The organism is Klebsiella sp. CB_Kp196, from assembly GCF_040061575.1.
In the GTDB taxonomy this organism is placed as follows: Bacteria; Pseudomonadota; Gammaproteobacteria; order Enterobacterales; family Enterobacteriaceae; genus Klebsiella; species Klebsiella michiganensis.
Map to the genome: position 1 here is coordinate 57,672 of NZ_JBEAFH010000052.1, position 54,724 is coordinate 112,395.

The 54,724-nt window shown below is 51.5% G+C and carries 66 protein-coding genes and 1 pseudogene (2 of these 67 only partly in view); 39 read left to right on the forward strand and 28 right to left on the reverse strand.

Annotation, left to right across the window (positions count from 1 at the left end):
• From ABLU87_RS17695 to ABLU87_RS17745, 11 genes are all read left to right on the forward strand, one after another.
• On the forward strand, positions 1 to 405 hold the 3' portion of the coding sequence (locus tag ABLU87_RS17695) for an anti-phage dCTP deaminase (RefSeq protein ID WP_122117219.1). The gene continues 1,197 nt to the left of window position 1, outside the view; 405 of the gene's 1,602 nt are visible here — the last part of the coding sequence; its start codon lies off the left edge, out of view; its stop codon occupies positions 403 to 405.
• A 174-nt stretch (positions 406 to 579) separates the two neighbouring features.
• Positions 580 to 888, forward strand: coding sequence for an RAQPRD family integrative conjugative element protein (locus ABLU87_RS17700; protein ID WP_122117220.1), 309 nt, complete (start codon positions 580 to 582; stop codon positions 886 to 888).
• The gene (locus tag ABLU87_RS17705) at positions 881 to 1,114 is read left to right on the forward strand and encodes a TIGR03758 family integrating conjugative element protein (RefSeq protein WP_009654440.1); all 234 of its coding nucleotides are present in this window, start codon (positions 881 to 883) and stop codon (positions 1,112 to 1,114) included. Before ABLU87_RS17700 ends, ABLU87_RS17705 begins: the two co-directional genes overlap by 8 nt.
• A 9-nt stretch (positions 1,115 to 1,123) precedes the next feature.
• Complete coding sequence (locus tag ABLU87_RS17710; protein WP_001267431.1) at positions 1,124 to 1,441, forward strand: TIGR03745 family integrating conjugative element membrane protein; 318 nt, start codon at positions 1,124 to 1,126, stop codon at positions 1,439 to 1,441.
• Between the two features lies 1 nt (position 1,442).
• Positions 1,443 to 1,796, forward strand: a complete 354-nt coding sequence (locus ABLU87_RS17715) for a TIGR03750 family conjugal transfer protein (RefSeq protein ID WP_122117221.1) — start codon at positions 1,443 to 1,445, stop codon at positions 1,794 to 1,796.
• Entirely contained in the window at positions 1,793 to 2,452 is a 660-nt protein-coding gene (locus ABLU87_RS17720) for a PFL_4703 family integrating conjugative element protein (RefSeq protein WP_122117222.1), read from the forward strand. Before ABLU87_RS17715 ends, ABLU87_RS17720 begins: the two co-directional genes overlap by 4 nt.
• Entirely contained in the window at positions 2,449 to 3,216 is a 768-nt protein-coding gene (locus ABLU87_RS17725) for a TIGR03749 family integrating conjugative element protein (RefSeq protein ID WP_122117223.1), read from the forward strand. Before ABLU87_RS17720 ends, ABLU87_RS17725 begins: the two co-directional genes overlap by 4 nt.
• The gene (locus tag ABLU87_RS17730) at positions 3,213 to 4,508 is read left to right on the forward strand and encodes a TIGR03752 family integrating conjugative element protein (RefSeq protein ID WP_122117224.1); all 1,296 of its coding nucleotides are present in this window, start codon (positions 3,213 to 3,215) and stop codon (positions 4,506 to 4,508) included. Before ABLU87_RS17725 ends, ABLU87_RS17730 begins: the two co-directional genes overlap by 4 nt.
• The gene (locus ABLU87_RS17735; protein ID WP_122117225.1) at positions 4,505 to 4,864 is read left to right on the forward strand and encodes a TIGR03751 family conjugal transfer lipoprotein; all 360 of its coding nucleotides are present in this window, start codon (positions 4,505 to 4,507) and stop codon (positions 4,862 to 4,864) included. The genes ABLU87_RS17730 and ABLU87_RS17735 overlap by 4 nt, the downstream gene beginning before the upstream one ends.
• A complete protein-coding gene (locus ABLU87_RS17740; RefSeq protein WP_122117226.1) occupies positions 4,861 to 7,500 on the forward strand; it encodes a conjugative transfer ATPase in 2,640 nt (879 codons plus the stop codon). The genes ABLU87_RS17735 and ABLU87_RS17740 overlap by 4 nt, the downstream gene beginning before the upstream one ends.
• A gap of 153 nt (positions 7,501 to 7,653) precedes the next feature.
• A complete protein-coding gene (locus ABLU87_RS17745; protein WP_196942036.1) occupies positions 7,654 to 8,649 on the forward strand; it encodes a restriction endonuclease in 996 nt (331 codons plus the stop codon).
• Here ABLU87_RS17745 and ABLU87_RS17750 read toward each other — a convergent pair.
• Both ABLU87_RS17750 and ABLU87_RS17755 read right to left on the reverse strand, forming a co-directional pair.
• Positions 8,642 to 8,863, reverse strand: a complete 222-nt coding sequence (locus ABLU87_RS17750; RefSeq protein ID WP_049009560.1) for a helix-turn-helix transcriptional regulator — start codon at positions 8,861 to 8,863, stop codon at positions 8,642 to 8,644. The two genes, ABLU87_RS17745 and ABLU87_RS17750, sit on opposite strands and share 8 nt — an antisense overlap.
• A 39-nt stretch (positions 8,864 to 8,902) precedes the next feature.
• Complete coding sequence (locus tag ABLU87_RS17755; RefSeq protein WP_049009561.1) at positions 8,903 to 9,166, reverse strand: helix-turn-helix transcriptional regulator; 264 nt, start codon at positions 9,164 to 9,166, stop codon at positions 8,903 to 8,905.
• A gap of 107 nt (positions 9,167 to 9,273) precedes the next feature.
• Between ABLU87_RS17755 and ABLU87_RS17760 the strand changes: the two genes are divergently transcribed.
• The 14 genes from ABLU87_RS17760 to ABLU87_RS17825 all read left to right on the forward strand — a co-directional run bounded on the left by ABLU87_RS17760 (position 9,274) and on the right by ABLU87_RS17825 (position 17,819).
• Positions 9,274 to 9,549 carry a helix-turn-helix transcriptional regulator gene (locus ABLU87_RS17760; protein WP_009654445.1) on the forward strand — a complete coding sequence of 92 codons (276 nt, stop codon included), beginning with the start codon at positions 9,274 to 9,276 and terminating at the stop codon, positions 9,547 to 9,549.
• Positions 9,550 to 9,661: 112 nt separating this feature from the next.
• Positions 9,662 to 10,183, forward strand: a complete 522-nt coding sequence (locus tag ABLU87_RS17765; RefSeq protein WP_009654432.1) for a PTS glucitol/sorbitol transporter subunit IIC — start codon at positions 9,662 to 9,664, stop codon at positions 10,181 to 10,183.
• Positions 10,180 to 10,554, forward strand: coding sequence for a PTS glucitol/sorbitol transporter subunit IIA (locus ABLU87_RS17770; RefSeq protein ID WP_122117043.1), 375 nt, complete (start codon positions 10,180 to 10,182; stop codon positions 10,552 to 10,554). The genes ABLU87_RS17765 and ABLU87_RS17770 overlap by 4 nt, the downstream gene beginning before the upstream one ends.
• Positions 10,551 to 11,531, forward strand: a complete 981-nt coding sequence (locus ABLU87_RS17775) for a PTS glucitol/sorbitol transporter subunit IIB (protein WP_122117042.1) — start codon at positions 10,551 to 10,553, stop codon at positions 11,529 to 11,531. The genes ABLU87_RS17770 and ABLU87_RS17775 overlap by 4 nt, the downstream gene beginning before the upstream one ends.
• 10 nt (positions 11,532 to 11,541) lie before the next feature.
• Complete coding sequence (locus ABLU87_RS17780; RefSeq protein ID WP_122117041.1) at positions 11,542 to 12,570, forward strand: Gfo/Idh/MocA family oxidoreductase; 1,029 nt, start codon at positions 11,542 to 11,544, stop codon at positions 12,568 to 12,570.
• Between the two features lie 155 nt (positions 12,571 to 12,725).
• A complete protein-coding gene (locus ABLU87_RS17785; protein WP_348865993.1) occupies positions 12,726 to 12,875 on the forward strand; it encodes a hypothetical protein in 150 nt (49 codons plus the stop codon).
• A gap of 1,449 nt (positions 12,876 to 14,324) precedes the next feature.
• On the forward strand, positions 14,325 to 14,747 hold the full coding sequence (locus tag ABLU87_RS17790) for a hypothetical protein (RefSeq protein ID WP_122117038.1): 423 nt from the start codon (positions 14,325 to 14,327) through the stop codon (positions 14,745 to 14,747).
• A 50-nt stretch (positions 14,748 to 14,797) separates the two neighbouring features.
• Positions 14,798 to 15,145 (forward strand): hypothetical protein, encoded by a 348-nt coding sequence (locus ABLU87_RS17795; protein ID WP_122117037.1) that lies wholly within the window; start codon positions 14,798 to 14,800, stop codon positions 15,143 to 15,145.
• Between the two features lie 43 nt (positions 15,146 to 15,188).
• A complete protein-coding gene (locus tag ABLU87_RS17800; protein WP_122117036.1) occupies positions 15,189 to 15,716 on the forward strand; it encodes a hypothetical protein in 528 nt (175 codons plus the stop codon).
• Between the two features lie 37 nt (positions 15,717 to 15,753).
• Positions 15,754 to 15,975, forward strand: coding sequence for a hypothetical protein (locus ABLU87_RS17805; protein ID WP_122117035.1), 222 nt, complete (start codon positions 15,754 to 15,756; stop codon positions 15,973 to 15,975).
• A 188-nt stretch (positions 15,976 to 16,163) separates the two neighbouring features.
• Positions 16,164 to 16,301 carry a hypothetical protein gene (locus ABLU87_RS17810; RefSeq protein WP_183129321.1) on the forward strand — a complete coding sequence of 46 codons (138 nt, stop codon included), beginning with the start codon at positions 16,164 to 16,166 and terminating at the stop codon, positions 16,299 to 16,301.
• Between the two features lie 127 nt (positions 16,302 to 16,428).
• Complete coding sequence (locus ABLU87_RS17815) at positions 16,429 to 16,671, forward strand: hypothetical protein (protein WP_196942037.1); 243 nt, start codon at positions 16,429 to 16,431, stop codon at positions 16,669 to 16,671.
• A gap of 421 nt (positions 16,672 to 17,092) precedes the next feature.
• Positions 17,093 to 17,551, forward strand: a complete 459-nt coding sequence (locus tag ABLU87_RS17820; RefSeq protein ID WP_122117034.1) for a hypothetical protein — start codon at positions 17,093 to 17,095, stop codon at positions 17,549 to 17,551.
• Positions 17,541 to 17,819 carry a hypothetical protein gene (locus ABLU87_RS17825; RefSeq protein ID WP_122117033.1) on the forward strand — a complete coding sequence of 93 codons (279 nt, stop codon included), beginning with the start codon at positions 17,541 to 17,543 and terminating at the stop codon, positions 17,817 to 17,819. The genes ABLU87_RS17820 and ABLU87_RS17825 overlap by 11 nt, the downstream gene beginning before the upstream one ends.
• An 18-nt stretch (positions 17,820 to 17,837) precedes the next feature.
• Here ABLU87_RS17825 and ABLU87_RS17830 read toward each other — a convergent pair whose 3' ends face one another.
• From ABLU87_RS17830 to ABLU87_RS17855, 6 genes are all read right to left on the reverse strand, one after another.
• Positions 17,838 to 18,794 carry a ParB/Srx family N-terminal domain-containing protein gene (locus tag ABLU87_RS17830; protein ID WP_227633882.1) on the reverse strand — a complete coding sequence of 319 codons (957 nt, stop codon included), beginning with the start codon at positions 18,792 to 18,794 and terminating at the stop codon, positions 17,838 to 17,840.
• Between the two features lie 58 nt (positions 18,795 to 18,852).
• Positions 18,853 to 19,806, reverse strand: a complete 954-nt coding sequence (locus tag ABLU87_RS17835; RefSeq protein ID WP_227633883.1) for a fimbrial protein — start codon at positions 19,804 to 19,806, stop codon at positions 18,853 to 18,855.
• Positions 19,803 to 22,310, reverse strand: a complete 2,508-nt coding sequence (locus tag ABLU87_RS17840) for a fimbria/pilus outer membrane usher protein (protein ID WP_122117032.1) — start codon at positions 22,308 to 22,310, stop codon at positions 19,803 to 19,805. Before ABLU87_RS17840 ends, ABLU87_RS17835 begins: the two co-directional genes overlap by 4 nt.
• A 10-nt stretch (positions 22,311 to 22,320) precedes the next feature.
• On the reverse strand, positions 22,321 to 23,001 hold the full coding sequence (locus ABLU87_RS17845; protein WP_122117031.1) for a molecular chaperone: 681 nt from the start codon (positions 22,999 to 23,001) through the stop codon (positions 22,321 to 22,323).
• A 103-nt stretch (positions 23,002 to 23,104) separates the two neighbouring features.
• Positions 23,105 to 23,617, reverse strand: a complete 513-nt coding sequence (locus ABLU87_RS17850; protein ID WP_009654430.1) for a fimbrial protein — start codon at positions 23,615 to 23,617, stop codon at positions 23,105 to 23,107.
• A gap of 367 nt (positions 23,618 to 23,984) precedes the next feature.
• A complete protein-coding gene (locus ABLU87_RS17855) occupies positions 23,985 to 24,575 on the reverse strand; it encodes a tyrosine-type DNA invertase (protein WP_009654435.1) in 591 nt (196 codons plus the stop codon).
• A 212-nt stretch (positions 24,576 to 24,787) separates the two neighbouring features.
• On the opposite strand from ABLU87_RS17855, the gene ABLU87_RS17860 reads away from it, so the two are divergent.
• The 4 genes from ABLU87_RS17860 (at position 24,788) to ABLU87_RS17875 (ending at position 29,561) form a co-directional block, all read left to right on the forward strand.
• Positions 24,788 to 25,720 carry a TIGR03756 family integrating conjugative element protein gene (locus ABLU87_RS17860; RefSeq protein ID WP_227633884.1) on the forward strand — a complete coding sequence of 311 codons (933 nt, stop codon included), beginning with the start codon at positions 24,788 to 24,790 and terminating at the stop codon, positions 25,718 to 25,720.
• Positions 25,721 to 25,731: 11 nt separating this feature from the next.
• Positions 25,732 to 27,093, forward strand: coding sequence for an integrating conjugative element protein (locus ABLU87_RS17865; protein WP_122117030.1), 1,362 nt, complete (start codon positions 25,732 to 25,734; stop codon positions 27,091 to 27,093).
• Positions 27,090 to 28,592, forward strand: a complete 1,503-nt coding sequence (locus ABLU87_RS17870; protein WP_122117029.1) for a conjugal transfer protein TraG N-terminal domain-containing protein — start codon at positions 27,090 to 27,092, stop codon at positions 28,590 to 28,592. Before ABLU87_RS17865 ends, ABLU87_RS17870 begins: the two co-directional genes overlap by 4 nt.
• A gap of 96 nt (positions 28,593 to 28,688) precedes the next feature.
• A complete protein-coding gene (locus tag ABLU87_RS17875) occupies positions 28,689 to 29,561 on the forward strand; it encodes a phosphorothioated DNA-binding restriction endonuclease (RefSeq protein ID WP_061382774.1) in 873 nt (290 codons plus the stop codon).
• Between the two features lie 38 nt (positions 29,562 to 29,599).
• Here the strand turns inward: ABLU87_RS17875 and glgS are convergent, their stop codons facing one another.
• Positions 29,600 to 29,800 carry a cell surface composition regulator GlgS gene (glgS, locus tag ABLU87_RS17880; RefSeq protein ID WP_020845974.1) on the reverse strand — a complete coding sequence of 67 codons (201 nt, stop codon included), beginning with the start codon at positions 29,798 to 29,800 and terminating at the stop codon, positions 29,600 to 29,602.
• Between the two features lie 333 nt (positions 29,801 to 30,133).
• Here glgS and ABLU87_RS17885 point away from each other — a divergent pair, with 333 nt between their 5' ends.
• From ABLU87_RS17885 to ABLU87_RS17895, 3 genes are all read left to right on the forward strand, one after another.
• A complete protein-coding gene (locus ABLU87_RS17885; protein WP_025713656.1) occupies positions 30,134 to 30,424 on the forward strand; it encodes a hypothetical protein in 291 nt (96 codons plus the stop codon).
• Positions 30,425 to 30,488: 64 nt separating this feature from the next.
• Entirely contained in the window at positions 30,489 to 31,394 is a 906-nt protein-coding gene (locus ABLU87_RS17890) for a zincin-like metallopeptidase domain-containing protein (RefSeq protein ID WP_122117028.1), read from the forward strand.
• A 64-nt stretch (positions 31,395 to 31,458) separates the two neighbouring features.
• A complete protein-coding gene (locus tag ABLU87_RS17895; RefSeq protein WP_032942214.1) occupies positions 31,459 to 31,830 on the forward strand; it encodes a hypothetical protein in 372 nt (123 codons plus the stop codon).
• A gap of 80 nt (positions 31,831 to 31,910) precedes the next feature.
• Here ABLU87_RS17895 and ABLU87_RS17900 read toward each other — a convergent pair whose 3' ends face one another.
• Positions 31,911 to 32,363 carry a hypothetical protein gene (locus ABLU87_RS17900; protein WP_049106853.1) on the reverse strand — a complete coding sequence of 151 codons (453 nt, stop codon included), beginning with the start codon at positions 32,361 to 32,363 and terminating at the stop codon, positions 31,911 to 31,913.
• A gap of 190 nt (positions 32,364 to 32,553) precedes the next feature.
• Here ABLU87_RS17900 and mobH point away from each other — a divergent pair, with 190 nt between their 5' ends.
• Both mobH and ABLU87_RS17910 read left to right on the forward strand, forming a co-directional pair.
• Positions 32,554 to 34,149 (forward strand): MobH family relaxase, encoded by a 1,596-nt coding sequence (gene mobH, locus ABLU87_RS17905; protein WP_122117027.1) that lies wholly within the window; start codon positions 32,554 to 32,556, stop codon positions 34,147 to 34,149.
• A gap of 171 nt (positions 34,150 to 34,320) precedes the next feature.
• Positions 34,321 to 34,785 (forward strand): GNAT family N-acetyltransferase, encoded by a 465-nt coding sequence (locus tag ABLU87_RS17910; RefSeq protein ID WP_049152369.1) that lies wholly within the window; start codon positions 34,321 to 34,323, stop codon positions 34,783 to 34,785.
• A gap of 5 nt (positions 34,786 to 34,790) precedes the next feature.
• On the opposite strand, the gene ABLU87_RS17915 is transcribed toward ABLU87_RS17910, so the two are convergent.
• The 15 genes from ABLU87_RS17915 to ABLU87_RS17985 form a co-directional block, all read right to left on the reverse strand.
• On the reverse strand, positions 34,791 to 35,057 hold the full coding sequence (locus ABLU87_RS17915; RefSeq protein WP_042927201.1) for a hypothetical protein: 267 nt from the start codon (positions 35,055 to 35,057) through the stop codon (positions 34,791 to 34,793).
• Between the two features lie 217 nt (positions 35,058 to 35,274).
• The gene (locus ABLU87_RS17920) at positions 35,275 to 35,526 is read right to left on the reverse strand and encodes a helix-turn-helix domain-containing protein (protein WP_049078821.1); all 252 of its coding nucleotides are present in this window, start codon (positions 35,524 to 35,526) and stop codon (positions 35,275 to 35,277) included.
• A gap of 409 nt (positions 35,527 to 35,935) precedes the next feature.
• A complete protein-coding gene (locus ABLU87_RS17925; protein WP_060876391.1) occupies positions 35,936 to 36,424 on the reverse strand; it encodes a helix-turn-helix transcriptional regulator in 489 nt (162 codons plus the stop codon).
• Positions 36,425 to 36,731: 307 nt separating this feature from the next.
• Positions 36,732 to 37,544 carry a nucleotidyl transferase AbiEii/AbiGii toxin family protein gene (locus ABLU87_RS17930; RefSeq protein ID WP_122117026.1) on the reverse strand — a complete coding sequence of 271 codons (813 nt, stop codon included), beginning with the start codon at positions 37,542 to 37,544 and terminating at the stop codon, positions 36,732 to 36,734.
• A complete protein-coding gene (locus tag ABLU87_RS17935) occupies positions 37,498 to 38,496 on the reverse strand; it encodes a type IV toxin-antitoxin system AbiEi family antitoxin (RefSeq protein ID WP_122117045.1) in 999 nt (332 codons plus the stop codon). The genes ABLU87_RS17930 and ABLU87_RS17935 overlap by 47 nt, the downstream gene beginning before the upstream one ends.
• Before the next feature lie 237 nt (positions 38,497 to 38,733).
• Entirely contained in the window at positions 38,734 to 40,410 is a 1,677-nt protein-coding gene (locus ABLU87_RS17940) for an integrase arm-type DNA-binding domain-containing protein (RefSeq protein ID WP_122117025.1), read from the reverse strand.
• Positions 40,411 to 40,764: 354 nt separating this feature from the next.
• On the reverse strand, positions 40,765 to 41,562 hold the full coding sequence (locus tag ABLU87_RS17945) for a helix-turn-helix transcriptional regulator (protein ID WP_267985989.1): 798 nt from the start codon (positions 41,560 to 41,562) through the stop codon (positions 40,765 to 40,767).
• A gap of 142 nt (positions 41,563 to 41,704) precedes the next feature.
• Positions 41,705 to 42,550: a DUF4942 domain-containing protein gene (locus ABLU87_RS17950; protein WP_267985988.1), complete on the reverse strand. Its 846-nt coding sequence runs from the start codon at positions 42,548 to 42,550 to the stop codon at positions 41,705 to 41,707.
• A gap of 86 nt (positions 42,551 to 42,636) precedes the next feature.
• Complete coding sequence (locus ABLU87_RS17955; protein ID WP_065805889.1) at positions 42,637 to 43,026, reverse strand: TA system toxin CbtA family protein; 390 nt, start codon at positions 43,024 to 43,026, stop codon at positions 42,637 to 42,639.
• 56 nt (positions 43,027 to 43,082) lie between these two features.
• Positions 43,083 to 43,442, reverse strand: coding sequence for a type IV toxin-antitoxin system YeeU family antitoxin (locus ABLU87_RS17960; protein ID WP_065805888.1), 360 nt, complete (start codon positions 43,440 to 43,442; stop codon positions 43,083 to 43,085).
• A gap of 24 nt (positions 43,443 to 43,466) precedes the next feature.
• Entirely contained in the window at positions 43,467 to 43,688 is a 222-nt protein-coding gene (locus ABLU87_RS17965) for a DUF987 domain-containing protein (protein WP_065805887.1), read from the reverse strand.
• A gap of 13 nt (positions 43,689 to 43,701) precedes the next feature.
• Entirely contained in the window at positions 43,702 to 44,181 is a 480-nt protein-coding gene (radC, locus tag ABLU87_RS17970; protein ID WP_065805886.1) for a DNA repair protein RadC, read from the reverse strand.
• A gap of 11 nt (positions 44,182 to 44,192) precedes the next feature.
• Complete coding sequence (locus tag ABLU87_RS17975) at positions 44,193 to 44,636, reverse strand: antirestriction protein (protein ID WP_065805885.1); 444 nt, start codon at positions 44,634 to 44,636, stop codon at positions 44,193 to 44,195.
• Between the two features lie 79 nt (positions 44,637 to 44,715).
• Positions 44,716 to 44,946, reverse strand: coding sequence for a DUF905 domain-containing protein (locus ABLU87_RS17980; RefSeq protein WP_087776359.1), 231 nt, complete (start codon positions 44,944 to 44,946; stop codon positions 44,716 to 44,718).
• Positions 44,947 to 44,969: 23 nt separating this feature from the next.
• On the reverse strand, positions 44,970 to 45,794 hold the full coding sequence (locus ABLU87_RS17985; RefSeq protein ID WP_348865994.1) for a DUF932 domain-containing protein: 825 nt from the start codon (positions 45,792 to 45,794) through the stop codon (positions 44,970 to 44,972).
• A gap of 537 nt (positions 45,795 to 46,331) precedes the next feature.
• Between ABLU87_RS17985 and ABLU87_RS17990 the strand changes: the two genes are divergently transcribed.
• The gene (locus ABLU87_RS17990; RefSeq protein ID WP_348865995.1) at positions 46,332 to 46,964 is read left to right on the forward strand and encodes an inovirus Gp2 family protein; all 633 of its coding nucleotides are present in this window, start codon (positions 46,332 to 46,334) and stop codon (positions 46,962 to 46,964) included.
• Positions 46,965 to 47,199: 235 nt separating this feature from the next.
• Positions 47,200 to 48,657, forward strand: a complete 1,458-nt coding sequence (locus ABLU87_RS17995; protein WP_348865996.1) for a YfjI family protein — start codon at positions 47,200 to 47,202, stop codon at positions 48,655 to 48,657.
• Positions 48,658 to 49,017: 360 nt separating this feature from the next.
• On the opposite strand, the gene ABLU87_RS18000 is transcribed toward ABLU87_RS17995, so the two are convergent.
• On the reverse strand, positions 49,018 to 49,884 hold the full coding sequence (locus ABLU87_RS18000; RefSeq protein ID WP_267985982.1) for a hypothetical protein: 867 nt from the start codon (positions 49,882 to 49,884) through the stop codon (positions 49,018 to 49,020).
• Between the two features lie 117 nt (positions 49,885 to 50,001).
• Here ABLU87_RS18000 and ABLU87_RS18005 point away from each other — a divergent pair, with 117 nt between their 5' ends.
• From ABLU87_RS18005 to ABLU87_RS18015, 3 genes and pseudogenes are all read left to right on the forward strand, one after another.
• Positions 50,002 to 50,244 (forward strand): AlpA family phage regulatory protein, encoded by a 243-nt coding sequence (locus ABLU87_RS18005; protein ID WP_108704261.1) that lies wholly within the window; start codon positions 50,002 to 50,004, stop codon positions 50,242 to 50,244.
• Positions 50,245 to 50,555: 311 nt separating this feature from the next.
• Positions 50,556 to 50,762: an AlpA family transcriptional regulator gene (locus tag ABLU87_RS18010; RefSeq protein ID WP_047665397.1), complete on the forward strand. Its 207-nt coding sequence runs from the start codon at positions 50,556 to 50,558 to the stop codon at positions 50,760 to 50,762.
• A 254-nt stretch (positions 50,763 to 51,016) separates the two neighbouring features.
• Positions 51,017 to 51,205 (forward strand): annotated as a pseudogene (locus ABLU87_RS18015) (transposase); the annotation flags it as partial.
• A gap of 410 nt (positions 51,206 to 51,615) precedes the next feature.
• Here ABLU87_RS18015 and ABLU87_RS18020 read toward each other — a convergent pair.
• Together ABLU87_RS18020 and ABLU87_RS18025 are read right to left on the reverse strand one after the other, a co-directional pair.
• The gene (locus ABLU87_RS18020) at positions 51,616 to 54,717 is read right to left on the reverse strand and encodes a DEAD/DEAH box helicase family protein (RefSeq protein ID WP_192469227.1); all 3,102 of its coding nucleotides are present in this window, start codon (positions 54,715 to 54,717) and stop codon (positions 51,616 to 51,618) included.
• Positions 54,714 to 54,724, reverse strand: partial view of a DUF4276 family protein gene (locus ABLU87_RS18025; RefSeq protein WP_128335019.1) — the 3' portion only. 676 nt of this gene lie beyond the right edge of the window; 11 of the gene's 687 nt are visible here — the last part of the coding sequence; its start codon lies off the right edge, out of view — the gene reads right to left on this strand; it ends in the stop codon at positions 54,714 to 54,716. The genes ABLU87_RS18020 and ABLU87_RS18025 overlap by 4 nt, the downstream gene beginning before the upstream one ends.

The window sequence follows — 54,724 nt, forward strand, 5'->3', positions numbered from 1 at the left end:
ACTTCATTAGCAAGAAATCCTAGTGAAAGCACAAAAGATAAAATATTATATTCTACGACATATCCCTGCCATAATTGCGCACGACATATTGTAGCATCAGGAATCAAAAAAGTTGTTTTCATCGAGCCTTACGAAAAAAGTTTAGCATTGCGATTACATAATGATGCCATTACTGAGCTAAATGAAGCTTACAAGGTAAATTTTGTGTTATTTGAAGGGGTATCACCAAGACGATATCAAAAATTTTTCTTGGCTACTGGAGATAGAAAAGACAAAAATGGAAAAGCTAAACTATTAACATCTAAATATGGAAATCATATAGATATCCAATTTCTTGATGCTCCAGATGATTATGAATTGAAAATTCATGAAGATTTCACGAAAAGTTTCTCGACATCTGATTAACTTATCATTATGGCTCGCAAAAGTGTTGATGCGAGCCCCTATAAAACACAACTCATTGTTTTAATTGAACTTAAGTATATAGATTAAACATCTTTTATTTTTCACTAATAATTCTCAGATCTCATCTGATTGAATATTTTTTATTATCACTCCGATATCCACGGAGTGATATAAATGAACAGAATTACACTACTAAATGTATCTATTCTTCTTTTCCAAGGAGTTGCAATCGCCTCTCCGGAATCCACCCAGCTCGCCCTTGCGTTGAAGCAACTCGACGGCGTAAAAACCTCGTTGGAACGCGCCCGGAGCAGCGCCAGCACCGATCCACAGTCGCGCTACTTCTTCGACTACTTACAGGCGCAGCAGGATATTACCGCCGTTGAACAGGGCATCCGCCGTTACCTTACCCCGGCAAGAGCGCAGCCACGTGCCGTCCAGCCTCTAAGCGCCAGCTACCAGCGGGAGCATCTCGATGACTGACTCGCAACTCGCCGCCTTTCAGGCCGCCAGCCTGAGCAAACCGGAGACCGTCAGCCTGCTGGTGCTCGGCCTGTTTACCAGCGCCCTGCTGCTGTGGTGTGCCTGGACGCTGCTGGTCGCCTGGCAGGGCGTCTGCCGCCAGCGCCTGAGCTGGCAGAGTTTTGGCGCGGTGGCGGCACGTTCACTGTTACTGGTGCTGGTCAGCTTCTGGCTGGTACTGAGCTGAGGAGGCATCATGCGCTGGCTTCTGTTATTGCTGTTCGCCACATTTAACGCCCTCGCCGATCTGCCTACGATGGAAGATCCCTCGCGCGGCCAGGGCCAGGGCATTATGGAGACGCTGCAAAACTACGGATTTGACATCGTGGTGCTGCTAGCGCTGGCCATCTGCGCCGTCGGTTTTTTGGTGGTGGCGAACAACTGCATTGCCACCTACTCGGAGATCCAGAGCGGGCGCAAGCAGTGGAAAGATCTGGGCTCGATGGCGGGCGTCGGCAGCATTCTGTTGGTGGTTATCATCTGGCTGCTCAACCAGGCTTCGGACGTCCTATAATATGGCGAGCATCCCCTTTCTCCCCGACCGCCTCAACCGCGAGCCCGTGGTCTGGCGCGGCCTGACCACCAGCGAACTGTTTCTGGCGCTGGCTCTCGGTCTTAGCGTCGGCTGCGCGTTCGGCATTCTGCTCGCCCTGATAACCCATTACTGGCCGTTGATCCCCGGTTCAGCGCTGGCAGGTGCGGCATTACTGATTCAGGGCGGCGGACGCATCCTGGCCCGTGCCAAACGTGGCAAGCCCGACAGCTGGCTACCGCAGGCGATTCTTGCCTGGCTGGAACGTCATCATCTTCGCGGCGCACAACTGGTGCAGCACAGTACCGAATGGGTAGTGCGCAGGAGTCCGCGATGAGCCGCTTTCGCCACGCGCTGGCCGAGCGCGATAACCATATCCTGACGCTGCGTGCAGTGATTGTTCTGCTGTGCCTGTGCCTGGCGGGCATCGGCTACGGCTGGTACAGCGCGCCGCAAAAGCTCACCCTCTGGTTCCCGCCGGACCTGCGCAGCGGCAGCACTCGTCCGTGGTGGGAGGTGCCGCCCGCCAGCGTCTACGCCTTCACCTTTTATATCTTCCAGCAGCTTAACCGCTGGCCGGACAACGGCGAGGAGGACTATTCCCGCAACCTCCGCTCGCTGCGCGCCTACCTGACGCCCGCCTGTTACACCCGCCTGGAGCATGATTTTCAGGTGCGTCGCAACGGTGGTGAACTGCGCGAACGCACGCGCGGCGTGTATGAACTGCCGGGCCACGGCTACAGCAGCCTGGTACATGATGGTGATAAACACCCTGTCCCGCGCGTCGAGACCTTAAGTCAGGACGCCTGGCGGGTAACGCTGGACGTGGCGGTTGAAGAGTATTACCAGAACGAGCCGGTGAAAAAAGCGCTGGTGCGCTACCCGTTGCAGGTGGTGCGCTACGCCATTGATGCGGAGAAAAACCCGTGGGGACTGGCGATCGACTGTACCGATGCCACTCCGCAGCGTCTGGTAGCGGAGGAGAAACAATGAAATACCTCTTCTTTGCTTTGTTATTCAGTCTCCCGGCCTTCGCCACGGAAGTGGTACAGTGGGAAAACATCCCGCTACCCGTCGCGCTGCATGTCGGGCAGGAGCGGATTGTCGACGTGGGTAAAGCAGTGCGCATCGGTTATCCCGCCACGCTGGAAGGCAAAGTGCGTCTGCAAAGCGCGGGCGGCAAGGTCTTCCTGCTGGCAAATACGGCGTTCCCGGCCACCCGAATCCAGCTACGAGATACTGAAAGCGGCGGGCTGATCCTGCTGGATATTCATGCCATCCCGGACGCTTCGCCACTTGAACCCGTGAAAATTAGCTATGCGCCGCAGACGCCTACCACAGCAAAAACGTCCGTCCCGGTGACAGCATCAACCGAGCCCCTGCCCATTCTGCTGGTACGCTATGCCGCGCAGAACCTGTATGCCCCGCTGCGCACCGTTGAAGCTCTGCCCGGCGTCACGCCCGCGCCCGTCCGGCTGGCAAAACGCATCACCACCTTGCTGACTCAGCAGCCTGTTACGGCGACTCCACTGGCAGCATGGCAGGTCAACGCCACCACCGTCACCGCCATCCGCCTGCAAAACCAGAGCGGACAGCGCATCACGCTCGATCCGCGCGAGCTTCAGGGGCAGTTCACCGCCGCCGCGTTCCAGCATGACTGGCTCGGCCCGCGTGGTCTGGCAGAAGATACCACCGTGGTGTACCTGGTGACGGAAGGCCCAGTTTCCCGCGCCCTGCTGCCGGAGCCGAAACCATGATGCCGCACCAGAGTCTCCTGCTGAAAATCCTGCTGCCCGTGATTGTGCTGGTAACGGTATGGCTGCTGCTGCGTCCCGCCAGCAAAAACACCACTGAGAAATCCCCGTCCCGCAGCGTGGCAGCATTAACGCCGCAGGAACTGCGCGATCTGGGCATCGATGGCGACACGCCTGCCGATACCGTCGCCACGCTGGTCGGCCAGATGAAGGAGTACCGCCGCGAGCTTCAGGCTATCCAGAGCGATAATGAAAGCCAGCAGGCGCGCGAAAAGCGACTGAAAGCACAGCAGGCGACGCTGGTATCAGAGTTACGCGGGGATATGCGCAGGCAGCAGGACCAGATGCGCGATGAACTACTAAAAAGCCAGCGGGGATTGCTGGATAAGCTCGACCATCTGATGGCCAAGCGCCCGGACGATATCCCGCCCGGTCTGGGGCTGACGCCCGGCGAACTACCTGCCGACGTACAGCCAGATATCCGCTGGCTGGAGCCGCTGGATGCCCCCCCGCCAGTGGATGAAAAGCTGCTGCGCGTCCCTCTGAAAGCGGCAGACAAACCACTGCCAAAACCTGACGTGAAGGTTTACACCCTGCCGCAGAACACCACGCTGACCGGCTCGGTCGCCATGACGGCGCTGATTGGCCGCGTGCCGCTTAACGGCACCGTCAGCGATCCCTATCCGTTCAAATTGCTGATTGGCGAGGACAACCTCACCGCCAACGGCATCGAACTGCCGGACGTGACGGGCGCGGTGGTCTCCGGCATCGCTTCCGGCGACTGGACACTCTCCTGCGTGCGCGGGCAAATCACCTCCATGACCTTTGTGTTCCACGACGGCACCATCCGCACCGTCCCGCATGGCGGCAAATCCGGCAACAAACAGCAGGAGATCGGCTGGCTTTCGGATAACCAGGGACTGCCGTGTATTCCCGGCGAACGCAAAAGCAACGCGAAGGAGTACCTGACCTCGCAGTTCCTGCTGGCGGGTTCCGGCGCGGCGGCGCAGGCCTTCGCCAATGGTGAAAGCACCACCGTGGTGGAGGACGGGAGCATCACCAGCGCGGTGACGGGCAACAACGGTCAGTACGTGCTCGGCCAGGCCATCGGCGGCGGATTAAAAGAAACCGCCGACTGGATGAAACAGCACTACGGCCAGATGTTCGATGCCGTGTACGTGCCGCCGGGCCATAAGGTGGCGGTACATCTGACCGAACCGCTGACCATCGACTACGAGCCGGAAGGCCGCCAGGTGAAATACCAGCAGGTCAGCACGCCGGGGGGACTGGAATGATACGCACCCTGCTCATACTTCTGTTTTTGCTGGCCGGATGCAGCACCTCGCAGGAAGAGCTGATGCCGGTCGATCCTGATGCCAGCATGCTCTCGCTGTGGCAGCAGCAAAGCAGCGGCAGCGCGACTCTGCTGGATGCGCGCGCGCAGTTGCGCCGCCCGCCGGATGGTCCGGTGGCGCAACCTGAGGCGAACACCATTCGTAGCCAGTTTCCACGCCTGCCCAACCCGGATATGGTGTTGTACGTCTCCCCGCACCTTAACGGCAACACGCCGGTGCCTGGTTACAGCACCGTCTTCCCCTTCTACACCCGCCCGCAGTATGCATTGCCGGGCGAGCGCCTGACGCCGCCATGAGTGAACGGCGCGGCCTGACCGAACAGGCGCTGAATACCAGCTACCGCAAAGGCCCGTCGTTTGTGGACTGGCTGCCGTGGGTGGAATTTTTGCCGGAGTCACAGACGCTACTGCTGGAGGATGGCCGCTCGGTAGGTGCCGTATTTGAGCTAAATCCCGTTGGCACCGAAGGCCGCTCGACGGCTTTTCTGGAACAGGTGCGCGATACCGTCACCGATGCCTTACAGGATGCCTTTGATGAGCACGAACGTGCGCCGTGGGTAGTGCAGTTTTTCTGTCAGGATGAAGACGATAGCGAGGCTTGGCTGGCATCACTTTCGGCTTACGCCGCACCGGAAATCCGCGATTCCGTCTTTACCCGCGAGTGGCTCACACAGATGGCAAACCATATGGTGAATCTTACCCGCGATGAGGGGCTGTTTCTCGATAACACCGTCACCCGTACCCGGTGGCGGGCGACGTGGCGGCGCACACGGATGGTGGTGTACCGATGGCTTCCTGGACTTTCACCGGATGGGCCGTCGCCGGAAGAGACGCTGAATAATATCTGCGAACGCATTACCGCCGGGCTAAAAGCGGCGGGTATCAGCGCTATCCGCCAGAATGAGCAGGACATTCACCGCTGGCTGGTGCGCTGGTTTAACCCCTCGCCGCCCGTTGAAGATAAAAAAGCCTTCTGGCGACAACTGGATTTACCGCAAGATCAATCCCTGCCCGTCATCACTGACTTCGCCGAACGGCTGCTGGCAAGCGAACCGCACTCAGATGCGGAGAACGGCGTCTGGTGGCTGGATAACCGCCCGCATAAAGTGGTGGTCGTCGATCGACTGCGCAAAGCGCCGCCGCCCGGTCTGCTGACCGGGGAAACCCCGCGCGGCGACGGCATCAACGCCCTGTTCGACCTACTGCCTGCGGGAACCATCATGAACCTGACGGTGGTGGTATATCCGCAGGATAAGCTGGAGCAGCATATCAGCCATCTTTCCGGGCGGGCGATTGGCGACAATACCGATTCGGAATACACCCGCCGCGACTGCCACGAGGTACGCAGCTACCTGAAGGACGGACATAAACTGTACCGCAGCACGCTGGCGTTTTATCTGCACGCCTCCGATACCGATACCCTGTTTCGCCAGCAGCGCCAGTTGCACAGCCTGTTGCTGAATGCCGGACTGGTGCCAGTGCAGGAGCAGCACGAAGTGGCCCCACTCAGCCACTGGCTACGCTGGCTGCCGATGTGCTTTGATCCCCTGCGCGATCCTCGTGGGCTGTATACCCGCCTCAACTTCGTCCAGCATATCGCCGGGCTGCTGCCAGTGTACGGGCGGGAAACCGGCACCGGGCATCCGGGAGTTTGCTACTTCAACCGTGGCGGCGCGCCGCTGTGCTTCGATCCGCTGAACAAGCTGGACCGTGCGCAGAATGGGCACCTGCTGCTGCTCGGCCCGACCGGAGCGGGCAAATCCGCCACGCTGAACGCGAAAATCGCGCAACTAATGGCGCTGCATCGCCCGCGCCTGTTTATCATTGAGGCCGGGAACTCGTTCGGCCTGATGGCCGACTACGCCGCCGCCCACGGCCTGATGGTGAACAAAATCAGCCTGCGTCCCGGTTCCGGCGTCACCCTGCCCCTGTTTGCAGATGCATGGCGACTGGTGGAACAGGCCGTCAACGATGCCGAACCGCCGGAGGATGAAGAGAGCGAGGGCGACGACCAGCGAGACGTGCTCGGCGAAATGGAGATCACCGCCCGGCTGATGATCACCGGCGGCGAAGCAAAGGAGGATGCGCGCCTCACCCGGCCAGACAGGGCGATGATCCGCCAGGCGATTATCGCTGCCGCGCATACCTGCTACGAGGAAAAACGCCAGACGCTGACGCAAGATATCCGTGACGCACTATTCACTCTTTCCCGCGACAGCAGCCTGCCGGAAGTCCGCCGCCAGCGGGCATATGAAATGGCGGAATCCATCAACCTGTTCTGCGCGGGGTTTGAAGGCGAACTGTTTAACCGCGAAGGTCAGATGTGGCCGGAGGCGGATATCACTCTGGTGGATCTCGCCACCTTTGCCCGTGAGGGTTACGAAGCCCAGCTTGCCATCAGCTATATCTCGCTGATTAACCATATCAACAACCTTGGTGAGCGCGACCAGCATCTGGCCCGCCCTATCGTCAACATCACCGATGAGGCGCATATCATTACCGTTAACCCGCTGCTGGCGCGGTTTCTCACCAAGGGTTCGAAGATGTGGCGCAAACTCGGCATCTGGCTATGGCTCGCTACCCAGAACCTGGCGGATTTTCCTGACGAGGCGAAGAAACTGCTCAATATGATCGAGTGGTGGGAGCTGCTGGTAATGCCGTCGGAGGAGATTGAACAGGTTTGTCGGTTTAAGGCGCTGACCGAGGAACAGCGGCAACTGCTGCGCTCGGCAGTGAAGTCGCCGGGGCAGTATACCGAGGGCGTGGTGTTGTCGCCTCGGGTTGAGGCGCTGTTTCGGGTGGTGCCGCCAGCGCTGTATCTGGCGTTAGCTATGACCGAGAAGCATGAGAAAGCGGAGCGGATGCGGATTATGAAGGAGACGGGGTGTAGTGAGGTGGAGGCGGCTAGGCATATAATGTCACTCAATCGATAACGCTCGATTGTTTCTGAATATCATTTAATATTTTCATCATGTGTACAATATATCTCACCTATCTTTAAAATGACAACTATGTGACCTTAATAACTTTACCTAAGAGCTTTTTTGTAGATAATACACCTCACATCAAATAAAGTAACAAAGTCTATGAAAAGAAAACTAAAAAAGAACACAAAATTTATAGATGCAACCGAACTGACGCTTGAAGAATGGCTTAATATGATTTCGGTTGATCGGAGGGAGCGAGATTATGATATAATGGATTTTCAATTCCCAACCACCAAACATTTAGAAGAATACATTATCAACATTGATAAATATTCAGAAGACGATGTAAAAGATCTAATTTACAAATTTATAATTCCCACTGCATTTTTAGGCGGTGATGATATCATCAGAAACTGGGTTTTTGATAGTGGAAAATTTAACATCAGAGAAATATTCAACCATGAATCATTTCTTAAAAGATTAATTTCAGTAAATGAAAAAAATCCACCATGGCAATCTATCTCTTGGATTCTTGATTTACTACCCCAAAACCCTTATCAAGCAGTCAGTGTCGTTAATGCTTATGTGACAGCGCACATTAGGTTTCTGTCTGACAATGGATTTTATCGATGTGAGGATATTATTTCATTAATAAATGCAAAATTTATCAATCATCCACTGCCAACTAAAGATCTGATAAGAAAAATATCCTCACGTGATTTTGAACTTCTTTGTGGTTATTTATATAATAAAAAAGGATATGATGTTAACATCACTAAAAAAACTAGAGACGGTGGGTATGATATCATTGCAGAAAAAGGCAACGGAAGGGAACACGAGGTGCTTTATATTGAATGCAAACAAAAAGAAACTAAAGTCGGAGTAGAAATAGCTCGAAATGCTTTGGGTTTACTAAATATAAAAAACGCCACAAAATCAGTAATTATAACTAGTAATTATTTCACAAAAGATGCACTAAAAGCTTCACAAGAATCAAAGCGACTTGAACTCATTGACATAGATAATTTTGATAATGATATGCGAGAACATGTTGATCCAAGATGGGTTTATCGTATCGATGGATACATTAAAGAAATGAAAAACATTTCAAATAAAAACTTAATCCCCAATATTACCAATCAAGAATTTATTTAAATTCAAATAAACTCTTAATTTCAATTTCCAACCCTTGAGCCAAAACATTTATCACTTCAAGGGTTGGATTCCTTACCCCTCTCTCAATGCCGCTCACATAAGTACGATCAAGCCCACACTTATCCGCAAATGCTTCCTGAGACAGGCCTGACTGGAGCCTGAGTTTTTTGAGATGTGCGCCAAACTGCGCCTGAATACTGGATGTATTTTTCATCCAGATAAAATGAACTTACGTTGCTTATCAGACCACGGACTATGAGTCACAATCCGTTGATTCGCCGTCTTTTTCTGCGGTATCGTCGAACATAAATAAATGGCTGAGATCCATCCCCAGACCGTCTGAAATTGCACAAATGACAACAAGCGTGGGGTTCCTTACTCCTCGCTCAATGCCACTCATGTAGGTGCGATCGATGCCGCATTTATCAGCAAAAGCTTCCTGGGACAGTCCCATCTCATTGCGTAGCGCCCTGATTCTGTTGCCCAGTACCTTTTTGATTGATCCCGTATTTTCCATCTAGCCAGCATCAATCTTCGTTGATTATTGGTCCACGGACTATGAGTCACATAAAAAACGTGCTAGCATACATTTGTGACTCATAGTCAACAACAAAGGTAACCGAAATGGCTAAAAAAGACTGGCACCCCGCCGACATCGTTGCCGCCCTGCACAAACGCGGCACCAGTCTGGCGAAACTGTCGCGGGAAGCTGGGCTGGCCTCGTCAACGCTGTCGAATACCCTGACGCGCCCGTGGCCAAAAGGCGAGTGGCTGATTGCCATCGCGCTCGACGTGCATCCATCAGCGATCTGGCCCGGCCGTTACCTCAATTCCAGTAACAAACGCGAACCCCGAAAACCGCTTCAACCCATGACAACAACCGACAACTCCGGGACATAACGACCCGCGCTGTGAGTGGCAGGACGCATTAACCAACGACACCTGACAGGAGAGTTGTTTATGCACACCGAACCAGAACCAAACACCATCGCACTGAGTACAGGAGGCCGCCATGTTTCTGGTCTCCCTGGCTGAAGGCTTTATCCACCTGTTCCAGGCCGCAGGCAAAATCTTTCTCGACATGATGACCGGGCTTATCCCGATGCTCATCTGCCTGTTGCTGGCCATCAACTTCCTGATGAAGCTGGTCGGCACCGTCAGAATGGAGAAGGTCGCCGCCCTGCTTGGCCGCTCGCGCATCCTCACCTACGGCGTGCTGCCGGTACTCGGCTGGTTCTTTATGAGCAGCCCCGGCGCGCTGACGCTCGGTAAACTCCTGCCGGAGAAGAGCAAACCCGGCTATGAAGATGCACTCGGCACCACTGCCCACCCCCTCACCAGCCTGTTTCCACACGTGGTGCCGTCGGAGCTGTTTGTCTGGCTCGGCGTCGCCGCCGGGATTAAGGCGCTCGGCCTGCCCGTTACCTCGCTGGCCCTGCGTTATATCGCCGCCGCCATGCTGATTGGCCTGATACGCGGAATTATCACCGAGTACCTGTTCCTGCGGCTCAGCAAGCGGGGGAATGCGCCATGATGATTTACTGCGCACGTATTACTGCCATCGGGCTGTTTGTCGCCGATGGCCTGACCGACAAGATGCTCATCACATTCGATAGCAACGGGCCGAAAGACTGCATCGATTATTCCCTGTCGCTGGAGCCGTCGTTCCGGGAAGAGAGCCTGATGATACTCCCCGGCGACCGCCTGCTGCTGGCGGGCCATGATTATCTGGTGACCAGTGTTGGCAAGGGCGCTCAACAGGCGCTGTTTGAACTCAGCCACCTGACGCTGGTGTTCAATGGTGATCTGAATCCCTGCCACGTCGGGGCGGTTCACCTCTCCGGCCCGGTGCCGAACCTGCGTGACCTGCACGGTAACCTGGTGATAGAGGAGGGACGGCCATGAACACGGTACGGATTCCCCCCGGTCCCGGCGGCTACGGTAAAGGGCTGTGGCTGCCCGTTGCCAGCGGCAAAAAGGTGCTGTCGCTCACCGGACGGGAGATTCATCCGGTGGCGATAGAAATCGGCGCGCTCACCGAATCGGAAATCGTTAACGGCTTCGCCGATATCCCGCCGGATAACGACATCCTGTGCGTGGTGATTAACTGCGCCGGGTCCCTGCGCTGCGGCCTGTATCCGCAGAAGGGTATCCCGACCGTCAACGTGCTCCCCACCTGGCGGGCCGGACCGCTGGCGCACTTTATTACCGAGGATAACTACGTTTCCGGCGTCACGATAGAGCAACTGGTTCTGGTAGATACCGCCGAAGCCCCTGACGGTGAACCGGAGCCGGTGCCTGTCACTGCACCACAGGTTATCAGCACACCACCGCCTCCCCGTGGCGCGGAGAAACTGGTGCGCATGGTCGAGCAGACCGGTACCGCCGTCGGCCACGTTATCGCCCTGCTGTTCGCTGCCAGCCGCGAGGCGGTGGACGTGTCGCTGCGTAACGTTATCCCGTTTATGGCCTTTGTCTCGCTGCTGATTGCGCTGGTGCAGGAGACCACACTCGGCAGCCTGATTGCCCACGCCCTGACGCCGCTGGCGAACTCGTTGTGGGGGCTGGTGCTGCTCTCGCTCATCTGTGGCATTCCGTTCCTTTCCCCGGTGCTCGGGCCGGGCGCGGCCATCTCGCAGGTCATCGGCGTGATGATTGGTACGCAGATTGGCGCGGGTGCGATATCTCCGGCCTTCGCCCTGCCCGCCCTGTTTGCGATCAATGTGCTGGTCGGCTGCGACTTCGTGCCAGTAGGTCTTTCCATGCAGGAGGCAAAGCCGGAGACCATCGCAAAAGGTGTACCCGCCTTTCTGCTGTCGAGACAACTGACCGGACCGCTGGCCGTCATCATCGGCTGGCTGTTTTCCCTGGGCTTATTCTGAGGACTCAACGATGAACAAAATCAGAGCCGCCGTGGTCGGCGCAGGTATCTACGGCAAACACCATATGAACGCGTACCGCCATAACCCGGACACGGTGCTGGTCGCCATCTGCGAAACAGATGAGGAACGCTGTGACGACCTTGCCATGGCGTACGGGATCCAGGGCTACACACGGCTGGATCGGTTACTACAGCAGGAGGCTATTGATATCGTCTCGGTGGCAACACCTGACCCGTACCACACCGAATCCATCCTCACCGCCCTGCGCTACGGCAAACATGTGCTGGCGGAGAAACCGCTCGCCACCTCGGTACGCGAGTGTGAGCTTATCGTGGAGATGGCGCAGCAGCGGGACCTGCTGGTCGGCGTCGATTTCCACAAGCGCTGGGACCCGGCGGTGATGCGCATTAAGGCTGAACTGGAGAGGCCGGAAGCCGGGCGCATCCTGCGCGGGCATATCAGTATGGACGACGTGATAACGGTCCCGACGGCGTGGCTGGACTGGGCGGGCGCAAGCTCCCCGGTATGGTTCCTCGGCTCCCATTGTTTCGATCTGGTGCGGTATCTCTCCGGGCAGGAGGTGGTATCAGTGTATGCGGTGGGCCAGAAGCAACTGCTGGACGTGTGCGGGATAGACACCCACGACAGCGTACAGAGCCTGCTGACAATGGCCGATGGCAGTTCATGGGTGGTCGAGAATTCGTGGGTGCTGCCGGAGGGGTTTCCGAAGGACAACGACGGGCGCATCGAGATCCTCTGCGGGACGACATATATCCGCAGCACCTCACAGCATCGGGGACTGGAAATTACCACCCCGGACAAGACGCTCACGCCCAACAGCTACTTCATCAACTACCGCAACGGTGTCGCCAGCGGCTTTGGTATCGACCCCATCAATGACTTTGTGCGGGCGGTCAGGAACAGGTCACCGTACCCGGTCACCGCAGTTGACGGGCTGGCGGTAAGCCGGATCTGCGAGGCGGTGCATCTGAGTCTCGAAAGTCAAAAACCAGTGTCTGGACTGCCCCCATACTCGTAGACAAATTCTGTCCTCACGACGAGGCCTGCTCGAAGGCCTCCGGGCGCGGGCAGTCCAACCCCTTGCTTTACGCTCTGGATAAAGAGCGGCTAGCCGCTTGCTGGGCACTTTTTGAAAGTAATAACTAACCGCTAGTGGACGAACTGCTGAGCCTTGTGCCTGTCGATGATAGTAAGCCTGCGCCAGCAGAAAAACCGAAACTGCTGGAGTGCGTTCAAAAGATGGAAAACGAACTGCACGGTATGCACCAGATGCTGAACATTGCGGATCTGCGTGTGGAGTCCGGCAGTCTGATTGCTCACTAGTTGATGAACGGCGAGCAAAAGTCCTCCATTCTGTATGCCGGTGAGTATATTTGCTGGCACATGACCACGCCGCGAAGCCGAATGCCGAGGAATTTCGGTACTGGGAAGGCCAGCAGAAGGCAGAGCAAACAGCAGAAAGAGCATGTGCGCGGTTTCATGAGGAAGGGCATGGATGGGCGCGTATGAGCTTGAAGACGAAGCGAACCGTCTAATATTTGGTTAAATATTCCGAAATATGCGCCAAAATGAAGGGAATGTTTCTTGCTCAAAGAATAGTTTCACCTTATTTTTAGCGGTAAAATAATTAAATATTTACTAATACTTTCATTCGAATGTGTTTAATGGTGATACACAACATGACTAAAGTATCAGGAACGAATGTTCCTCCCGTAGCGCTCGCGCCTTTATCAGATGAACGCCCAAAAGAATTAAATGCAAACATTAATTTTTTGTGTGCTGCTATTGAATGTAGTTAACAAACCTCACCACAGCAATTAACAACAAAAATAACCCAGTATTTAACTCGGAATTATCAAAGTTTCTGGAATTGCAAAAAGGTTTCGGGGGAATCATCGATAACTTATTTAACGCGCTGGATACTGATAATGGAAAACAAGCATGACGATTACCCCGCTATCCCACGCGGCGCTTTGCTGAACTCGTGAACACGCGCTGCGTGTGCTGTTGGTGGGTGGCGCTCTATGCACTGGGGCTGATAAAGCTAGCGTATATCATGATGAATTATTACGGGGGTGATTAATGCGAAAATGTGCTTTCTTAACGACAGTGAAAAGAGTCCGGCACGAATTATATGAGATAAATCTGTAAATAACACACCAATGCAGATATGACGGAATATTTATTGTACTAGTTTGGCAGGGTGCGAGGTTTAAAAACACTCGAAAATAATATCAATGAGCAGTACGGTGAAATGAGTCACCGACACGGCGAAATGCCGAATTTGGTTAAATGGCTGAGATATATTTTCACAATTTAATAACCAACAGTCTCTCGCGTTAATTATTTATCGGAGAATTACACGGCATGGCGTTTTCAGGCAATTAAGGTAAACAAATGAAATTCGCAATTAAAACTATCACCGCCGCAGTTATCGTAGCGACCACTTTCACTGCCGCAGCTGCTGACCTGTCCCTAGCGCAGGCCGCGTATCAACACGCTGATCGCTATGCGAGCACTACTATTGCTACAGCTGGCGCGGCGCGTACCGTTGCAGCGGCAGATCTGCATAGTGCTCAACAAACAGCAGCTTACGCCGCAGCGAGTACACCGCACGCTCAACCCGTATCTCGTCCATATCTCGATGGCCATTGGAATGCACCACCGCTTGATTTGCAAGCGCTCCGCCCAGCGGCAGCAGACCTGGGTACTGGTCACACACGAATCTTATAACAGGCATATCGGCCATCGCCGGTATAAAGGAACTAAATCATGAAAACTTATAAAAAAGTAATTTTGGGCATCTTGATGCTTCTCTCCCTGCTCCCTCTGATGAACATCTTAACTTCTTACAGCGCTGGCTATGTGGCCGTGATGTTTCTCCTGATTGGTATTGGGTTCTGGTTCAACTGGAATTATGCCGGCGGCGAATGGCCGAACATGTCCTATCTACAGGCGTGCGGTATTGCACTGGGGCTGGCCGCAGGCGGAGTGTATATCAGCGTTGTAGCCCTTGCGGATCAGTATCATCGCAGCGTAGGTGAAGTTGTGCAGGTGCTCTTTGAAAGCTCTCCGCAGGTCTATTTCCAGCCTTTTATTATCACACCGATTTCGCTGCTGATCTGGCGCTGGTTGTTCAAAGAGCCTCGGCTGGCTCGCCAGAGCGCCGTAACCACCATCACCACCACTAACTAACGATTTGCCCGCTGCCGGGCTGATGGCGAGTTCTGAATATGGAAAAAGCAATGAAACTGATTAAAACCCTGATCGCCGCACTGCTGTTGACTGCTGGCGTAGCTCACGCCGACGGCGTTGATCTGACCCCTGCCGATTGTACCCACGCTAAAAAAGCCATGGAGGCCTATAACGCGAAGGTCACTAACAACCCGGAATACCGCCGGACGTTTGAAGACAAGGCCACGTATGCGTATGCACTGGCGTGCCAGTCTGCTGGATTGATTGACATCCCGATGTACCTGACGCAAGCGCCGGAAGCCTCCAAAGAGGTGCGCGAATATTGTGCTGATAACGCTCGCTCACGTGGCGAGGCAGAACGTTGCCTGGTATCAGGCAAGCTGGACTCTGAACAGTAACATTTTTAACCCGCTACCGTTGGTGGCTATTGAGGCAATGAATATGAATGCTTTCGTTCAAAAATGGGGCAAGAAAATTGGTGTGGCCGTGGTTGTAATGTTTGCGGCTAAAGGCGTTGGCATGATGCTGGGCAAATCAATGGCGGAGTCAAACCGCTCTACCTATAGCGTGAACGCACCAAAGACGGTGGAAGAGGCTTATCGAATCGGTGAGCAAACAATGATGGCGGCAATGAATAAACCCGCATCCGAGTTTTGTAAAGGCCAGGCGCAGGATTCCTTTACCGAACTGTCGAAAACAATCATCTTTCCTGATCCGGCTGCTATGACCGACTATCTGGCGAAAAGCTGTACCGGCGGCTCTGATATAGCTCGAAAAATGCGGGACGAGTGGGGTAGCAGTGCCCAGAAAATTAAATCCTCCGCTGCTGATTTATCAGAGAGCACGCAAAACATTGCAACAAAACTTAAAGGTCAGGGTATCGATGCAGATCTAGCGCTGCCGATAGCAATTCAGTACATCCACATGGTGCAAGTTGGCTACGAAATCGAAGCCCTGAAAGCACATTAATGCCTGCCCAGTGGTCAGGACATTTTGAGAGTAAACGATGAATAAGTTTTTTTGGGTAATTTTGGCCGCGCTCCTGGCGCAGACCACAGGAATCGCAATAGCGTGCGATATCGGCGCTGCCCGCATGGCTATCCAGTCGGCCCAGTCGAATGCTGATGACGCTGCCAGTGCTGATGATCTGGATGATGCTCAATCGTGTGCTGATGACGCGTCAAGTGATGCCAGCAGCGCAGAAATTTACCTTTCCGACTGCAACTGATTGGCCTTTTCTGTCCAAAAAGCAAATGGCACGCCACCATTACCGGCGAAAAGTAGCGTATTGATCATTAAGTAGATGCGCCTTGCGCCCCTCCCCGCCCAGCGGTGTGACGGGGGGGAAATTTTTTAAGGATTCAATATGTGTACTGGGCTTTTTGATAACGCCCGTCGCTACGCCGACGAAAAGAAATGAGATACCAACGTCTGAGCAAGTTCCTGGCCGCACGCGGTCTGTCCTTCTGGCATTTATTCCAGCTGGCTTGCGACTATAACGAGCGTCACTGGGCGCTTTATAACGAATTTAACGAACTGGAAAATCAGCAATGAAAAAAATTGATGATAGTAATCCCTCTGGCGACCGTAGCAACAGCACTGGCACATGCCATCAAAGCACACTATCGCGCACAACTGGAGCGCTCAGGCTGTACGTAAGTGACCGATTCAGATGGCTCTTGTGACATCCACAAAACCAAAGCGCAGAACGCCGCGCACGCGCCTAAGCTGCCCCCCTTACCAAGGCACATGGACTGTTACCCAGGAAGACGGTCAGGAGCTGCCGGGTCTGGTGTTCGGTGTGAACGGCTCCACCTACGGCGGCGACAAGGTTCAATGTTCCGCTTCCCCGGCGATCGCTGACGGTGCCCTGTTTTTTTACCCTGAAAAACAAAATGTCCTTTACCCTGAAAAAGAACGGTGAAGGCCGCTGGGTAAGCCCAGAGAGCATAGGCACCCTGAAACGCAAATGAGAGCCCTAATAACCCTTACGCTGGCGCTGGAGGTATGTATCCCTCCGGCGCACGCAAAACACGTCAAAAAAACAAACGCCACACAGAACTAGCTGGCCTGATAGGTGTAACCCGAACAGATGTTCTTCGAGCTGCTATGCAAATTCTGAATGGGTTGCCAGATGATAAGGTTGTGAGCATTCTGCGAACCCTTAAAGGCAGTAATATTATAACATCTCTGGCGGCAGCTTTGACCCAAAAGCGCGGCAAGTCCCGCCCTTATGGGCGGGGTAAGTTGCAAATGGTAGAAAAGAGCGATTCACCAGCCAATTCGGCACAATTTGAAGGGAATAACTGAATGCCCTCTTGCTGGTGGATGGGGCTTGCGGCAAAATGCTTTCGATCTTTTTTCAACTGGATGATCAGGAACGCAAATTGACTGCTAAATACCTGCGCATGATGAAGTCTGACACTGACGCTCTTCCCCTAGTGGAAACGGGCGCACGCGATTGTTTGACAGTGCGAACGGGTATTGATGGGCAAGTTGCGCCGGGAGAGGTCATTGACGTATTGCTGGATGAAAAGGGTAACTTCATACACCTGGCGCAGGGGTTGTCTCTGACGATTCCGCCAAAGGAGAATATCCCTCGGCATTTGTTCAAGCCAGCGCGTCGGCTTACGTGTTATGCGATCGCGTCGGCGGTTTTGGTTGAACATGAACACTTATTGTTCATTGAAGATAGCGAAACCCATGCTATCATTGCACCAAAGCATGATATGCACATTCAGGAATACGAAGCCCATTTGGCTGAGACACGACCTCTTTGGGAGGTACATAACAATGATCAATAAAGTGAACTACGAAAAAGCAATCAACCTCATTATCGCGCAGGGTGCGAGCCGTCAGGCTCTGTTTGCCATGTGTAATGATATGGTAAACGCCAACGGGCGTGATGGTGGCCATCTTGCGTATGAACTGTTGAACCATGCGTTAGATAGTGATCTCCCGGCTAACGTTGAGGATGTGGTACTGGATGTACTGGACGCGCTGAGCGGCCACTGTAACCCGGTCAGCTACATTGGTTCGGGGGATTATCACGTAGCTGCACAAGCCGCATAATCCCCGCCGAAAAACAAGTTAAAGGGCATCCGAAAGGGTGCCTTTTGTCGTTATGAGTGCCCCAGCTAAAAACAATGGAACTTCCCGCGCACCGCCCTGGCTATAATAAGGGCGGCGCACAATGTTTGGCACGATGTCCCAAATGTGGTCGCTATCTTCAAGGGGGATGCGGATATTTTCTTGATCGATAGCAAAATCCCGTTCCTGCAATTCGCTGAGCACCAGAAATGAAGGTGGGATTTCTTCTGCAATCGCTGCCTGTAAACGATAATGACCATCAAGAATAACAAATGATCCCAGCCCTGCTATATACCAGACAAGTACTGGAGGCAGCGCACCCTCCCGGCATTTTTTACGCCACCATTTCAACCTTCCGGCATCAGGTTGTATCGGATAACGCCCAAGTAGCAGGCTACCTCTCCACCACCAGTCCACTAATCTGACTTTGTCAGGATTGACCAAATCAGGAAAATCTTCGCCGTAGAGCGTCCAGCTACAGCCGATATTCCCGCTGCTTTCTGGGGCATCAAAACGCCAGCCATTTGCAGGAACACGCTGTCCGGATAATTTCGGTAATGAATATTTGGCCTCCATCGGCCTTATCAGCCATCGGCGAGGAGACAGAAGAGGCACTGGCGCATTCATTAATTGCCGGGAAAAATAGCGACACCATTCACCTGTCCAGGCCCGTTCGCCTTTGTTTTTAATTCCTTCAATATCTTCAGATGTGACAGCCGGTAATAATGTCTGGCAAGCGGAATGTTCGGCATTAAACACCAACCAGACACCAGAATGATCTTTCAACATCGATGCCCAGAATAATGTCTCCCCAGAGACCTGCAGCGCCATCCGCCCATAACGACCACTTAGCATTTCCATTGCCACGTCGGTCCTCTGGTTGCTCTTAAGTGTCAGCTCCAGGCCCTGCCAGTTATTATTGCGATCAAAAAGATCTTTCCACCAATATTGGGTCATTATCATCTTCCCTGATAAACAGAGGGTTAGTCTAAAACCTTTAAAATTGTTCAGATAGCTATTTATACGTCAACGTAAACGTTGCCGTGGCGTTCGCCTTCCCGGCCGTGATGCTCTGCGTAGTCTGATAATAGCGCGCCTGAAGCTGAACATATTCGTTACCACCTGAAGGCGAGGTGTAGTAATACCGCTCCTGACCGAACTGTACCGGGCTGTCTTCATAGCGATACCAGAGCTGAACACCAACACCGCTGGCATTAACGGGATCGCTGTCGAGTTTAATGACGCCGGGTACGCCTGCGTCGCTATCTGCCGTGGCGTCAATACGCACATTAATTCGCGCGCCCTGAACACAACTCAGATTGATATTGAATGTCTGCCAGGCCGTTCCGGTACCCGGACCGCTGAACTCACTTTTGTCATGATCCCCCAGCGGGACATTAACCAGGTTAGTGGTAACGGAGCAGGATTCAGAGGTAATGGTATTTGTGCCATTCAGGGTGACATTGGCAAAATAAAACTGGTTTGCCACCGAGGCCCGCGCCAGCATACCGGTATCCAGGGTTCCGCCCGTAATATCGCCCGTTTTGATTAATTCAGCTTTAATACCATCAGCATTAATAATGACGCTGCCCGTTCCCATACTTTGGTCATAGGGAAGCAACTTTCCAGATGCAGTGTTTGTTAGCCGGAGCCCCACTCCTGCAATATTGGTGTTATAGACTTTGTTCCCCTGGGAACTCAACGAGCTCCATTTGCTCAGTTCCCAGCGATAAGTCCAGGATTCAGAACATCCGGCAATCGCCTGCCCACCGTTATAAGTCCCGGTTGTCGCCGTAGCAAGCACGCTGCCTATCGGCGCATCGCGTTGAACAGACACATTGCCAAATGTGACATAGCCGCTAATTTCTGAGGTTGCACCGCCCGTAAAGGCGCATGACGCCCAGACCATCACTGGCAGAGAAAACATGATGACACTCGTAAGGGCCACAATGTAGCGAATAAGTTTCATTCCCGACACTCCTGCTCAGTTTCCGTTACCGGCGCGTTTGCGGCATTCTCCGGCAACCGGTAATGCACCACGCATTGCTGCTTTCCGTTCCAGTTCACCGTGATATCACCTTCATCCGGGACGCCCGTCAGATACACCTGGCCGTCATCGCCAACGATGCCGCTGCCGCCTTCCTTCATTTTCGCCTGAGCGCCGAACGGCACCGGCAGCCCACGGTACAGCAGCGTCATCAGTACGCGCCGTCCGACGCGGGTGTTGAAGTCCGCCATTACCACTGCGCCCTGCGTTGGCGTCACCGTCTGCACGGCGGTGTCAATATCGACGCCATCGCTGAGCGTACTGGTGTCCAGTGCGATGCGGTTTTTCCGGTAGGCGTTGACGTACGGCACCACCGCATAGCCGCGCCAGTCGGTATAGACCCCGGTGTTGTTCTGCACCTTCGCGTCATCCGCGCCGGGCGCTTTCACGATGGCAAGTGAGTCACCGAGCGGCTGGGAAAGCGTGATGCCATGCGGATGGACGACAATCCCCCCTTTCAGGCCATAGTTCACCTGCTGCGTGTCGTCGTCATAGTTGTAGCCGCCGGTGATTTCCCCCTGCCCGCCTTTGTAGTCGGCGTTGATATTGCCGGAGCCGCCCACACCGTGGTTGGTGTAGCTCTGCTGGAGGCTGTAGCTGAGGTTGTTATCGGCAAGCGCCGTTCCATTGAGGCCCACCTGCTGGCGGGTGTCGCCGTGCTTCGCGGTGTTGACGCTGTAGCTGGCCCACGCGTTCGGCATAAAGCGGCTGAGCGGCACCTGGATGCTGAACGCCAGCTGCTGGTCGGCAGGCTGGATGCTGTCCGGGTAATCACTGTAACTGTAGGAAACGCTGTAGCTGATACCGTTGATGTTGCCGTTCCAGCCGGTGCTGAGGGTGCGCTCGTAACCATCCTCATGCCAGTAATCCTGTTGGTAGCCGGAAACAAAGAACGAACCGTAGCTGCCGATACTCTGGGTGAGATCGAGCTGGAGTTTCTGGCGTTTGTTGTACGTCAGCCGCCAGCCATCATCGCTGTCCGAGCGTAAGTCGTTTGCTTCCTGGAAGGTGTAGAAACCCTCCGTGGAATAGCGGTACGCCGCCAGGGTGAAGCTGGTATCGGTGGCCTGAAAATCTTTTGAGTACTGCACCCGGTACGACTGACCGTCGTGAGTTTCATCGTTGTTCAGCGTGGTGCGCGCAGCGGTGATATCCGCGGAAACCGAACCCAGCTCGCCGAGACCAAACCCCAGCCCTGCCGCCCCGGACTGATAGTCCTCCGAGTACAACGTGCCGCCATAAATCGTGATGGCATGCGGCAGGCCGTAAATCGCTGTTATCTGGCCGAATTCCGGCTCATCGCTGTCGCTGTTGCCGCTGCGGTATTTACCGGCGGTGAGGGCATACTTCAGGCGGCCTTCACGCTGCATAATCGGCACCGCCGAGAACGGCTGGATGAAGGTTCGCTCGCTGCCATCGGCCTCTTTAATCGTGACCTCCAGATCGCCGCTGCCGGATGTCGGGTAGAGATCGCTGATGGCGAAGGCCCCCGGCGCGACGTAGCTCTGATAGATGGTGTAACCATTCTGCTTAATGGTGACCTGGGCATTCGACTGGGCAATACCGCGGATGATCGGCGCAAACCCGCGCAGGCTGTCCGGCAGCATATTGTCATCCGACGCCAGTTGCGCGCCGCGAAACTGCACGCTGTCGAAGATATCGGAAGGCGTATAGCTGTCGCCGAGCGTGAGCTGCCCCTGCAGGCGCTGGATATCCCTCTGAAGATACGTGTTCACCGAATCCCAGTGGCTGCCGTTATCCTCGTCGTAATTCCAGGTGGAATAGTTGCGCAGCCGCCACGCGCCGAGGTTCAGCCCGCTCTGCAGGTTGGCGTAGTAGTTATCATCAGAGCCGTTTTCACCGTCGCGCCAGGTGTTGCTGCCGCTGAGGTTATAGTTCAGCAGCGCGGCAGATACGCCTTCATCCCATTCGGACGGATCCACCCAGCCGCGCGCGGTGGCGCTCATCGCCGCCTGCGGGATACTGAGGTTTAGTTGCAGTTTACTGAAACGCAGTTCGCTGGAAGCTATCGGGATATAGCGGCCAATATCCTCCAGCGGTTTGTCCGCTGGCAGTGCGGCAAGCGCAGGAAAGGCGGCGGTGTTCACGCCCCAGGCTTTCAGCATTGCGGGAGTTAACTGCGCGGTGAGTTTTTTATCTGCCCCGGCAACAAAGGCAATATCCTGCGCCTCGCCCTGCTGCTCGCCGTTGACGTACACCGTCACCCGGTAAGTACCCGGTAGCTGGCCATCGGCTTCGGAAAAGGCGGATAAGTCAACGACCGCCTGGCCCGGGCTGTCCAGCTCCAGCGCGTGGGTATTGAAGGTCTCGCGGGCTTCCGCATGACGCAGGTAACCCAACAGGAGCACCATAATCAGCAGCAGCGCCAGCAGGAAGATCATCAGTCGGGAATTGGGGTTATTCATATTCCCTCCCTCAGAGTTTGCGGCTTTCGGTCTGGCTAACGCCGCCGTAATCACTGATCGCCTGCCAGGTCACCGTGGACGCCGTGGCCGATGGCAGCGTGAAGCTGACGCTGCCCTTCGGCGGCACCATATCGGCCTCTTTGATCTCCTGCCCGTCCGCCTTTAAGGTGAATAACGTGACGTAGTAAGGCGTGGGGTTGCTGATAGTAAGACGATTGCCGCTGCGGGCGATGGACAGGTGGTGGTAAGCGGTCTCCGGCTGCCCTTCCAGCCCCGCCGGGCGGTAAAAGAGTTTCAGGCGGGATTTCACCACCACCTGCAGAACGTTGTTATGCGGCACGCTGTCGTCGGTGGCGGGAATGGATTTCACGTTCAGCCAGAACACCGATTCCCGATCTTCAGGCAGGCTCCCTCCAGTGCGCACAATGCGCAGGATGTTCTCTTCCCCTGGGTTAATGCGAAACAACGGCGGCGTGACGATAAACGGCGTTTTATTTCCCTTCATCCCGCTGTCTACCCAGCTCTGCACGAGCCAGACGCCGGATCTGTCGGGGTTCCGTATAGAAGCGGAGGTCTCTTTTTTGTCGCCGTTATAAATGACCCGTGTCCCGCCAATGACAATCCCGGCCTGTGCCTGCACGGTAAATACGGCCAGCAATAGCGCCAGCAAAATGTCTGCATACCTGTTCATCTTGTTATCTCCGGACGAAAAATACGCATCCCTGCGAAACGCTCCCTGTTATGCGGTGGCGCATGGTCAGGAGGAGGAGAATGCGCCCCGCGACGGCACAGCGTTATTTGTAAATGATGGTGAACTCAGAGGTACCGTTTGCTGTACCGGTGGTGACCGCCGGGCCTGTGGAGACATAGCGGGCGACAAAGTCGAGCGCGTTTGCGCCTTCTGCGAGGGTGTAGTCGGATGAAGCGGAGTGCAGTGGGATGGCCGTGCCGTTTTTATCTGCGATCTGGATCCCAACCCCGGTGGCGATGCCCGTGCCACTGTCCAGTGCCAGCAGGCTCTGGTCGTTGTTATCGGATGTCCCGTCAAATTTCACATTTGCACCGGTGACCGTTTCCGGGCACTCGCTCACGTTGATGGTAAATTGCGTTGGCGCCGCTCTCATCCCCTTCGCCCCGTTAAGGGCGGTTTGGGCAACATTGCCGAGGTTCACCGGTAGATTCTGGGAGCCAGTGTCGATCTTGCAGGTCTGGTCGGTAATGCTACCGGTGAAATGGATGGTGCCGTCGGCGGCCATGGCATTAGCCGCCGCCAGCATAAAACACGCGCTTAACATCGTTTTTTTCATGTGTTTCTCCTTGATGAAAGAACATTCGGGACTCGGCCCCGCATCACTCTGGCGGTGAAAAAATCTGCATTAGACTTTCCCGTTAGTGCCAGAGTGGTGAGTTCAGGAGAAAATGATGTGGAAGAAGAGAATGAAAAATAAAATGCCATCGGGAGAGGAGCAGAGCTTGCGGAATGGCATAAAACAGTAAGGCGGTGAGCAAATGAGAACTGGCAACGTGGACGACTCACGCACGTTGCCAGCAGGGTACCAAAGGTGTGTTAAGCTGCATTAGATCGGAATTATTATTTAAAACAGAGAGATAATCCGTTATCAAAAGGGGTCTCAGAAAAATTTTGACACTTTGCTAAATTTTTCTGATACTACTTTACATTCTGGCACTAATTGTGTGGTTTTCTTTCATATTCCCCCAGACATTCATAAACCTCTGCGTATTTGTCGCCGTATAAATCACCGTATGCCGGATGTTCCGGTGCCCCAGGTAATCCTGTATCAGACGCGTATCACGCCCCAGGTCCGCCAGCGCGAAACCGCATCCGTGCCTCAGCATATGGGGATATGCGGAAATGCTGACGCCGCCCAGCTCACCGTAACGTTTGAGCAACAATCGAACCTGGTGACGCGACAGCGGGCCTCCTTTCTGCGACAGAAAAAGCCAGTCGCTGTCTGCCTCCCGCCAGCGGCGACGTACCTTTAGCCAGCGCATCAACGCGGGCAATTCGGCATCGAACAGCGGATGCTGCGTCGAGAGACTGTTTTTAAGCCGTCGGACATAGACCGAACGCCCCACCAAATCGATATCCGACAGGCGCATTCCGCACAATTCACTGACCCGCAGACCATGTAAAAAACACATCTGAATCAGGCAGTAATCCCGCTCAAAATGGATCCCTCTGTCCGCTGCAAGCAGTATCTGGCCCACTTCATGGCGGGTCAGATGTTTTCGTTTTACTGGCATAAGTCTTGCTCCTTAAACACAATAAAAATGAAGAAAAAAACAGGCCGGAACCACTTTCGTAGCCCGGCCTTAACCACAGAATAACACCAGAAAGCCCGGCAAAGGTTGATGCCAGACTCAACAATTTTCACGGGCTGGTTCCAGTTTTCAGCAGTGATCTTATGGGCATTGCGCTACACCCGGCAGAAGAAAACTCTGTTGCCGGAGGCGTTATGCAAGACCGCTTTCCTCTTCTGTTGCCCCTGATGCTGTGCGCCGCTTTCCCGCTCAGAGCCATTACCACGCCGGAAATTGCCGCTTCCGCCCTGTCGCCGGACTGCGTGAACTATCGGGTTGTCGGCCTGTGTTACTGGCTCTATTGCACGCCGCTCGGCTGTACGGTACGCACGTCGGTGAAGGTCAGTCATTTCCGCCCGGATCTGGTGGTGTCGGCTTACAGCAACACCGGGCAAAGTCCGTGGACGGAGATGTCGTTACTCAGCCCGGCGTTACCCGGCATTGCCGAAAGCGGTGGCGACACTAATCCGCGAGCGGCCAGCCAGCACAGCAAGATCCGCTTTAAGAATGCCGACGCCATCGGCTTCCCGGCGGGTGATGAACTGGCAAAATTTTTCACCCAGTTTGGCTATATCTGCTCACCTTCATCGCAGCCTTTTCAACCGTACTTTCTGAGTCAACTCGATACGCTGGCGTGGCGCAGCGGTGTAGCGGAAATGACCTGGCCAGAGGCGCTGACGCCGGGCATGCGGGAAGTCGGTCAGAACGGCGATATGTGGGGCAATATCTACCCTCGCGCCGGAGCCATCAGCCAGACGCACGACTATAAAGCCGCCGCCGTTATCGCCCAGCGCGCGGCCGATCTGGTGACCCGTACCGGGCAACCGCATATCTACACGCCGCTGACCGCCTCATCCCGCGCCGGATACTGGCCGCCCTCCCCGGTTATCGAAGGCGACAGCGATAACCATCGCTGGCAGATGCTCACGCCGAAAAAATCCGCTTCCTGTTCTGTGTTCCCGGATGGCAGCGCCACCGACACTTACGCCGACAAGCTGGCAGAGAACGGCGCGTACGCCTGGACGCTGTGGCGGCCTTACAAATGCTGTCCGCGCCGGGGGCAAACCTTCCTAGGCAGTACCGGTTAACGGAGGCAATGATGAGAGTCCTTTGCCTGGTCTTAGTGTTTTTCGCCTGGGTTTGCTTGGCGGCAGACGACTACAGCTTCCGCACGCGAGGCGCGGTCGACGACCTGCTTTACTACCAGATTGGCGGCGGCGAGGCGGTCATGCCGCCGCCCGTGCGCCGCAGCCCTTCGCCGCTTAGCGTGGGCATTGGCTGGAACGCCGATATGATGTGCGGCAATTTTGACATCGACACCACGGTGCGCAACCAGCTCAACGGCATCACCGATGGCTTCCAGCAACTGATGGGCAACGTTATCCAGAGTGCCACCGGGGCGGTCGCCAGCCTGCCCGCGATGATTATCCAGCGCGCCAATCCGCAGCTTTATGATCTGCTGACCAACGGCGTGCTGCAGGGGCGGCTGGATTTTGATAAGTCGTTGCTGAACTGCCAGAAAATAGCGGAGAAGATGACCGATTTGGCGGCAGACTCCGCCTGGTTTTCCGGAGCCAAAGCGGAGAATTACCAGTCCCTCGCCGCAAGCGATAATGACGCCATCCGCACCGACCAGAAAGCGGCAAAAGAGGCCGCCGAAAAGGGTAAGCGCTGGGTGGGCGGCGAAAAGCGCGGCGGCAAAGGCCAGCCGCCGATTAAAGTAGTCCATGACGCCACCGCCGCAGGCTGGAACATTCTCAACCAGCAGCCCGCCACCAGCACCACATCTCTTACCACCTCCGAATACGACGGGGAACTTTGTAGCACCTGGACATCCCCTGAAGAGGCCGCCGGATGGATGACCCGCGTGGTCGGCGAGCAGACTATCAGCGTGGCGCAGGTCACCGACGATCCGAAGGCACGCTCCGGCGCACAGGCGGGGATCGGCCTGCATCCGCTGATCGACGAAGAAAAGGCGAAGATCCTGCCCCTTCTGGCGGATCTGGTTAATGGCAGCCAGAAACCCGGCTTCGACAACCTGGCGAAAGCCTCCGGCGGATCCATGCAGCTTACCCGCGGCGTGGTCGAGGCGCTACGCGACGATCCGGATGTTGCCGTCCTCACCGAACGTCTGGCGGGAGAACTGGCACTGGCCCGCGTCACCGAGCAGGCGCTGCTGGCCCGGCGCACGCTGCTCGCGGGCATGCGCGAACCGAATATCGCCAACGTCAAAGAGGCACAGGAGAGCCTGGGCAAAACCACCGCCCAACTGGATGAAGAGCTGAGCCAGTTAAAGCTGGAACTCGATTTCCGCCAGGCGCTGACGCGCAATACCACAAGCCTTATCCTGCAACGCAAACAGCAGCGCGACCAGCTTCAGGGCCAGGCGGTGGAGGTGCCGGACGACAGCGACCGCCGTCTGCACAACCTCAATAACCCGCAGCCGGACAGCCCGCGATGACCGCCAACAGCTATTTCGAGTACGTGCTCACCCTGCTCGGCTGGCTGGTGAACAACGGCGTGTGGCAGACGCTGACCGCCACCGGGTTGTTCGCCCTGCCCCTGCTGGCAAAACTGGTTGCCCTGTGGCTGAAAGCGCGCGGCCAGGGGGCCGATGAAGGCAACGTCGCCCGCCTGCTGGTCGTCTGGGTGGAGCACTCCCTCTACAGCGCCCTGCTGGTGATCCTCTTCGCGGGCATACCGTTTCTCAATGTTGATATCAATACCCTCACCTACGACAGCCAGCGCACAAAACAGTGCGGCTGGTCGGTGGTACAGCCCGGCGATTCCGGCTATGCACCTTTGATTAATGAACTCAGCGGTCAGAGCGCTTCCGTGCCGGTATGGTGGTACTTCACGCATGCGCTGGGTAAAGGCATTACCAGCGCCGCCGTCGCCGTATTGCCCTGCAAGCCGGACCTGCGCCAGCTGCGCTTTGAGGTGCAGCACACCCGGATCGCCGATCCAGCGCTGGCACAGGAATTACAGGATTTCGTTAACGACTGCTATGGGCCGTCGCGCGCACGCCTCAAGCGGCTGGGCAGCGATATTAGCGAGGAACAGAGCCGAGAGGTGGACTGGGTGGGATCGTCTTTTTACCTCACTACACCGGGTTATTACGACCACGATCATTCCCGTTCGCCCCGCGCCGCCTGGCCTTATGACGCCAGCCGCGACGACGGTCTGAGCGATACGGGCGGTGGCGGCTATCCAGCGTGTAAGGAGTGGTGGTCCGATGGCGATGCGGGGCTGAAAAATCGGCTACTGAAGCAGGTCGATACCACGCTCTGGCAACAACTACAGAGGCTGGGGCAGTCGAAAGAGGAGTATGAAGAAGCGGTACTGCGCTCGCTGGTGAGCCCGCGCAATATGCAGGTGTCACAGGGCGGGCTGGTGTACAACGGGTTTGGCGGGAGTGCGGGAGATAATCTCAGCCAGACGCAGTTGCTGAGTCGTGTGGGCGGGATCATCGGCGCGGGGCTTTCCAGCTACGCTCTTTTTCCGGCGTTTGATAACGTCCGCCAGGCGCTGCCGATGGTGCAGGCGTTCCTCGAAATGGCGCTGGTGATTTGTATTCCGATAATTCTGTTGTTCTCGGCATGGGATCTTAAAACGGTCATCACGCTGAGCTTTGTGCAGTTCGCCCTGTTCTTTCTCACCTTCTGGTGGGAACTGGCGCGCTGGCTGGATAACTGGCTGATGCAGATGATGTACGACAGCGACACCCACTCGTACTTCAACCTCTGGGGCCTGCAAAACACCTCCGACGATCTGATTGTGAATATCCTTATGGGCGTGATGTTCCTGGTGTTACCCGCATTCTGGCTGGGCGCACTGACGTGGGCAGGCGTCAGGATCGGCGCAGCAGTCGCCGGGGTGATGGGCAGCGCGGTCGGCGATATCCGCAGCGCTGGCGAACAGGTCGGGAAAATGATCGTCAGTAAAACACGCATTCCCTGAAGATTTCGTACTGACGGTGTGATGAACGGGGCTTGAGTCACCGGCATTTTGCGAGCATGATCGCAATAACATCAGCCTGTTACCCGGTTCATTCTTATGATCTCTCCAGAAACGCTGCAATCCGCCATCTCTAACGTCTCTGTCTGGCGTCAGGGTGACGTATGCGCGCCGCATAAACCGCTGCTGCTGTTGTACGTACTGTCGCAGTACAAAGCAGGCCATCCACGCCTGTTTAACTACGGCCTGGAGATCCACGAACCGCTTACTCGCCTGCTGAAAGAGTTTGGCCCCAAGCGACGCACCGACTATCCCAATATGCCGTTCTGGCGGCTGCGAACAGACGGCTTCTGGGAGATCGCTCACGCAGAAGGTTGCAAACCGCGCAAGGGCAATACTCAGCCGACAAAGAAAGAACTGATTGATAACCAGGTGGCGGGCGGCTTCGATGAGGCGGCTTACCAACAATTGCTGGCCCACCCTGAGATGATCGACCAGTTGGCCCAGAAGATCCTCACCGATCGCTTCCCGGAAAGTATTCAGCGGATCCTGGCCAACCAACTGGGATTCGATTTTATCGATCGCTCCAGGAACCGCGATCCGCGTTTCAGGGATATCGTTCTTCGCGCTTACCACTCACGGTGCGCGTTCTGCGGTTACGATCTCAGGCTGGATGGCGCGCTGGTTGGTATTGAAGCGGCGCATATTCACTGGAAAGCGTATGGTGGCCCTTGCGTGGTGAACAATGGACTGGCGCTCTGTACGTTGCACCATGACGCGTTTGATATGGGGGCATTCGGGCTGGATGAGAGTATGACCATCCGCATCTCCGGCGGCGTCAGTCGTAGTCCGGTGGTCGACCATCTGTTCTGGCACCGGGACGGCCAGCAGTTATTCCTTCCTTATGACAAAACGCAGTGGCCTGCTGAACAGTATGTCGGCTGGCACCGTAAACAGATTTTCAAAGCCTGAAAATACGCAACGGGCCGTTAAGCCCGTTGTTCGTTACATCACCGCAGTTCTATCACTCTCGCCCGCTCAGCCTGCTTTCGGTAGTGGTCGTATCGCTCCCGGAACCATGCTTGCTGTTCATCACTCATATTGCCGGTCACGGCATCGATATCCACTGGCTGGCCCAGGGCGTGCATACGGGCAAAACTGCGCGCCAGAAAATCAAAATTCTTTAATGCGTTTATATCTTGTTGGTTCATTAGCATATCCCTCCAGTCATTGTGTTTACTGTTCAAGGTCATATGCTTTTCTGATTTCAGTATCCGCCTGAAAAAGATCATTTTTTGAGCGATGCGTGCGCATCAATCTGCCTGCGTTCACATTTCAGGAACGATAAAACTCTTCAGTCCCGGTAATGATTTTCCCCTCCCTTTTATCACCCGCGCAGAAAACACTACCGCCAGCCATGCAGTAAGTTCGCCATGTATCCGGAAGGCGCGAACGGCGCAGATGCGCAGGATACCCGTACCATTCCATCCCGCAGGGAAACGCCCTGCGAAGGGTGTTCCCTGCTCATTTACAGGAGAAACACCATGTCGCTTTTCGATAAAAAACCGTCGTTAATGCCGGTGGTTATCGCCCCTGATGTCTGGCAATCCGCTGTGGAATTTCCCGCCGACCCGCAGCAGGTGGAAGAACGGCTGGGCAATCTGTTGCTCGCCGTACTGCTGACCCTGCGCACCGCCGGGGCATCCCGCAAGAAAGTCACCTTTACGATCTACTGCCAGCCGCCGCAGGGCGATATGAAAGTCCCTGTCGCATTACCGCTGTCGCTCAACTATCACGGCCACTATGTGCAGGTCTCGATGGCTGAACAGGCATAACCTCTCCCCGCCGGAGTCGCCTCCGGACGGAGGTAGCTCCGGCTTCTTCCATGAGGATCGCACAATGGACAGAAGCAACGATATCTACCAGAAAGTCACCGACCAGATTATTGCTGAGCTGGAAAACGGCAATGTGCCGTGGATCCGCCCGTGGCGCGATGGCGAGCCGCCGTTCCCGATCAATGCGTTATCCGGTCGTCCGTATCACGGCATCAACGTGCCGCTGTTGTGGAACAGCGCCGACAAGCAAAGTTTTGCCAGCGACCGCTGGCTGACGTTCCATCAGGTCAGCGCGCTCGGCGGGCAAGTGCGCCGGGGCGAGAAATCCTCTCTGGCGGTGTTGTATCTGCCGCGCACGCAGGAAGAGACCGACGCTCTCGGTCAGCCATTGCTTGATGAAAACGGCGAGCCGCAGATACGGCATTTCGGGATCATCCGCGAGTTCCGGTTGTTTAACCTGTCGCAGTGCGACGGCCTGCCGCAGTCGCTGTCTGAGCCGTTTACCCGGCCCGCAGAGCCTGTGGAGATGGCCGAAACCATTGCGAAGAATAGCGGCGTGACGCTGCGCCATCGCCGCCAGTCGAAAGCGTATTACAAACCCGCGACCGACCTGGTGATGATGCCGCACCCGCAGCAGTTTGAAAGCAGCGAGGCGTACTACGCCACGCTGTTGCATGAACTGACACACGCTACCGGACACGCTTCACGCCTCAACCGCCCCGGTATTGCCGGAGCGGAACACACCGAAGCGCTCTACGCTGCTGAAGAATTAGTGGCGGAGATGGGGAGCGCCTTCCTGTGCGCCCATTGCGGCATTCAGGGCAGGCTCCAGCACGCCAGCTATATCGGCTACTGGCTGGATATCCTGCGCCAGGACAAGCGGGCAGTGATCCGCGCCAGCGGTATGGCGCGCCACGCCAGTGAATGGCTACTCAACGCTGTACCACAACCCTGTCAGCTTAGCGCCTGACAGCCCACCCGCACGGGGAGCCTTCCCCGTCGGGGAATTGCTCCCCTTTTTTCTGGAGTGATATATGGGACTCGATCTCTTCTTTTTCGAACGGGCAAAAAACGCGCCCGATGAAAGCCAGTACGCCAGAGTGGGGTATTTCCGCAAGGTGAACCCGTTACTCAAATGGGTGGATAAACACGTTGGGCTGGTGCGTAACCAGGTGCTGTTAGAAGTCACAAAAGCACACTTGCAGGCGCTTCTGAGCGACCTGCAGAGCCTGACGCCGGATAACTGCGGCGCGGTTTATCCCACGATTGACGGCTTTTTCTATGGATATACCGACTATGGAGAACACTACTGGAAAGATGTCCGCGCCGTCACCCTGTGGGTGAAGGAGACGCTGGAGACGTTTGATTTTGAGCGAGACAGGTTGATGTTTTATGCCTGGTGGTAATTTTAAAGTGGCCGACAAAACGTCGGTCACTTTTTTCATTTCATACTCGGTCGGAGAAAAATAATATGCCCTGACTAAGTCTATTCAGCACCATTAATGAGTTGCCATGCTTCAGCTTCCGCCGCCTGAATTACATTGGCCGGATAGTGCGATAGCATCTCCTCCGGCATCTTGCCTGCCAATAAATCATTTGAGGTAGCAAACCACTCGGCTATGCCCCATGGTGTTTTCACCTTTGTCAGAATATCCAGAATCGATTTCATCACCGGTAATGGCCGCAAGTTTTCATCTAACGCATAACCAGGAAATGCCTCCCCTACACCATTTTTATGTACCGAGAAAATACAGCCCTCGCGTTTCCACTTAGCGAACTGTTCAGGAGTAAAATCCGTCAGCAGGGATATTTCATCTGCTGTCAGCCAGCCCTGTGCAACCAATTGCCCTCTGGCCTGCGCCAGTGCTTCCTCATCAATCAAAGTGCACAAATTACCTGCTATTTTTCCATCCAACGCTGTGTGGTTCACTCGCACCATAACATTGGCCTCACCAATCGCATTATTTCAGCCACCAGTACCATATTGAACAAAATTTGTCCGTTGAGATAAGCACAACATTTAACTGTTCCTGGCTGACAAAAAAACCTGTTACACACAAAAGGCCCAAAGGGAGAAACTGCAAAGGAAGGGCAACAAGGGCAAAGGGGCCTGCCCAGAAAGGGGAATTATGCTGAAGTGGCTACAAAGATCATCCCAAAGCCAGCCACCTGCGCCAGACGCTACGCTGCCGGAGGGTTGGTTTGCGCCACAATCCGCAGAGCGATTGCTGGCGACACCGTTACGCCAGTCCTGTTTGCAGCAGTTACGGCAACTGACCCCACTGCCGGATACCCTGTTTGATAGCTGGATCCTCACGGCGATTAATCGCTTCGCCGCGTTGGTACAACTGCTGCCCGCCTCACAAAGTCATCACCATTCCACTCCCGGCGGACTACTGGACCATTCGCTGGAGGTTGCCTGCAACGCCGTCCGACTGCGCCAGGGTTATCTGCTGCCACCGGAAGCAGGAGCAGAAGAACAGGCCCGGCAGGCCAGCGCATGGACAGTCGCAGTGGTCTGCGCGGCATTGCTGCACGATACGGGAAAAATCGCCGTGGATATGGAGATTTACCAACTCGCTGGCGAACGCTGGCATCCGTGGCAAGGTAATCTGGCGCAGGCTTATCGCTGGCAGTACCAAAGCCACGGTCGCGACTATCATCTGCATCCGGCGGCTGGCGCAATGCTGCTTAATCAGTTGCTATCCTCGCCATTACTGGACTGGCTGGCCAGATACCCGGCGGCTTTTGCGTCCCTGATTTATCAGATCACCGGACACTACGAACGGGCTGGCGCACTGGCTGAACTGGTGCAGCAGGCCGATAAAGCCTCTGTCGCTCGATACCTCGGTGGCAATATCAAAACCGCGCTGGCGCAAAAACCCTCGTCCTTCCCCCAGCAGCTTCTTACAGCCTTACGGTCGCTGGTACAGAACGAGTACCGGCTCAATAATCCCGAATGCGGATCCGATGGCTGGCTGACGGAGGATGCGCTGTGGCTTATCAGCAAAACCACCGCCGACCGGGTCCGCGCCTGGCTGCTCCAGCATGGCGTAGCCAGCGTACCGGAAAACAATAACCGCCTGTTTGACGAACTGCTGACGCATCAACTTATTGTTGCCAACGAAGATAAAGCGATTTGGCGCTGCATTATCCGATCGGATAAAGGCTGGTCGCCCGTTGAACCGCTGACGCTACTGCGCCTGACGCCGTCTGTAATCTGGGGGCAGGATGATCAACGTCCGGCCTGTTTCGATGGTGATGTGACGCCGATAATTGAAGCCGAACCCGCCCCTGAACTTAGCGCACCGACTCAACCGTTACCGGAGATAGCAGACGACCCGAGGCTTGGTGACAATAACAATTTCCTGCAGTGGCTGAAGAACCACACTAGTCCTTCAACCACGGTGAATACCCGGAACGGCAAGGTACATGTGGTGGAAAACCATCTTTTCTTGATTTCGCCGGGGATCTTTAAGATATACGCATCAGAAACCACTGGAGACACCGGCGACGGCTGGAAGCTGGCACAGCGAATGTTTCAGGAGTCAGGGCTGGCCCTGCGCTGTAATGATGACAGTTTTATCTGGACCTGCGAGGTTTGCGCACCACAAAAGAAAAATAGTCAGTTGAAAGGGTTTCTGATGGAGGATCCTGGGCGGGTGCTTGGAGAGATAATACCGGTGAATAACCCGTGGCTGAAGCTGGTTCCCGCAATAGAATAACCATGATGCCCTCATAGGGTCTTCGCTGCCCCTTGCAAAACTGTATGCACAACGGCCAAAAGCGCAATAACACCAGAGCGAGCGTAATAATTATTTCGTATTATTTAATTTACGAGGATTAAATTAGGTTAGCAGTACGAATAAACACTAAAAGCACCATTAACTAATCCAATGATATTAATAGAAAAATCTGACCCCGACACGCCAGAGTCTTTGTATCTTATCGAAATGCTATCCGCGACGCTGGCTGAGATAACTGGCGATAGCGGAAAGACCAACTTTAACATCGATACCATGAAATCTGATCGAGCGCTGTGGGTAGTGGCAAAAGATGAAAATGGCGAGGCAATCGGTTGTGGGGCGATCCGGCCAATATCTGAAAATATTGCTGAATTGAAAAGAATGTTTTCCGTCAATAAAGCATCCGGAACAGGCACAGCATTGCTCCGGTATCTTGAAGGTGAAGCAAAGTCGCTTGGATATAACGAAATCAGGCTAGAAACCCGTAAAGTTAATACCCACGCAGTTGCTTTTTATGTAAAGCATAACTATCAGCGCATCGCTAACTATGGCCCGTATGTGGGTAAAGATGAGGCAGTTTGCTTCGCAAAGCACTTATATCTCAAGGAGATTTGAAAGCATCAGTGCAGCGGCAGCGTAACGTAGCGGCAGAGAAACCGCGCCTCATTCTGGTTGTCCAGTCGAACCTGAAAGATATCGTGTGTATCCTGCGCGGATGCATCCTCACGCCACGCCAGCAGACCCCGTTGGTTCATGCGGATAATAATCTGATCGGGCGTTTCGCCCTGATTCAATGCTTCGACTACCTGTTGCAGGGGAAGCGGTAGCGTCTGAGCAGGCCACATCACTTCAACGCTCACGAGCTGGCGGTGTGTCCGGGGTAACATCGGTAGTTTCCTCCATGGCTAGAGTTTAGCGGTTAATTAGCCATGAAATAGGGGCATTTTTTACTGTTTCAACTACTACCGAGATGGCTACGGAATACACGCTGACTGATGCAAAAATAGCTTCTCTTATGTGCTCTGGAAATCCAGATGGTACGCCAGTGAAAATGGTGGTTCCGTCCCGATAGTGCCATGGCCATTTTGTTCATCTTTCCATAGATCACCACTCCTGGTCCCAGCCATCAGAAGAATTGTTTTTACCCCTCCGGCTTACGACCTGAAGCTTAGGGTCCAGAGCGGCAAGCAGCTTAAAGAGCGTATCCAGGCGAGTCCCCTCAGGATGGTTCTCAAACTCTGAAACCGTTGACTGTTTCATGCCCATACTTGCTGCAGTTTCACGCTGGGTCAGGTTACGTTGCTTGCGTGCATCCTTGATTGCCTGAGCCAGCATTTTGGGTGAGGTTACGTTCATTTTATCCCCCAGGATAGATATTTTGAATATATCCCCTACAGGGGATAAAAATTCATATTCTCAGCGGAGAAAAGATTAATAACTAAATGAATTAAAATTACTTTTCATGGAATTAAGGGGGTGCGATATTCCTCGATCCAGTAAATATGAACATTGCCAGATGACAGAATGCGCCATTTTACAGGCATTTTCCGTAACAGATATAAGACTGATTGAGCGGTTGGATTAAGCATGACGATATGTTTAAAAAAAACAGTTTTATCGACATAACACCCAAACATGTTTACAGCATCGACATATCAACGCCATATGTACATTTTTTGGCATTTTTTAAACATATCATCAGCAGGCTTTATTTTTAGCTATCGAAATCTACAGTCCCTCGTTTCAATACAAAAATTCCAGCGTGTCAGCTACCTTTTCTGGGTTTCTTTATTGGTTTTAGCAGTGCAGCAAGAGATGCCGATGTCACGACTCCCGTTTTTACTTCAGAATCGATTGATTTTTCTTGTGATATCGAGAATTGCTTGTCGAAGACATCGTTTTTTATCACGTTTCCGGTATACCTGTTTGTGTGAGATATGGCAGCAGGACGAGAAACACGCGTTTTATTTATTAGCCGGGAATCCTGAAGCTGGCGTCCCTGTTCATCCTCAGCGGCAAGTTTATTCAGATCCTTTTCAAGACCCAAAATCTGCATAACTGACAAATAAGCGCCGATTGTCACGCCCGTCCCGCCTGATTCAAGAGAACGCAAGGTTATTGGCGACATCCCGGCTCGCTCAGCAACCCGCTTTGCTGTGAGCTTACGTCGCAGTCGCGCCAGCTTAAGCCGTTCGCCAAACTCAGCAAGCAACTGATTAGTACCGGGAAGTAAGGGAGCCGTTTTTTTAGCCATAGTGATAATATTTTATCTTTTCAATACCTATATAGCCATAATATTAGCGCATCATGCCGAAAGTGCGGTGCGCCATGGAAGGTGGAACATCAAGTTTACCTGCGTTCTCCACTATCTTTGATGGGAACCAGCAGGCCTTTGACCTTCAGTTTGATGATGTCGCGACTGACTCTGGACTGGCATTATTGATAACATAAGCGCATCTTAATCGGGCAGTTGGCGTTACGCCCTGCCATTGTTCACAATAATACCGTTCATGATTCATGATCAAAACTCTGTTGTGAACATTTCATCTAAAACTACATCCTCAACCATCACTTGCCATACCATCCCAGAGATCACTGATGATCTGCTCAATCCCGGCGATATCACCCACGCCATGTTGTCGTACTATCGCATCTATCAGGCGTTCTTTATCAAGATGCCGTAAATCCTGCAAGGATGAATGCTCACTAATTGTCGCGATATCGCTTCCCAACAGAAAAGCACCCATACGTATGGGATCCCAGTCCAGGCGTTCCCCTTCTACGGGCGACTCATAGATGCGTTCATCCTCAATAGCACCATATTCACGGATAATCTTAAAGAGATCGGTCGCGTCTTTGGTGCTTCCATGCCCACGGTCGCGCCAGGCAAAAAGTTTTAACAGCGCCAGTCCTGGTAAGGAACAAAACGGAAGATTTTCACCATTATCTAGTCGTACGGTTACAGTATGAGAAGATACCTCGGCAAATCCGTCCACAGCCATGATGATCTCGCGCTCTGGCGGCCAGGCAATTTGATTCCCTTCAGCAACACCACCAAAAGGAATAATATCCAGTTCGATCCCTTCGACAATCATACGATGGGCGTTATCACGGGCAGCCTCTGCGCCTTCAGCAAAGAAAGCATTTTTAAGCGCATCAAATCTCGGCCAGCTATCCACAAAAACGGCAATATCAATATCACGGGTTCGGCGACCAATACTTCTGCCGTGTACATGATGGAGCAGAATTTCACGAGCCGTTGCACCTGCAATAAAAAACGGGATCCCCTGCGCGATGCAAATACGGTTGATCTGGCTCAGTAACTTTTCAGTAGCTGAAGAGATCGGATTCATTAAGGTGAAGATATTTGTCATTGATTATCCTTGCCGTTTCCCAGTTTCTGTCATCGCCGCTTGCCAGCAATTCAGCCACGCACAGCATCGCCTCGGCTCTGCGGTTCAGGACAAAGCTCCCCCAAAAACCGGCGATCAGCTGTAGTTTCCCCCCCGGAACAGGTTTTAGTCCCAGTTCCTTTCGCCTTTGTAACAACGGATGGGATGTAAAAATCACGCCATTTTCTGGTATCAGGTATCCTCCGCTCAGCTCTGCCGCCGCAATCTCACCGCTCCAGTATTCCCCGGACGCAAGCGTCAACTCATCCCATGAAACAGGCGCGGATAAAGAAAGCGAATCCAGCTTAGGGCGCAAAGCGGTAGCATAATCTTTCAGCCACAAAACCTCTAACTCGCCTTCATTGATTAAGCGACGCCCCTTCTGCGATTTGCGGAAATAGCGTTGCGCTTCGAGATAATCAAAAGCCTTACTGACCATTCCCAGAGAAATACCCGCCTTCCCGGCCAAACTGCGATAAGTCTCGTTCAGGGTCTCTGGGCTAGACAGCAAAACAAAAAGAAGCTTCATCACCCCTTCAGCAAAACGACTGCTGGTGGAAACGGGTTTCTTTTCATAGCGGCCTTCGATCCGCACATACAACCCCGGAACCTGGATACGGGCATTCCCTGCCGTATCGATAAAGTTGATCTGGCTGTCGGCGCAATATTCCGCCAGTGCAGACGTCAGGCGGTTACACACCAGCAGAACAGGAAAATCCGCAGGAAAGCGAACCATTTGTTCGCGAACAGCCATCAGTGACTCTTTACGGTGGATAAATTTTACTTCCAGAGCAAATGTCACTGACTCACCATCCGGCCCTGTTAGCTTACCCAAGGCATCGTGCTTACCATGTCTACCGCTATGTTCATACTGCAAATGGAATCCTTTTGGCAGATTCTCTATCACATCAGACAAAAGCTGTTCTTCTTTCATTTGTTCACACCTCATAATGGTTCATGAATCATGAACAAAACAATGTTATGAACAAATAAAGAAAGAAGCAACGTAATGATCAAAAAAAGACCGCCAGAAATGCGATGCCTTATTCAACCTTCCAAACGTCATTTTCCATTAAAGAAAGAAGGATAAAGAGCGATTTGACGCATTCTTTCAGGGTTGAGTAACTATCCCTCGCATAGAAAAATGTTTCCACGATATTCCAGCATTCCCCTACTCCCCCGATTCCACCTCATCCTGCGCCGCCATCAGAACCAACTCTGACTTCGAAGTCAGCAAATCTTTCGGCCTTCCACCTCGCAGCCTGCGGTTTGCCGAACCGAACCAGATAGCCAGTCCCCAGGGCGTTTTGCGTTCTTTGAACAGCGAGAGAATCAGCCTGACAACCTTGAGGGGCCGCATTTTCTCATCCAGAACATAATCCGGGTATAAATCCTCACCATCGACCTTCAGCGAGAATATCTTCCCGGCGGCTTTCCAGCCTTTCGGGCCTGCCTCAGGATCGGCAGAACGGAAACCCGCTTTTGCCGATAACTCAGACGCCGTCAGCCATTCCGAGTCGGCCAGTATCCGGGCTTTCAGCTCCTCCATTTGTCGGTCATTGCGCTCCTGGAAGCTCATATGGTCGAGTGCGCCTCCCGGCGATTTTTTGAAGCCATACGGCACAACATGCCTGAACCGGTTTGCATCCAGATAATCCGCCCACCACTGCATCATCTCCCGGCGCTCTTCCAGGTGCTGCGCCTTGTGGATATACGCCGCCCGCACGCGCTTGCGCTCCTGATGGCTCATCTGGCGCTCTACCGCGTCGCTTGACCACAGGCCCGACTCCACCAGCGCGCTACAGGCCATAGTGCGAAAACCGTGACCGCAGACATCTTTCTGGGTGTCGTAGCCCATCACCCGCAGCGCTTTGTTGATGGTGTTTTCGCTCATCGGTTTGCGGTAGTTATGATCGCCGGGGAATACCAGTTCAGTTCCCGGTCGGCAATGCTGCCGCACCTCGTGCAGCAGTTCGATGGCCTGACGTGACAATGGGACCAAGTGTGGGGAGTGCATCTTCGCCCCACGCGCTGAATATTTAACGCCGGGGATCGGCTCACGCTCGGCGGGGATTGTCCACATGGCGTTACGCAGATCAATCTCATCCCAGCGGGCAAAGCGCAGTTCGCTGGAGCGGATAAACAGCAGCAGCGCCAGCTTTACCGCCAGTTGAGTCAGTTGACGGCCGTTGTAATCGTCGATTCTATCCAGGAAATCAGGGATAAGATTCAAATCTAATGCAGGGTGGTGACGTACTTTGGGCGTGGAAACCGCGCCGGTTAAATCTGATGCAGGGTTATGATCGATAATACCGTTCTGGACGGCGTAGCGCATCACGCAGGCAGTGCGCTGCTGAAGCCGGGAAGCAACATCCAGTTTACCCGCTTTCTCCACCTCCTTGATGGGTACCAGCAGGTCTTTAACCTTCATTTTGGTGATGTCGCAACTGCCGTTCGTGGGGAATACGTAAAGCTCGAAATAACGCAGCACCCGCTTCTTATGTTCCGCCGACCAGTTCACGTTGCTGGAGACCCATTCGCGTGCTACGGACTCAAACGTATGTTCCGGCGTTACAGCAAGGCGTTCAGCCTTTCGGTGTGCGCTCGGATCGATGCCGGAAATCAGCAGTAATTGGGCCTCTTCACGCATGCGTCTTGCCTGTGCAAGCGTCAAAAGCGGATAAGGGCCTAAAGCGAGCTTTTTCTCTTTTTTTACAAAGCGGTACTTGATGTACCAGCGTTTTGAACCGTTAGGGTTAACCAGCAGGTAAAGTCCATGCGAGTCACTGAGCTTATACGGCTTGCCACAAGGCTTGGCGTGGACTATAGCGCGATCTGTTAGTGCCATTTGGGGGCCTCACTATTATCGAACTACGTCTAAGCCCCCAATTTGGCCCCCAAATCGCGTGGATGTCAATGGACGAAAAATGACCAACACGTAAAGACCACAAAACAAACATGGTTATTATCGAAAAATAAATTATCTTTTAATTACATACGGATATGGACGAATTTGGACGAAAATGGACACAAAAAAAGCCACCCTTAGGTAGCTAATTATTGCATCACTTGGTGCCCGAAGGCCGCACCGCGATTCCTGACATAACCAATTGAAATAAATGAATTTATAAAAACAAGAGATCATGATGTATACTCACATATATACTCAACGCGATTCCCTGTGAATACAGCTAGCTAAAAACTATTCTTCATCTTCTTCCACAGGCTCCAGCGCGTCAAGTACGACTCGCACCATGGCAATAGAACCAATGCGGACAAAAGCATCTTCTCCATCTTCGTCGGTTAGCATATAACGATCTGTGGTTTCAGGCTCGCTGTCCAGTTTTTCAAAGAACGCATTCAACTGACCGATATCATCCGCCTCTTCGTTTTGCGGCGCATCAGGCTCAACGCTCAGCGGAATCACAGGGCCACCGTTCACCAAGGTGATATGGACATTAAAATAATCGTCTTCATAGTCGTCTTCTTCTTCGCTCATGATGGGAGCAAAGCCATCAGACAGGAACTGATGAAATACCACTTCGCGCATATTTAACGCATAACGATACTCGGAAGAATCAAGAACGAAGAAGCGCTCTGTGTTTGGAGCGTTTTTTTCCTGAAAATAATAATAAAACCTCCGCTTATCCGCAGCTGAAATGGGCAACAACAAATAGTCCTGCTGTCCCTGAAGCCAAAGCTTTACGGTCCAGAGACCGCTATCCATTTCAATACCACTTGTAACTATCGTCTCAAGATCTTCATCAGTTTTACGGCACTTTTTGTGAAAGTCGTTAATCAACTGATCGCTTTCCGGGAATACGATATTTAAAGGCTTATCCAGGGCATTGCATATTGCCTGTGCAAGGCCTAGCTTTGCTGCGACCTTTCCGGTTTCGATACGCTGGATTTGCTGTTGGCTGGTGCCGACCATATACGCCAGCTCGCGCTGAGTGATCGACAGTTGGGTACGAAGCTGTTTGATATTGTTCTGTGTCATGGTATCGCTCTTCTGATGAGATTGATGACAAGCATTAAAACACAAAAAAGCGTAAAAACACATTTATGTGTTTAAGATGAAGGTTCGGTATAAGTGTGGAAGATTTGAAAGACCATTACCCAAAAGCGAAGATCTTTTACACTCACTTAGCAGCCAGCATTCCCGGATAGTGCTTCGCGATGATATCGTTCATCTTCTCTACCAAATCCATACGCTTAAACGTGATATGACCACTGCCCTTTTGGAAAAGGCGAATAGTGAAGAGATCATCTCCGAATTCCTGCTGCCGTGGATTATCGCGAATGAAATCCATCACTCGGATAGTCACATCGTGCCGGTTATCGGGAATGGTTTTACCATCCAGCAGGAACAACATGCGCTCCAGATCGGCTAACTGGTCACGCCGCCAGCCCCAGCTCAGGCTATAGCCCCATTTATCGTACTTCACTAGATTGTTAACGATAATCTTCTTGCCGAAGTAACAGGGGTTATTGGTTTTGTAATCCCAGCTTAATCCCCTGAACACATTGATGATGCCACGCTCGAAGACCTCCTGTTTGTTGAGATAAAGTTGCTCAAAGGTACTCAGGATATTCGCTTCGCTGATTGCCGGGAGATCGCCCTCTTCGAGGTTCTTAGCCCACTGACTACGCGCCTCAGCATCCATCAATGTCAGCATCCCTGACTTCAACATCAGATCGCGCCAGATGCTGCAGTCGATATTGCGGGTGATGACTGGCATCGCTTTATCTACAGGTTGCACCAACCAGCAGTCGAAAGAATGGCCCTGCCGCATCGCCCAATGATTAGCTACGTCGCCACCAATCCCGAAAGTAAGTTGGGAAACGTCATCAAGCTGACGAATTAGCGCCTCAATCCGTGTCAGCGCAGCATTACGGCCAGTGACAATACGTTCAATGCTGGTGGAACAAATCACACCGGTGTGCCCGGTTAATACTTCGGGTTCATTAATATTATTTCCGGACATTATTTCTCTCCTTTATAGTCAGAAAAATACCAGCCGGTCAGGGCTGGTGTTTATGTGCTTGCGGGACGCGGTTTGTTTCGTCCAGCTCATCGCTTGCCTGGAGCGCTGACCTGCGGATGTTGCCCTCTGGTAATAGCCGTCACCTCTTTATACGTGTCACGGTTCATCAGCCCCGTTGCTTTCCTGGCCCGGAGGATATCTATGGGTGTGATAAACGGAGACTGCGTCAGGATGCTGAAGCCTGGGCGGTCAGTGCGGACCAGTTCATACTTCTCAACGATAAAATTCAGGGCATCAACCAGCGAGATACCGGCATCAATATGTTGCTGAATGACCTGTTCATCACTGAACGGCGTATCGCTAAGCGTGAGGCCATAGTGTTGTGCCAGCAGGCTGGTCAGCAGGGTCTGCCAGACACTCACCGGAGACGGACGTGACGATGCCGCCCGCATGAGGGGGGATGATTTGGTTTGCATAAGCGTTATCTCTTTAGTGGGAAGATATGTGCGCTGAAGTGCGAAGTATTACGGTGTTATGCCGTGGCGACAGGAGTGGGATAAATCGCGATATAAACATAGCCGTGCGAACCGAGCGTATCGGCCTCGCAGGTCAGACCTTTTGCATACAGCGTGACGCAGTGCTGATGACGGGGATTCAGTTCACCGCTGGTGAGCATTAACTCCAGCTGTTTGAGCAATATCGGGAAAGCCTGGTCAAGATGGCGTAAATCCGCATCACAGAACTGTCCGCTAACATTCGCCCGGTCAGCCAGGTAATGCAGGCGGTTTCCCTCCTGGACCAGACGGGCCCCAAAACACGGGGAGACACTTCGCCTGAGCCCCCACCAGGGTTCGCTGATATCATGCGTTGCTATCGTGGTGTTCTTCGACAAAATGTCGCTCTCCTTAATCGTGAATTAATTCAGGCTTACGCTGCGTAATACGACATACGGGCCGTTGCGGTCCTGGCGGCGCTCTGCGAATACGGCCAGTACACCGCTGATATCTTCCACCTCGCGACCGGCATAGTGGCAGATGCTGCCGGACCATTTATATTTGCCGGTACAGAAGCGAAACAGCCTGGACTGCGAATGCTGTCGGTATATCGCCATTGCCTGACGTTTACTGATAATTTTCATTAATACTCCTCCCTTATAACCAGCCCCGTTCGGCAAACGAGACGATATCCATTCCGCCGATAACGAGGTGGTCCAGGAGACGCACCCCCACAAGGTCCAGAGCATTCTTCAGACGCTCTGTCACCCGTCTGTCAGCCTGACTGGGTTCGGCATGGCCTGAGGGATGGCAGTGCGCGACAATCACCGCTGCCGCATTGTATTTCAGGGAGGCTTTCACCACTTCCCGTGGATGGACTTCGGTATGGCTGATGGTGCCTTTGAACAGCGTTTCGTGCGTAATCATGCGGTGCTGGTTGTCCAGCAGCAGCAGAACAAATGTCTCTCTTTCCTCCATGGTCAGTTGAAGCCGTAACCAGTCACGTACTGAACTGCTGGACGTAAACGATGCGCCGGGCTCGCGTAACTGGCGCTCCAGAAGAGTCAACGCCTCGCGGATGGTCTGTTGTGCGGAGGCTGTCAGTTCATATGCAAACAACGGTAACTGTTTTTCCATGGTGCAGGACCTCAGTCGATGATGTGCATAATGGCGTTGCACTCAGGGTGGTTCAGCGCATAGTCGCGCAGACGGTAATAATGCTCTGTCATGGCATCGCACTCCGTGCGGCAGGCATGGTGGCTGTAAGCCATCAGACAGGCCGCAATACCCGCAGCTTCAGCACTCATTTCAGCGCCGTTACCATTCAGGATATTGAACAGCGACCAGGGACCGTCACTCTCTTCCGGAGCCATGAAAGCACCACCGTTGCTGAGAGTGTAAAAAGCCCAGACGCCACCGCTGTAATCCGCACACAACCGGTCCATCCAGGCAAAGATGCGGGGTTCGAGGGTTATCCACTGCGGGATACGACCAAAATGCTGAGGCCAGAAACGAAGGCGCTGTTCATCTTTAACAGGTATGGCACAAAGAGTGTCTGTCGGAATGGTGTTATCCGTTAATGCGTTGTTCATGATTAATGACTCCGGAAATAAAAAAGCCAGCCGGTCAGGGCTGGCGGGAAAGGCTGAGACTGAAGTCTGGTAAGGTTGGTCAGGACCTGCGGATGCCATAACGTGCGATGTAGCGATTCAGCATCACTCCGGCTTCAGGTTCAAAGTTCCATGCCCGCCAGACCATCACACCTTCGCAACGAATAACCAGACGAAAATGCGTTCCCTGGTCGTCTTCAATGGCGACGTTGTCATATTGCGCTGCGATGCCTGAGGCCTGCTCACGCGTAAACGGGCCGGAGGGAAGGTGTGGGTGAGTTTCGGTGTTCACGGGTATGTCTCTCCTCGTCGAAGTCATTCCTGTCCCAGCAGTTCGAGCATATTCTCTGCCATCACCCACAGCGCACGATTAAGTTTCACATCGCCGTCGATACCGTTCACAGCACGGGTACGGTTGCTTCGTCCTTGTGCAGTGCGTCCCGCCAGTCCTCCCTTCATCAGGTTCTCCTGCACCCGCTGGTACACCGTCCAGAGGTCGTCACTGCGGTCTTCGTAACGTCGTGGCGTCAGTATCTGATCGGTAGTGACGGGCTGGTGGTCTTCACCAAAACGATAGTGGAGAGCAGCCCTCGCCATCGCCTGCTGCGCTGGTGGTGGTAACAGAGCCGACTGCATGGCATCACGTTTCTCCTCAACCCGGTCAAATATCCCCAGAACCTCATAAGCCCCTTCAATAACTTTCTCCACCACATCCCCTTTATGCGGCACCCGCACTTCGCCGAATGACTGCCCGCAGACCAGCCCGTTGGTGCAGACGCCACGAAACAATCCCGGCAACATCTGATAGCTGGATGAGCCATCATGTGAATTGAGGAGGATAATCTCGGGAACCTGATGCCCGGTAAGTTGCCCGGCACGACGCAGGCGCAACATGTGTTTGGTGTGCTCCCGTCGGCTCTGGTCCCGAACGCGGGTCTGGCAGGCAAAGAAAGGCTCAAAACCTTCTCGCTGTAGATTCTCAAGAATAGTGATGGTCGGTATCCAGGTATATCGGTCACTGCGGGATTCGTGTTTATTCTCACTAAAAACACTGGGGACGTAATGCATCAATTCTTCACGGGTTAACGGGCGGTCGCGCCGTACCTGATTTACCCGTCCAAAACGACTGGCTAGTTTCATGATGAGCTCCTTAATTTATCTGTTTGTACCAAACCGCTTAACCTTCAAGAATAGATATATCCTTCGAGGGATAACGGATTTTCGCCAAAGTAATATAGGTTCAAACTCATCCATAACTTAATAAAAAGCCCAAACATTATATGTGATAAGTCCAGAGCAATTTGATGGCTAAAAAGGTATAAAAATCATGAATATCGTTAATTCCTTCCTTTATTGCAATTTCAACCCCTGACTAAAGAACAGTGGCGTTTGTCTATGTATGTATATAGATGTGTATATAGGTTAATGATACATATCGACACATATAAACCAATGCCTGTAGATTAATAAACATGAGAACATATGTAATTCAATACATTGAAACCAACAAACATTCCATCACTAATAAAACAACGCTCATGCATATAACTCGGCAAGTAAACATATACCGTATGTATAATGCATATGAACAATACAAACGTAGAGAAAGTGATTTAATTAAATAATCAGTTCTACTACGACTAACACTTTTGAAATATAAAAAAGGAAACAAATAGTATGTACGAATATATCACCTCTCACGGAAAATTGAATCAATACCATTTAAAGAAAATAGAACAGACTATTGATAAAGCATTGAGTGAACACCCAAGAGTATTGGCTGTAAGAATAGATTTACATACTCCGGTTCTCAAACCATTAAATGACATGCCTGATGAGGCTAATTTCGCAAGGACAGACTCATCAGTAATATCACGATTTACGGACTCTCTGAAAGCAAAAATTTCACATCATCTTAACAAACGGGAGAAAGAGGGAAAGCGAGTTCGTAAGACATCATTACGCGTTGTCTGGGCCAGAGAGTTTGCACCTGATTCACATAAAAAACATTATCACGTATTACTGTTACTCAACGGGGACACTTTCAATACACTGGGAGCGTACGATAGTAAAAAAGGTACACTCCTCCGCCTTATACGTGAGTCATGGATGAGTGCTGTCAGTTTCATATATCCCCCCGATAAAGAGTTAGTCCACACACCCAGCAATCCTTGTTATTACCTGAATGCAAAGGATGGCAAGCAAAGTGAGTCATATGGTTCGCTGATTTACCGGACAAGTTACTTTGCAAAAAAGAAAAGCAAATGCTTTACAGATGGTGAACGTAATTTTGGATGTAGCTTTAAATAATGGCATCACAAATTATCTATTTCCCCATGGGTAAAACAGACCAGAACAGAGCTGTTCATGACTCATATCTGTACAGTATCAGGTAGCAAAGCAATCCTGACTAAAATAATATCAATCCAAATAAAGCTAATTTGGTCTGATGGTTTTCTGGTGTATTCCAAATAGCAGCCGGATAGCATATTCTCATTACCGGAAGGAGATACCCTTAAAATAAACTTGACATGAGAGATAAGATATGAGTGTTGGAAGTTCGCTTAATGATAGAAATAACAATCCTGTAAATTGTTTTCCTCCCATTTTAAGAGATGCCGTGGAGGAGATAGAAAGAGAACTACAGGCTCCGGTAGAACTCATTGAAACAGTTGTTCTGGCTGCTGTATCACTGGCATGCCAGGGGGTAATAAAAATACAACATCCAGACGGGAGAGTGAGCCCTTGCCCAATGTATTACACCGTTATTGCTGACTCTGGAGAGAGAAAAAGTGCCGTATTTAAATTAGTCACACAACCATTTTTTGATTTTGAAAAGGAATCACGTCAAAAATATACGTTATTAATGCTGGATTACAATGCAGAACTTCAGTCATGGAAAAGTCAGGAGAAAGCACTATTGAAAGTGATTAGTAAAAAAACCGAGAAAGGAATTGATGTTGAATACGATACTCAGAGCATGAAAGAGCTTTACCGAAAAAAACCGCAACCACCCGCATTGCATAAGTTGATCTACAGTGATACGACACCAGAAGCACTACAGCAGGGACTCTGCAGTCATGTGCCTTCATCGAGTCTTATGTCGGATGAGGCCGGTATTTTCTTCAAAGGACGTGCAAAGAATAACCTGGGATTTTTAAACCTTTTATGGGATGGAGCTCCGTTTGATATAGAACGAAAAAGTGGCAGGTGTAGTATGGATGAATGTATGTTTACAATGTTATTAATGATTCAGTCCAGTGAGTTTAAAAAATATATCAAACTTCAGGGGGATTATGCAGTAGGCTCAGGGTTTCTGTCCCGTTTTATGATAACCGGAGTAACCTCAAAAAGAGGGCACCGCAGCCCTGTTAAGAATAACAGTAAAAATAACATCATCAGGTTTCATGACAGAATAAAGGAACTACTCCTGCTTTCTGAAGAGATGTACGAAAATAATGAAAAGCATAAATATTTATACTTATCCGAAGAGGCTCAGTCAGCACTCGGTTTAGTATATAAACATATTGAATCACGTATACTTAAAGACAATGAGATGCATCCTGTTGTAGAAGGCATGTTGTCTAAGATGCCTGAAAATATTGTCAGACTGGCTGGGGTGTTTCATCTTTTTAGTGATGAGCACGGAACTGAGATATCTGAGAGAAACATTAAAGCAGGTGCAGAAACAGCGTATTTTTATTATCAACAGGCTCTTGATGCTATCTCATCATGCTCAGATTCAATAGAGCATAACGCTGATATATTGTACAAATGGTTATTAAAATACAAGGATCCTGATGTTAATTACCCTCAAATATTAAACACTCCCACCATTCTAAATAAAATGATAGTAAGGAGAAAAGGCCCATATGCCCTGAGAAATTCAAGAAAACTTAACGATGCGCTATCTTATCTGGAAGAAGATGAGAAAATAAGAATTGAAAAAATTAAAAATAGTAATGGCAGCACCAGCGAAATAATACATATCCATCGTCATTGATGTCAACTGCACTGCTATCAGTTGCTACCAGTAGCAACTGATAGCAGTATAATGGACATATCAAAAAAAACATCAAAACACACAATAAATTGATAAATATAATCTTTTTCTACTACCACAACAGAGTGATGTTTTTATAATACGCCATATTTTCAGGACCAACACGGTAGCAAAAAAATACAGCGCTATGGTATTGGTGACTGTAAACCCCGCAATTACAGTCATAGTAAAAACCTATGCATCCTTTTTGGCTAAAAAGAAAAACCATAGTCCTCCCGACTCATATTTAAAGACTGATAAACAGCTTATCGGTCAAGAAGAGCAGGAACTAACTTTAAAATTAAAAATCTGTATGAATAATCAACACCTGTTTTTATTTCGTATAAATTTATCATAATCGGTCTTGAGTTCGTTCAATAACCATTCATCAATTTTTTTACGCAATTGTTCTTCCCTTCTTTTGAATTCGTCATCCCAATCCCTGAGAGTAAATTCTTCATCAAGCATTACAATGTAGGGAATAATGGTATCAATGAACTGTTTTTTGCTCTTCCATCCACCTTCTGGTGAGTAATCAGATAGCGCTGATGATATATATGGCTTTAGATATTCAATATCGTACTTTTTCCCTTTTCCACCACAACTTGATGCTATTTTCCCTCTTACTTTTTCGAACCTTGAATTTAATCGAAGCCAATCATCAAGCTTAGTTTTATCATTATCATCTTCGACATAGCTCATATAAAAGAGTGCATAAAGCAAATACTTACAACTATCTTTTTTATTACCACTCGATAAAAGATACTCACTCCAATAAAAATCCTTAAATACCATAAGCAGATAATTTGAACGGTAATTTTCATTCATCAACTTAATGGTCCCAGAAATTCGCCCCTCAAACATTTCTTTATGTATATTGGCTCGTGCCTCCGCATAAGTTTTTTTATAGACATATGGTTTTGGCACAACAATTCCATTAACATCAACAAATTCCTGGTACAAACGGAAATTACCCGGGTAGGATTTATCAACGATTCTCTCAGGCAGTTCCTCCTCAATAGCCTTGAACTCCTCAATAATTTCATGAGCATTCGTACGTATCATGCTCAACTCTTCGTTTTGTCCTGAATCTTTAAATTTTGTTACTAACGTTTCAAACTTCTCTTTAAAAGCCTCGTATACGTCATCATAGACTTCATCTAAGGCATTGCGAATCATAGTATTCATAAAAAGTAAAGCCCCCTGAAGTGATTCATTAGTCATTTACTTAGCGAGTCTATTGTAGGTTATCCCTTTCTGGCAACATAGTTCCTGTCTAAAATGCAAAGTGAAAAGGTATTGATTATGTCTCAGAGTAACTCAACACAGCAGGCAGTAAAGTATGTAAATCCAGCTAAAATGCTCAGGATAAAAGATGTCATGGAAAAGCTAGGCATCGCTCGTGCAACCATTTATGACTGGTTAAACGACAAATCACCACGATATGATCCAACTTTTCCCATCCAACGTCGCCTGGGGGCAAAATCAGTTGGCTGGCTGGAGTCAGAACTGGATGACTGGCTAAAAAATCGCCCAAAATCAGTCTGATCTTGTAGATGTAATGCTAGCTAGCACAATCTATTCAATTTTTATTGCTGTTACCAGAGCAACTCACGCAGCATATAGGTAGATATGCGATAGATACAAAAAATCGCTATTAATTCATGATCTATCCTGAATGATGAGATTTATAATATTCGAAGAAAATTTCTCTTCGCACTGTTACATGTTGAAAAAATAACGTTTAGAAAAATAAATAAATCTAAACTTCAAATAAATCCGGACATCGTATTTTTTCCGAAAGAGAATTAACAATGAAAGAACACGCACCAAATTTTAATCAGCAAAAAAATAATTACATGTCAGATACAGACTTCACCAAAGATCGCCTTGTAGATATGGCTTTTATTACTGCTTACACCGGATTAACAGACAAATGGTTTTATAAGCTCATCAAAGACGGTGAATTCCCGAAGCCGATTAAATTGGGCCGCAGTTCTCGCTGGACTGAAAGCGAAGTAAAGTCGTGGTTAAAACAGCGTATGGAAAAATCAAGAGGAAACTAACCATGCATGCAAAACGTATTGACTACACTAACCGACGGACTCACTCCACTCAAGGTACTACCGCAAACAAACGGTCCCGTTGGATCTGTAACCAATGCAAACGTCAGTATTGTGGGGCTAAGCCCTGCCCATTTTGTTATCGGATAATAGGAAAAGCTCACTACATTCCTTTGATGCCCTCTAAGCAGCCCAACACTGAACCACCCTAGGTTTAACAGGCATCTGAGATGTCATTCAAGATGGCTCAAATATAAATACCTTCGGGTATTAAGCGTTATCCCGAAGAGTTTAAAGTTGAAGCAGTCAAACAGGTTGTTAATAGCGGTCATTCTATTTCCGGTGTTGCAATACGTCTCGGTATCACCACCCAAAGTTTTCACGCCTGGATACAGAGGCACGGGCCGGACTCTTCAACGCCACAGAACGATACTAATGCAGCTTCGTTTTTCATGCGCTCGAGGTGCCCACCTGAAAAATAAGTGGGTGCTTAAGTTTCAGGATCCTGGATTCGGGACCAGACGGTACTAAGATAACGTATACAACCTAACGATACTGGGACCAGAATCACCGGCGATAGTGGCTTTAGCTTACGCTATCTCCGCTTTTTAGTTCATTAAAAATAAATACCAGTCTTCATAGAAGGTAGCATTTATTACGCTCCATAGGGGAGCTAAAACTCTAAAAAAAAGCTCCTGCCAATTCTGCGAGATTTAAATCCAAAGAAAATAAAGCAGAACCAATTGATGACCACGCCCACAGGATGTGGTTTCACGTTTATAATAAAAGGATAGTCATGCTTACAATAAAAACACGGACTAACCTCATCACAGTGGTTAGCCCGTTATTGATTTAACTAACGCACGATATTCATCAAACTATTAAAATTATCCACCACATTGTAAGTTACATTTTTTGCAACCAACTCTGCGTTTAATTGTTCAAAGAAGCGTCTGGCACATTCAATTTTTGCCTCTTCCATTCCCTTAAGTTGAAGCGATGACATTGATCCTTTTGTTTCAGCCACAAAGTAAACATGCTTTACTGCATCTTCTTCAAATGCAATTGCCCAGTCAGGATTATAGTTACCAACTGGAGTGGGAATGAAGAAACCTTTTGGTAATTTGGCATAAACCGTGACTTCTTTAGCCAACTCCAACCCACCTTGCTCAACCGACTTTGGATCACCGTAGACAAATTTACGCTCGATCTCAGAATCTGTAACCAAGTAATCATAAATATGTTTTTTCAAAGGCTGACCAGCATTGGTAAAATCCTGCTTAATTTGCCCGGCAGTAAAAATACTTGCATCAAATTTATCCTCCAGAAGATGGTAAGTCAGATGCTCTATCACCATCGTTGCCTTTTGCTCATTAATAAGCTGAGCTGCCTTACTAATAAAATCCTCTGGATTATTTTTGAATTGTTCAAATACAGCAGGTTGGATTCCCCTGAGAATTGCAGCCACAGTGCTACGTTTAAGGCGAGTAGGCTCACCAATTTTACCCAGTAAATCATATTTTACACGCGAGTGAATAGAAGCATTATATTCTTCACGTGCGGTTTCACGGGCAACAAAACCCTGGCCAGTCTTCAGTTGTTCCCAAGTAGCATCGTCTACCTGTTCACCACGAACAATATTAAAGTGTAGTTTTTCTACACGTAGCTGTGAATCAAGCGCTTTACTGGCCTTGCTGATGAGTTCATCCGTATCGAACTCAACCTGATAAATGGCTTTATGGTTGATCCTGGCCCACAATTCCTGAAATGCTTTCTTTTCAAAGTTAACATTGAGTGGATTAGTCTTACCTTTACGATCGTTGTCCAGCGGAGGTAGATTACCATCACTATACACCCCATCAATAAGACCAATTATCTGCTCAAAGTATGGTTGAAGATCGTCAGAAAAAGGTGCAATTACACCTGCTTTTTTGGCCTGAAGCCACGTTTCAGTAATATTATCCCGATCGTCCGTATAATCATGCTTTACCAGGTAGCGATAAATTTTCTTCGCCAAGTCATCACCAACCCTGATATCGCCCTGTTCTGTATGCAGTATTTTTCCAATAAAATATTTCTCATCAGCCTTGCGCGGTCTGGCAGACAAAGACTCGCTGATATCTTTTTGCAACGCGGTGACAAAGTCTTTATAGCTTTCGCTCGCCACAACCGTTAGTCGATTAATATCATGCACTGTCAGCGGATCGTCCATCCGATCGCCCAACTGATTAACCGCCAGACGCAATCCCCGTCCAACTTCCTGACGACGCGAGATGGTGTTGTCACTGTGTTTAAGCGTACAGATAACAAATACATTCGGGTTATCCCAGCCTTCACGGAGCGCGGAGTGAGAGAAGATAAAGCGGGTAGGTTCATTGAAGCTGAGTAGTTTCTCTTTATCTTTCAGGATCAAATCGTAGGCATCTACATCATCGGCTTCCGTCGCTTTTTTACCTAATACTGGATCAATCAGGCGTTTAGATTTTTTATCGATTGAGAAATAGCCATTATGAGTCTTTTCAACCGGGATCCCATGCAGGTAATACTGGTAATCTGGTGTCAGTAGATCAGCCTGTAACTCGAGTTCGCGAAGATATTCCTCTTCGAAGATCTGGGCGTACTCACCTTTGTCATCGGGTGCACCATAATCACGGTACTTAGCAACTTCATCAATAAAAAACAGACTCAATACTTTGATACCTAATGGGAACAATTGGCGCTCTTTTTCAAAGTGCGCTTTCACTGCTTCCCGTACTTGCATTCGGCGTAGAGCCTCTTCGCTGACATCACCACTGGCATCACCTGCCGTCAACTCAACTCCGTTAGTAAAACTGACCGTATCAGTATTGGCATTAATGTCAGAGACGACGAAGCCCTGATATTGCTCCAACCCATTTGACTGTTCGAATAGATTGTAGCCTTTACCTACCTTACGCACATCACGCTTTATCGCACCGCTAGCGAGTTTAATCTCAAATTCCAGTCGTGCCACAGGCGGTTTACTAGCAGATATTTCAATATTCTCCAGATAAAGGTAAGCATTAGTCCCCGCCAGCCCTCGCGTAGTAATTCCGCGTACTGCAATTTTTTTGACCAGCTTCTGGTTATAAGCATCCAGCGCATCAAGGCGGAATACTTTGTTATGCTCGGTTTTATGAGTGGCCGAGTAACGCAAGATAAAAAGAGGGTTGAATTCGGCGAAAGAATCCAGTGTCTTAGCACCTTCCATCTTTTGCGGTTCATCCAGGATCATGATTGGGCGGTTAGCCTTGATCACGTCTATTGGACGACGGGTCTGAAAGTCATCTAACTCTTCATAAATGCGACGAGCATCAGCACCACGCGCGTTAAAGGCTTGCACGTTGATGACCATGATGTTAATACCACCATCAGAAGAGAAGCTTTCTAACTGATGCAGCTCTTTCGAGTTATATATGAAGAAACGAGCCTGACGGTGATAATCCTCAAGAAAATGCTCAGCCGTAATTTGCAAAGACTTATAAACACCTTCTCGGATGGCGATGCTCGGCACCACAATAATAAACTTACTCCAGCCGTAATGTTTATTGAGCTCAAAAATGGTTTTCACATAGCAATATGTCTTACCAGTACCCGTTTCCATCTCAATATCGAGATTGAGTTTGGCTCCTGGATGATATTTGGTCTGCTTATTACCATTCGCATCCCGGTAATTATCTAGCGCCGCTGACAGTTGCAGGTTTTGACGCGCCTGTACCGCCTGAATGTTGTTCAGTAACTGCGGCTCACTTAGCTGAATATCGGCGTTTTTGAACCCAGCTTCAACATAGGTTGTTGAGCCTGAGCGACCTTGAGCAGATGTACCAGGGTCGATTCTGTAGCGACGAGCAGCCTCATCGGGTAACTGGCCTTTAAAGCAGTCGATAACCGCCTGAACTGAGTCCGCCTGATATGCCTGATGTTTAAATTTTAATTTCATGCTGATT

Coding starts and splice junctions, on each gene's coding strand:
- ABLU87_RS17700 (WP_122117220.1), top strand. CDS start 580: ATGAACAGAATTACACTACTAAATGTATCTATTCTTCTTTTCCAAGGA.
- ABLU87_RS17705 (WP_009654440.1), top strand. CDS start 881: ATGACTGACTCGCAACTCGCCGCCTTTCAGGCCGCCAGCCTGAGCAAA.
- ABLU87_RS17710 (WP_001267431.1), top strand. CDS start 1,124: ATGCGCTGGCTTCTGTTATTGCTGTTCGCCACATTTAACGCCCTCGCC.
- ABLU87_RS17715 (WP_122117221.1), top strand. CDS start 1,443: ATGGCGAGCATCCCCTTTCTCCCCGACCGCCTCAACCGCGAGCCCGTG.
- ABLU87_RS17720 (WP_122117222.1), top strand. CDS start 1,793: ATGAGCCGCTTTCGCCACGCGCTGGCCGAGCGCGATAACCATATCCTG.
- ABLU87_RS17725 (WP_122117223.1), top strand. CDS start 2,449: ATGAAATACCTCTTCTTTGCTTTGTTATTCAGTCTCCCGGCCTTCGCC.
- ABLU87_RS17730 (WP_122117224.1), top strand. CDS start 3,213: ATGATGCCGCACCAGAGTCTCCTGCTGAAAATCCTGCTGCCCGTGATT.
- ABLU87_RS17735 (WP_122117225.1), top strand. CDS start 4,505: ATGATACGCACCCTGCTCATACTTCTGTTTTTGCTGGCCGGATGCAGC.
- ABLU87_RS17740 (WP_122117226.1), top strand. CDS start 4,861: ATGAGTGAACGGCGCGGCCTGACCGAACAGGCGCTGAATACCAGCTAC.
- ABLU87_RS17745 (WP_196942036.1), top strand. CDS start 7,654: ATGAAAAGAAAACTAAAAAAGAACACAAAATTTATAGATGCAACCGAA.
- ABLU87_RS17750 (WP_049009560.1), bottom strand. CDS start 8,863: ATGAAAAATACATCCAGTATTCAGGCGCAGTTTGGCGCACATCTCAAA.
- ABLU87_RS17755 (WP_049009561.1), bottom strand. CDS start 9,166: ATGGAAAATACGGGATCAATCAAAAAGGTACTGGGCAACAGAATCAGG.
- ABLU87_RS17760 (WP_009654445.1), top strand. CDS start 9,274: ATGGCTAAAAAAGACTGGCACCCCGCCGACATCGTTGCCGCCCTGCAC.
- ABLU87_RS17765 (WP_009654432.1), top strand. CDS start 9,662: ATGTTTCTGGTCTCCCTGGCTGAAGGCTTTATCCACCTGTTCCAGGCC.
- ABLU87_RS17770 (WP_122117043.1), top strand. CDS start 10,180: ATGATGATTTACTGCGCACGTATTACTGCCATCGGGCTGTTTGTCGCC.
- ABLU87_RS17775 (WP_122117042.1), top strand. CDS start 10,551: ATGAACACGGTACGGATTCCCCCCGGTCCCGGCGGCTACGGTAAAGGG.
- ABLU87_RS17780 (WP_122117041.1), top strand. CDS start 11,542: ATGAACAAAATCAGAGCCGCCGTGGTCGGCGCAGGTATCTACGGCAAA.
- ABLU87_RS17790 (WP_122117038.1), top strand. CDS start 14,325: ATGAAAACTTATAAAAAAGTAATTTTGGGCATCTTGATGCTTCTCTCC.
- ABLU87_RS17795 (WP_122117037.1), top strand. CDS start 14,798: ATGAAACTGATTAAAACCCTGATCGCCGCACTGCTGTTGACTGCTGGC.
- ABLU87_RS17800 (WP_122117036.1), top strand. CDS start 15,189: ATGAATGCTTTCGTTCAAAAATGGGGCAAGAAAATTGGTGTGGCCGTG.
- ABLU87_RS17805 (WP_122117035.1), top strand. CDS start 15,754: ATGAATAAGTTTTTTTGGGTAATTTTGGCCGCGCTCCTGGCGCAGACC.
- ABLU87_RS17810 (WP_183129321.1), top strand. CDS start 16,164: ATGAGATACCAACGTCTGAGCAAGTTCCTGGCCGCACGCGGTCTGTCC.
- ABLU87_RS17820 (WP_122117034.1), top strand. CDS start 17,093: ATGCTTTCGATCTTTTTTCAACTGGATGATCAGGAACGCAAATTGACT.
- ABLU87_RS17825 (WP_122117033.1), top strand. CDS start 17,541: ATGATCAATAAAGTGAACTACGAAAAAGCAATCAACCTCATTATCGCG.
- ABLU87_RS17830 (WP_227633882.1), bottom strand. CDS start 18,794: ATGACCCAATATTGGTGGAAAGATCTTTTTGATCGCAATAATAACTGG.
- ABLU87_RS17835 (WP_227633883.1), bottom strand. CDS start 19,806: ATGAAACTTATTCGCTACATTGTGGCCCTTACGAGTGTCATCATGTTT.
- ABLU87_RS17840 (WP_122117032.1), bottom strand. CDS start 22,310: ATGAATAACCCCAATTCCCGACTGATGATCTTCCTGCTGGCGCTGCTG.
- ABLU87_RS17845 (WP_122117031.1), bottom strand. CDS start 23,001: ATGAACAGGTATGCAGACATTTTGCTGGCGCTATTGCTGGCCGTATTT.
- ABLU87_RS17850 (WP_009654430.1), bottom strand. CDS start 23,617: ATGAAAAAAACGATGTTAAGCGCGTGTTTTATGCTGGCGGCGGCTAAT.
- ABLU87_RS17855 (WP_009654435.1), bottom strand. CDS start 24,575: ATGCCAGTAAAACGAAAACATCTGACCCGCCATGAAGTGGGCCAGATA.
- ABLU87_RS17860 (WP_227633884.1), top strand. CDS start 24,788: ATGCAAGACCGCTTTCCTCTTCTGTTGCCCCTGATGCTGTGCGCCGCT.
- ABLU87_RS17865 (WP_122117030.1), top strand. CDS start 25,732: ATGAGAGTCCTTTGCCTGGTCTTAGTGTTTTTCGCCTGGGTTTGCTTG.
- ABLU87_RS17870 (WP_122117029.1), top strand. CDS start 27,090: ATGACCGCCAACAGCTATTTCGAGTACGTGCTCACCCTGCTCGGCTGG.
- ABLU87_RS17875 (WP_061382774.1), top strand. CDS start 28,689: ATGATCTCTCCAGAAACGCTGCAATCCGCCATCTCTAACGTCTCTGTC.
- glgS (WP_020845974.1), bottom strand. CDS start 29,800: ATGAACCAACAAGATATAAACGCATTAAAGAATTTTGATTTTCTGGCG.
- ABLU87_RS17885 (WP_025713656.1), top strand. CDS start 30,134: ATGTCGCTTTTCGATAAAAAACCGTCGTTAATGCCGGTGGTTATCGCC.
- ABLU87_RS17890 (WP_122117028.1), top strand. CDS start 30,489: ATGGACAGAAGCAACGATATCTACCAGAAAGTCACCGACCAGATTATT.
- ABLU87_RS17895 (WP_032942214.1), top strand. CDS start 31,459: ATGGGACTCGATCTCTTCTTTTTCGAACGGGCAAAAAACGCGCCCGAT.
- ABLU87_RS17900 (WP_049106853.1), bottom strand. CDS start 32,363: ATGGTGCGAGTGAACCACACAGCGTTGGATGGAAAAATAGCAGGTAAT.
- mobH (WP_122117027.1), top strand. CDS start 32,554: ATGCTGAAGTGGCTACAAAGATCATCCCAAAGCCAGCCACCTGCGCCA.
- ABLU87_RS17910 (WP_049152369.1), top strand. CDS start 34,321: ATGATATTAATAGAAAAATCTGACCCCGACACGCCAGAGTCTTTGTAT.
- ABLU87_RS17915 (WP_042927201.1), bottom strand. CDS start 35,057: ATGTTACCCCGGACACACCGCCAGCTCGTGAGCGTTGAAGTGATGTGG.
- ABLU87_RS17920 (WP_049078821.1), bottom strand. CDS start 35,526: ATGAACGTAACCTCACCCAAAATGCTGGCTCAGGCAATCAAGGATGCA.
- ABLU87_RS17925 (WP_060876391.1), bottom strand. CDS start 36,424: ATGGCTAAAAAAACGGCTCCCTTACTTCCCGGTACTAATCAGTTGCTT.
- ABLU87_RS17930 (WP_122117026.1), bottom strand. CDS start 37,544: ATGACAAATATCTTCACCTTAATGAATCCGATCTCTTCAGCTACTGAA.
- ABLU87_RS17935 (WP_122117045.1), bottom strand. CDS start 38,496: ATGAAAGAAGAACAGCTTTTGTCTGATGTGATAGAGAATCTGCCAAAA.
- ABLU87_RS17940 (WP_122117025.1), bottom strand. CDS start 40,410: ATGGCACTAACAGATCGCGCTATAGTCCACGCCAAGCCTTGTGGCAAG.
- ABLU87_RS17945 (WP_267985989.1), bottom strand. CDS start 41,562: ATGACACAGAACAATATCAAACAGCTTCGTACCCAACTGTCGATCACT.
- ABLU87_RS17950 (WP_267985988.1), bottom strand. CDS start 42,550: ATGTCCGGAAATAATATTAATGAACCCGAAGTATTAACCGGGCACACC.
- ABLU87_RS17955 (WP_065805889.1), bottom strand. CDS start 43,026: ATGCAAACCAAATCATCCCCCCTCATGCGGGCGGCATCGTCACGTCCG.
- ABLU87_RS17965 (WP_065805887.1), bottom strand. CDS start 43,688: ATGAAAATTATCAGTAAACGTCAGGCAATGGCGATATACCGACAGCAT.
- radC (WP_065805886.1), bottom strand. CDS start 44,181: ATGGAAAAACAGTTACCGTTGTTTGCATATGAACTGACAGCCTCCGCA.
- ABLU87_RS17975 (WP_065805885.1), bottom strand. CDS start 44,636: ATGAACAACGCATTAACGGATAACACCATTCCGACAGACACTCTTTGT.
- ABLU87_RS17985 (WP_348865994.1), bottom strand. CDS start 45,794: ATGAAACTAGCCAGTCGTTTTGGACGGGTAAATCAGGTACGGCGCGAC.
- ABLU87_RS17990 (WP_348865995.1), top strand. CDS start 46,332: ATGTACGAATATATCACCTCTCACGGAAAATTGAATCAATACCATTTA.
- ABLU87_RS17995 (WP_348865996.1), top strand. CDS start 47,200: ATGAGTGTTGGAAGTTCGCTTAATGATAGAAATAACAATCCTGTAAAT.
- ABLU87_RS18000 (WP_267985982.1), bottom strand. CDS start 49,884: ATGAATACTATGATTCGCAATGCCTTAGATGAAGTCTATGATGACGTA.
- ABLU87_RS18005 (WP_108704261.1), top strand. CDS start 50,002: ATGTCTCAGAGTAACTCAACACAGCAGGCAGTAAAGTATGTAAATCCA.
- ABLU87_RS18010 (WP_047665397.1), top strand. CDS start 50,556: ATGTCAGATACAGACTTCACCAAAGATCGCCTTGTAGATATGGCTTTT.
- ABLU87_RS18020 (WP_192469227.1), bottom strand. CDS start 54,717: ATGAAATTAAAATTTAAACATCAGGCATATCAGGCGGACTCAGTTCAG.